General features: G+C 46.0%; 52 protein-coding genes, 1 rRNA gene, 1 pseudogene and 2 riboswitches (1 of these 56 running past the window's edge). Of the genes and pseudogenes, 6 read left to right on the top strand and 48 right to left on the bottom strand.

What is annotated here, in order from left to right; translation table 11 throughout:
* The 9 genes from AC58QM_RS33470 to AC58QM_RS33430 form a co-directional block, all read right to left on the bottom strand.
* Window positions 1-761: the 5' portion of a type III pantothenate kinase gene (locus AC58QM_RS33470; protein WP_171629506.1), read on the bottom strand. 4 nt of this gene lie to the left of the window's left edge; the window shows 761 of its 765 coding nt (coding positions 1-761); it begins with the start codon at window positions 759-761; its stop codon lies off the left edge, out of view.
* Window positions 758-1,627 carry a carboxylating nicotinate-nucleotide diphosphorylase gene (gene nadC, locus AC58QM_RS33465; protein WP_310502519.1) on the bottom strand — a complete coding sequence of 290 codons (870 nt, stop codon included), beginning with the start codon at window positions 1,625-1,627 and terminating at the stop codon, window positions 758-760. Before nadC ends, AC58QM_RS33470 begins: the two co-directional genes overlap by 4 nt.
* A 1-nt stretch (window position 1,628) precedes the next feature.
* On the bottom strand, window positions 1,629-3,239 hold the full coding sequence (nadB, locus tag AC58QM_RS33460) for an L-aspartate oxidase (RefSeq protein ID WP_310502520.1): 1,611 nt from the start codon (window positions 3,237-3,239) through the stop codon (window positions 1,629-1,631).
* Between the two features lie 227 nt (window positions 3,240-3,466).
* Window positions 3,467-4,405: a quinolinate synthase NadA gene (gene nadA / locus AC58QM_RS33455; protein ID WP_497289059.1), complete on the bottom strand. Its 939-nt coding sequence runs from the start codon at window positions 4,403-4,405 to the stop codon at window positions 3,467-3,469.
* 200 nt (window positions 4,406-4,605) lie between these two features.
* Window positions 4,606-6,567: an ATP-dependent zinc metalloprotease FtsH gene (ftsH, locus tag AC58QM_RS33450; protein WP_310502522.1), complete on the bottom strand. Its 1,962-nt coding sequence runs from the start codon at window positions 6,565-6,567 to the stop codon at window positions 4,606-4,608.
* Window positions 6,568-6,664: 97 nt separating this feature from the next.
* Window positions 6,665-7,204: a hypoxanthine phosphoribosyltransferase gene (gene hpt, locus AC58QM_RS33445; protein ID WP_056617930.1), complete on the bottom strand. Its 540-nt coding sequence runs from the start codon at window positions 7,202-7,204 to the stop codon at window positions 6,665-6,667.
* A 61-nt stretch (window positions 7,205-7,265) separates the two neighbouring features.
* Entirely contained in the window at window positions 7,266-8,687 is a 1,422-nt protein-coding gene (tilS, locus tag AC58QM_RS33440; RefSeq protein WP_497289058.1) for a tRNA lysidine(34) synthetase TilS, read from the bottom strand.
* A 34-nt stretch (window positions 8,688-8,721) separates the two neighbouring features.
* Window positions 8,722-9,627 carry a protein kinase domain-containing protein gene (locus tag AC58QM_RS33435; RefSeq protein ID WP_497289057.1) on the bottom strand — a complete coding sequence of 302 codons (906 nt, stop codon included), beginning with the start codon at window positions 9,625-9,627 and terminating at the stop codon, window positions 8,722-8,724.
* The gene (locus tag AC58QM_RS33430; RefSeq protein WP_497289072.1) at window positions 9,611-10,333 is read right to left on the bottom strand and encodes a vWA domain-containing protein; all 723 of its coding nucleotides are present in this window, start codon (window positions 10,331-10,333) and stop codon (window positions 9,611-9,613) included. The genes AC58QM_RS33435 and AC58QM_RS33430 overlap by 17 nt, the downstream gene beginning before the upstream one ends.
* Window positions 10,334-10,697: 364 nt before the next feature.
* Between AC58QM_RS33430 and AC58QM_RS33425 the strand changes: the two genes are divergently transcribed.
* Complete coding sequence (locus tag AC58QM_RS33425; protein ID WP_497289056.1) at window positions 10,698-15,992, top strand: SdrD B-like domain-containing protein; 5,295 nt, start codon at window positions 10,698-10,700, stop codon at window positions 15,990-15,992.
* Window positions 15,993-16,080: 88 nt separating this feature from the next.
* Complete coding sequence (gene srtB / locus AC58QM_RS33420; RefSeq protein ID WP_497289055.1) at window positions 16,081-16,911, top strand: class B sortase; 831 nt, start codon at window positions 16,081-16,083, stop codon at window positions 16,909-16,911.
* A gap of 10 nt (window positions 16,912-16,921) precedes the next feature.
* Here the strand turns inward: srtB and AC58QM_RS33415 are convergent, their stop codons facing one another.
* The 26 genes and pseudogenes from AC58QM_RS33415 to AC58QM_RS33290 form a co-directional block, all read right to left on the bottom strand.
* Complete coding sequence (locus AC58QM_RS33415; RefSeq protein ID WP_497289054.1) at window positions 16,922-17,752, bottom strand: transglutaminase domain-containing protein; 831 nt, start codon at window positions 17,750-17,752, stop codon at window positions 16,922-16,924.
* A 55-nt stretch (window positions 17,753-17,807) separates the two neighbouring features.
* Window positions 17,808-17,890, bottom strand: a riboswitch (cyclic di-GMP riboswitch).
* A gap of 207 nt (window positions 17,891-18,097) precedes the next feature.
* Complete coding sequence (spoIIE, locus tag AC58QM_RS33410) at window positions 18,098-20,563, bottom strand: stage II sporulation protein E (RefSeq protein ID WP_497289071.1); 2,466 nt, start codon at window positions 20,561-20,563, stop codon at window positions 18,098-18,100.
* A gap of 368 nt (window positions 20,564-20,931) precedes the next feature.
* A complete protein-coding gene (locus AC58QM_RS33405) occupies window positions 20,932-21,531 on the bottom strand; it encodes a S1 domain-containing RNA-binding protein (protein ID WP_173121002.1) in 600 nt (199 codons plus the stop codon).
* 264 nt (window positions 21,532-21,795) lie between these two features.
* Window positions 21,796-22,119: an FtsB family cell division protein gene (locus AC58QM_RS33400; RefSeq protein ID WP_497289053.1), complete on the bottom strand. Its 324-nt coding sequence runs from the start codon at window positions 22,117-22,119 to the stop codon at window positions 21,796-21,798.
* Between the two features lie 15 nt (window positions 22,120-22,134).
* Entirely contained in the window at window positions 22,135-22,710 is a 576-nt protein-coding gene (gene yabQ, locus AC58QM_RS33395; protein ID WP_497289052.1) for a spore cortex biosynthesis protein YabQ, read from the bottom strand.
* Window positions 22,707-22,994 (bottom strand): sporulation protein YabP, encoded by a 288-nt coding sequence (yabP, locus tag AC58QM_RS33390; protein ID WP_056617955.1) that lies wholly within the window; start codon window positions 22,992-22,994, stop codon window positions 22,707-22,709. The genes yabQ and yabP overlap by 4 nt, the downstream gene beginning before the upstream one ends.
* 138 nt (window positions 22,995-23,132) lie before the next feature.
* A complete protein-coding gene (locus AC58QM_RS33385) occupies window positions 23,133-23,396 on the bottom strand; it encodes an RNA-binding S4 domain-containing protein (protein ID WP_057313307.1) in 264 nt (87 codons plus the stop codon).
* Entirely contained in the window at window positions 23,396-23,668 is a 273-nt protein-coding gene (locus tag AC58QM_RS33380) for an HU family DNA-binding protein (protein WP_028557378.1), read from the bottom strand. Before AC58QM_RS33380 ends, AC58QM_RS33385 begins: the two co-directional genes overlap by 1 nt.
* A gap of 120 nt (window positions 23,669-23,788) precedes the next feature.
* Entirely contained in the window at window positions 23,789-25,315 is a 1,527-nt protein-coding gene (gene yabN, locus AC58QM_RS33375) for a bifunctional methyltransferase/pyrophosphohydrolase YabN (protein ID WP_497289051.1), read from the bottom strand.
* 78 nt (window positions 25,316-25,393) lie between these two features.
* Window positions 25,394-27,139: a putative polysaccharide biosynthesis protein gene (locus AC58QM_RS33370; RefSeq protein WP_497289050.1), complete on the bottom strand. Its 1,746-nt coding sequence runs from the start codon at window positions 27,137-27,139 to the stop codon at window positions 25,394-25,396.
* Window positions 27,140-27,272: 133 nt separating this feature from the next.
* Window positions 27,273-27,815, bottom strand: a complete 543-nt coding sequence (gene spoVT / locus AC58QM_RS33365) for a stage V sporulation protein T (RefSeq protein ID WP_065854327.1) — start codon at window positions 27,813-27,815, stop codon at window positions 27,273-27,275.
* Between the two features lie 244 nt (window positions 27,816-28,059).
* Complete coding sequence (locus tag AC58QM_RS33360) at window positions 28,060-29,151, bottom strand: peptidylprolyl isomerase (protein WP_497289049.1); 1,092 nt, start codon at window positions 29,149-29,151, stop codon at window positions 28,060-28,062.
* The gene (gene mfd / locus AC58QM_RS33355) at window positions 29,138-32,659 is read right to left on the bottom strand and encodes a transcription-repair coupling factor (protein ID WP_497289048.1); all 3,522 of its coding nucleotides are present in this window, start codon (window positions 32,657-32,659) and stop codon (window positions 29,138-29,140) included. The genes AC58QM_RS33360 and mfd overlap by 14 nt, the downstream gene beginning before the upstream one ends.
* Window positions 32,660-32,733: 74 nt before the next feature.
* Window positions 32,734-32,961, bottom strand: coding sequence for an anti-sigma-F factor Fin (fin, locus tag AC58QM_RS33350; RefSeq protein WP_310502535.1), 228 nt, complete (start codon window positions 32,959-32,961; stop codon window positions 32,734-32,736).
* A gap of 134 nt (window positions 32,962-33,095) precedes the next feature.
* Entirely contained in the window at window positions 33,096-33,656 is a 561-nt protein-coding gene (gene pth, locus AC58QM_RS33345; RefSeq protein WP_497289047.1) for an aminoacyl-tRNA hydrolase, read from the bottom strand.
* 646 nt (window positions 33,657-34,302) lie between these two features.
* Window positions 34,303-35,700, bottom strand: a complete 1,398-nt coding sequence (gene glmU, locus AC58QM_RS33340) for a bifunctional UDP-N-acetylglucosamine diphosphorylase/glucosamine-1-phosphate N-acetyltransferase GlmU (RefSeq protein WP_497289046.1) — start codon at window positions 35,698-35,700, stop codon at window positions 34,303-34,305.
* Window positions 35,701-35,833: 133 nt separating this feature from the next.
* Entirely contained in the window at window positions 35,834-36,118 is a 285-nt protein-coding gene (gene spoVG / locus AC58QM_RS33335) for a septation regulator SpoVG (RefSeq protein WP_028557369.1), read from the bottom strand.
* Window positions 36,119-36,236: 118 nt separating this feature from the next.
* Window positions 36,237-36,620: a RidA family protein gene (locus tag AC58QM_RS33330; protein WP_497289045.1), complete on the bottom strand. Its 384-nt coding sequence runs from the start codon at window positions 36,618-36,620 to the stop codon at window positions 36,237-36,239.
* Between the two features lie 66 nt (window positions 36,621-36,686).
* A complete protein-coding gene (purR, locus tag AC58QM_RS33325; protein WP_171629527.1) occupies window positions 36,687-37,511 on the bottom strand; it encodes a pur operon repressor in 825 nt (274 codons plus the stop codon).
* Window positions 37,512-37,706: 195 nt separating this feature from the next.
* Window positions 37,707-38,561: a 4-(cytidine 5'-diphospho)-2-C-methyl-D-erythritol kinase gene (gene ispE, locus AC58QM_RS33320; RefSeq protein ID WP_057313316.1), complete on the bottom strand. Its 855-nt coding sequence runs from the start codon at window positions 38,559-38,561 to the stop codon at window positions 37,707-37,709.
* Window positions 38,562-38,822: 261 nt separating this feature from the next.
* Window positions 38,823-38,993 (bottom strand): annotated as a pseudogene (locus tag AC58QM_RS33315) (small, acid-soluble spore protein, alpha/beta type); the annotation flags it as partial.
* A gap of 174 nt (window positions 38,994-39,167) precedes the next feature.
* Window positions 39,168-39,443: a biofilm formation stimulator Veg gene (gene veg, locus AC58QM_RS33310; RefSeq protein ID WP_028557365.1), complete on the bottom strand. Its 276-nt coding sequence runs from the start codon at window positions 39,441-39,443 to the stop codon at window positions 39,168-39,170.
* 402 nt (window positions 39,444-39,845) lie between these two features.
* Window positions 39,846-40,727, bottom strand: a complete 882-nt coding sequence (gene yabG / locus AC58QM_RS33305; protein ID WP_497289044.1) for a sporulation peptidase YabG — start codon at window positions 40,725-40,727, stop codon at window positions 39,846-39,848.
* Window positions 40,728-40,782: 55 nt separating this feature from the next.
* The gene (rsmA, locus tag AC58QM_RS33300; protein WP_497289043.1) at window positions 40,783-41,691 is read right to left on the bottom strand and encodes a 16S rRNA (adenine(1518)-N(6)/adenine(1519)-N(6))-dimethyltransferase RsmA; all 909 of its coding nucleotides are present in this window, start codon (window positions 41,689-41,691) and stop codon (window positions 40,783-40,785) included.
* A 39-nt stretch (window positions 41,692-41,730) separates the two neighbouring features.
* On the bottom strand, window positions 41,731-42,264 hold the full coding sequence (rnmV, locus tag AC58QM_RS33295; RefSeq protein ID WP_497289070.1) for a ribonuclease M5: 534 nt from the start codon (window positions 42,262-42,264) through the stop codon (window positions 41,731-41,733).
* 117 nt (window positions 42,265-42,381) lie between these two features.
* Window positions 42,382-43,521 (bottom strand): resuscitation-promoting factor, encoded by a 1,140-nt coding sequence (locus AC58QM_RS33290; RefSeq protein WP_497289042.1) that lies wholly within the window; start codon window positions 43,519-43,521, stop codon window positions 42,382-42,384.
* Between the two features lie 285 nt (window positions 43,522-43,806).
* Window positions 43,807-44,003: riboswitch (cyclic di-AMP (ydaO/yuaA leader) on the bottom strand.
* Between the two features lie 283 nt (window positions 44,004-44,286).
* Here AC58QM_RS33290 and AC58QM_RS33285 point away from each other — a divergent pair.
* Both AC58QM_RS33285 and AC58QM_RS33280 read left to right on the top strand, forming a co-directional pair.
* Window positions 44,287-45,030 carry an ABC transporter ATP-binding protein gene (locus AC58QM_RS33285; RefSeq protein ID WP_497289041.1) on the top strand — a complete coding sequence of 248 codons (744 nt, stop codon included), beginning with the start codon at window positions 44,287-44,289 and terminating at the stop codon, window positions 45,028-45,030.
* Complete coding sequence (locus AC58QM_RS33280; RefSeq protein WP_497289040.1) at window positions 45,027-46,277, top strand: ABC transporter permease; 1,251 nt, start codon at window positions 45,027-45,029, stop codon at window positions 46,275-46,277. Before AC58QM_RS33285 ends, AC58QM_RS33280 begins: the two co-directional genes overlap by 4 nt.
* On the opposite strand, the gene AC58QM_RS33275 is transcribed toward AC58QM_RS33280, so the two are convergent.
* Both AC58QM_RS33275 and AC58QM_RS33270 read right to left on the bottom strand, forming a co-directional pair.
* Window positions 46,260-47,027: a TatD family hydrolase gene (locus tag AC58QM_RS33275; protein ID WP_497289039.1), complete on the bottom strand. Its 768-nt coding sequence runs from the start codon at window positions 47,025-47,027 to the stop codon at window positions 46,260-46,262. The genes AC58QM_RS33280 and AC58QM_RS33275 overlap by 18 nt on opposite strands.
* Before the next feature lie 67 nt (window positions 47,028-47,094).
* Window positions 47,095-48,372 carry an HD domain-containing protein gene (locus AC58QM_RS33270; protein ID WP_497289038.1) on the bottom strand — a complete coding sequence of 426 codons (1,278 nt, stop codon included), beginning with the start codon at window positions 48,370-48,372 and terminating at the stop codon, window positions 47,095-47,097.
* Window positions 48,373-48,738: 366 nt separating this feature from the next.
* Here AC58QM_RS33270 and AC58QM_RS33265 point away from each other — a divergent pair, with 366 nt between their 5' ends.
* The gene (locus AC58QM_RS33265; protein ID WP_028557356.1) at window positions 48,739-48,993 is read left to right on the top strand and encodes an AbrB/MazE/SpoVT family DNA-binding domain-containing protein; all 255 of its coding nucleotides are present in this window, start codon (window positions 48,739-48,741) and stop codon (window positions 48,991-48,993) included.
* 275 nt (window positions 48,994-49,268) lie between these two features.
* On the opposite strand, the gene rsmI is transcribed toward AC58QM_RS33265, so the two are convergent.
* The 10 genes from rsmI to AC58QM_RS33215 all read right to left on the bottom strand — a co-directional run bounded on the left by rsmI (window position 49,269) and on the right by AC58QM_RS33215 (window position 56,583).
* Window positions 49,269-50,156: a 16S rRNA (cytidine(1402)-2'-O)-methyltransferase gene (rsmI, locus tag AC58QM_RS33260; protein WP_497289037.1), complete on the bottom strand. Its 888-nt coding sequence runs from the start codon at window positions 50,154-50,156 to the stop codon at window positions 49,269-49,271.
* A 45-nt stretch (window positions 50,157-50,201) separates the two neighbouring features.
* Window positions 50,202-50,963, bottom strand: a complete 762-nt coding sequence (locus tag AC58QM_RS33255; RefSeq protein WP_497289036.1) for a tRNA1(Val) (adenine(37)-N6)-methyltransferase — start codon at window positions 50,961-50,963, stop codon at window positions 50,202-50,204.
* A gap of 71 nt (window positions 50,964-51,034) precedes the next feature.
* Window positions 51,035-51,379: a DNA replication initiation control protein YabA gene (yabA, locus tag AC58QM_RS33250; protein ID WP_497289035.1), complete on the bottom strand. Its 345-nt coding sequence runs from the start codon at window positions 51,377-51,379 to the stop codon at window positions 51,035-51,037.
* Window positions 51,380-51,439: 60 nt separating this feature from the next.
* Window positions 51,440-52,243: a PSP1 domain-containing protein gene (locus tag AC58QM_RS33245; protein ID WP_056618027.1), complete on the bottom strand. Its 804-nt coding sequence runs from the start codon at window positions 52,241-52,243 to the stop codon at window positions 51,440-51,442.
* 1 nt (window position 52,244) lies between these two features.
* Window positions 52,245-53,222 carry a DNA polymerase III subunit delta' gene (holB, locus tag AC58QM_RS33240; protein WP_497289034.1) on the bottom strand — a complete coding sequence of 326 codons (978 nt, stop codon included), beginning with the start codon at window positions 53,220-53,222 and terminating at the stop codon, window positions 52,245-52,247.
* A 30-nt stretch (window positions 53,223-53,252) separates the two neighbouring features.
* The gene (locus AC58QM_RS33235) at window positions 53,253-53,699 is read right to left on the bottom strand and encodes a YaaR family protein (RefSeq protein ID WP_310502552.1); all 447 of its coding nucleotides are present in this window, start codon (window positions 53,697-53,699) and stop codon (window positions 53,253-53,255) included.
* A gap of 33 nt (window positions 53,700-53,732) precedes the next feature.
* Window positions 53,733-54,062 carry a cyclic di-AMP receptor DarA gene (gene darA / locus AC58QM_RS33230; protein ID WP_056618038.1) on the bottom strand — a complete coding sequence of 110 codons (330 nt, stop codon included), beginning with the start codon at window positions 54,060-54,062 and terminating at the stop codon, window positions 53,733-53,735.
* A 45-nt stretch (window positions 54,063-54,107) separates the two neighbouring features.
* Window positions 54,108-54,764: a dTMP kinase gene (tmk, locus tag AC58QM_RS33225; RefSeq protein WP_497289033.1), complete on the bottom strand. Its 657-nt coding sequence runs from the start codon at window positions 54,762-54,764 to the stop codon at window positions 54,108-54,110.
* A gap of 21 nt (window positions 54,765-54,785) precedes the next feature.
* On the bottom strand, window positions 54,786-56,297 hold the full coding sequence (locus AC58QM_RS33220) for an aminotransferase class I/II-fold pyridoxal phosphate-dependent enzyme (RefSeq protein WP_497289032.1): 1,512 nt from the start codon (window positions 56,295-56,297) through the stop codon (window positions 54,786-54,788).
* A gap of 112 nt (window positions 56,298-56,409) precedes the next feature.
* Window positions 56,410-56,583: a sigma factor G inhibitor Gin gene (locus tag AC58QM_RS33215; RefSeq protein WP_497289069.1), complete on the bottom strand. Its 174-nt coding sequence runs from the start codon at window positions 56,581-56,583 to the stop codon at window positions 56,410-56,412.
* A 163-nt stretch (window positions 56,584-56,746) separates the two neighbouring features.
* Between AC58QM_RS33215 and AC58QM_RS33210 the strand changes: the two genes are divergently transcribed.
* The gene (locus tag AC58QM_RS33210) at window positions 56,747-57,274 is read left to right on the top strand and encodes a hypothetical protein (RefSeq protein ID WP_497289031.1); all 528 of its coding nucleotides are present in this window, start codon (window positions 56,747-56,749) and stop codon (window positions 57,272-57,274) included.
* Window positions 57,275-57,562: 288 nt separating this feature from the next.
* On the opposite strand, the gene rrf is transcribed toward AC58QM_RS33210, so the two are convergent.
* Window positions 57,563-57,671: ribosomal RNA gene (rrf, locus tag AC58QM_RS33205) — 5S ribosomal RNA — on the bottom strand; the annotation flags it as partial.

Raw genomic sequence — 57,671 nt, 5'->3', positions numbered from 1 at the left:
ACATTTTTCTCGTAAATCATTTGTAACCCTTGTAGCGTAAGCAATGGGTTGACGACTTGAATCGTCCGCGACTCGCTAGAAATGAGTTCTGCTAATCCACCCGTCGCAATCACTGTTGGATTTACATTAAACTCCTGAATGACCCGTTCGACAATCCCGTCAACCTGGCCAACATATCCATAAATAATGCCCGCTTGCATTGCTGCTACGGTATTCCGACCAACCACACTTTTCGGCTTAACCAGCTCAATACGCGGCAACTTCGCTGCCTTCTGATACAGCGCTTCCGTGGAGATCCCAATGCCTGGCGCAATGGCGCATCCCACTAGCTGCCCTGATGAATCAATGTAATCGTAGGTTGTAGCTGTGCCGAAATCAACAATAATACATGGAGCTCCATATAGCTCCAGTGCCGCTACCGCATTCACGATGCGATCTGCGCCAACTTCCTTCGGATTGTCTACACGGACGTTCAATCCTGTTTTGATCCCTGGACCTACGATAAAAGGCGCCCTTTTCAAATAGTGTAAGCAGAGGTTTTCCATAGCATTCATCAACGGGGGCACGACAGATGAAATAATGACACCTTCTACTTGCGCAAAGGAAATGCCCGAATGTTGGAACAAGCTGTGCAGCTGCATGCCATATTCATCCACGGTAGCCGAACGATTCGTGCTTACACGCCAATGATGCAAGAGCGTACGTTCTTGGTAGAGGCCGAGCACAATATTCGTATTCCCGACATCGATAACGAGAATCATAATGCTGTCCCCTTCCGCTCATTCAGATCTAGTGAGATATCGAGCGCTGCTACCGAGTACGTCAGTCGTCCAACGGAAATCACGTCTACACCCGTTTCCGCCATCGCTTTAATCGTTTGCGGGGTGACCGAACCTGATCCCTCTACTACAATATGCGGAGCTTTGCTTTTAATTATCGAAACTGCTTCTTTCATTTGGACTGGAGCCATGTTATCCAGCATGATGATATCAGCTCCTGCTTGGAGCGCTTCATGCAGCTGTTCAAAGTTCTCCACTTCCACCTCGATCTTCATCGTGTGGGGAATGTTCTGACGTGCGGCTTGAACCGCCTGGGTAATGCCTCCTGAGCCTTTGATATGGTTATCCTTAATCATAACCGCATCATAGAGGCCAAAACGGTGGTTGTAGCCGCCACCAACGCGCACGGCATACTTCTCAAGCAATCTGTGTCCAGGCGTTGTTTTCCGTGTGTCTACAAGTCTGGTTGGCAATCCTTCCAGAGCCATCACAAATTCATGCGTCTTCGTGGCGATCCCCGACAATCGTTGCATCAAATTCAGACTCAATCGCTCGCCTAATAGGATGCTGCGTGTATTGCCTTCCACTTCAGCTAGTATGGTCCCTTTATGAACAGACGATCCTTCGGCCACTTTTGTTTCAAAACGAAGAGAAGCATCGACCACAGCAAAAACCTCCTGTGCGATGCGAAGTCCACAAACGATTCCGTCTTCTTTGACGTGGATAATCCCCTTGGATACTTGTTCCAAAGGGATTGTTGTTATAGTCGTGACATCGCCCGTGCCGATATCTTCTTCTAGCCATAGGCGAATTTGCTTCCGAACTAATTCCATATTTATTTCTAACATGCTAAATCCACTCCTCAATCCTATCTTCCCCGCGCTGGAAAACAATATGCTTCTTCCATACCAAGTCATCCCGTTCTGGGAAATCTTCTCGATAATGACCGCCGCGGCTTTCCTCACGGGTTAATGCTGCTGTCGTTGTTAAAAGGGCTACATTGAGCAAATTAGCAAACTCATACTCTTCACGCTTCGTCATTAAAGAATCAAAAATTGACAATTGTCTCGCCAACTCTTCATGCCCTTTTTGCAAGCCCTTAGCTGTGCGCTTGAGACCTGCATAGCGAAGCATAACTTTCTGAAGCTTCAACTTTTTCTCTACAACCGCCTGATTAGGAATCTCTGTCCGTGGGGCTTCCGATTCCGCACGGATCTGAATATTACCTTCCAGCGGAGGCAGTTCTTGAATCCGCTCAATAATTCTGCGACCGAACACAATTGCCTCGGATAAAGAGTTACTCGCTAAACGGTTAGCGCCATGTACGCCTGTCGACGAAACTTCACCACATGCAAAGAGGCGACGAACTTGAGTCTCTCCGTGTAAATCGGTTTTCACGCCACCCATCATGTAATGTGCAGCCGGTGCAACAGGGATCCAATCGGTGCTCATATCGAGCCCGTAATTCAAACAATATTCATAGATCGTTGGGAACCGATGTTTAATCAGTTCTTCCGATTCGTGTGTAATATCAATATAAACGAAGGTAGATTTACAGCTCTCCATTTCGTCAACGATCGCACGAGCAACAACGTCTCTAGGCGCTAGCTCTAGTTGTGGGTGATAGCGCTCCATGAAGCGTTCGCCCTTGATGTTGCGCAAATAAGCGCCTTCGCCACGCACCGCTTCAGAAATCAGAAACCGTGGTGCGCCCGGGTAGCATAATGCTGTGGGGTGGAATTGGATGAATTCCACATCTTGAATCTGAGCACCCGCGCGATGCGCGATCGCAATCCCGTCGCCCGTAGCGATGTCGGGATTCGTTGTGTAGCGGAACAGCTGTCCCGCGCCACCGGAGCAGAGAATTGTGGCGTTACCACGCACAAATACGCGCTGTCCGTTAGGTTTCTGAACGAGCGCTCCGTAACATTCGCCGTCTTGGGTAATCAGGTCGATCACGAAGTGGTCGTCCCAAATTTCAATATTCGGATCCTGTTTGGTACGTTCCGATAGCGCTCTAACAATTTCCGCACCTGTCGCATCTCCATTAGAGTGCAAAATACGTCGTTGGCTGTGTGCCCCTTCTTTGGTTAAAGCAAACTCACCGTTCTCTAGATCGAACTGCGTTCCCATGCGAATCAAATCCTGAACGCCTTCTGGTCCTTCATGGACAAGTACATCAACAGCTTCCGACGAACAAAGACCTGCTCCTGCAATCACTGTATCTTGACGATGATATTCGGGTGAATCTTCATCCGAGATCACTGCGGCAATTCCGCCCTGCGCATAACGCGTATTGCTATCCAAGAGAGATTTCTTCGTAATCATGAGGACCTTTTTATTCTCGCTCGCACGAAGCGCTGTGAATAGCCCTGCAATGCCTGCACCAATAACAATTACATCCGTATGTATATGAGGAATCGAATCTAAATCAACATCTACAAGATATCTAGGAATCATGACGTTTCACCTGTTCTTCACCCTTAATACCTCGTAAAGCAACGTCAGTTCGTCCATAACTCGCTCATTGGATCGATACTAGCCTTGCTTCACGAGGGCACCTATTCACAAGATGAAATAAACGGCCACCCCACCCACTTAGGACGGATGCTTTGCGTTTATCCAAACATATAACCGATGTACTATGTCAAACGTTGATCTCTACTAACTTAAGAGAGCAGCGCATGCTACTTAACTTGTAACATGCGCTCCAAGGACAATCTTGCTTTATCTGCTACATCTTCTGGTACATAAATCTCTGGTTGCATCGTCTCTAGACATTTCACAATTTTCTTCAAATTGTTCACTTTCATATTCGGACACACCAGATATTTGGTTGCAAAATGGAACTTCTTATCAGGACTATCCAGGCGTAGTTGGTAACCAGTCCCATCTTCTGTTCCTACTATAAACTCTTGGCAGTCAGACTCTTTGCAATATTTAATAATAGCCGTTGTACTACCTACAAAGTCCCCTAGTTTTACAACTTCTGGCCGACACTCTGGGTGAACAACAAACTGTGCATTCGGGTATTGCGCTCTCATTTCTTCCACATCTTTAACGGTTAACATATCATGCGTATTGCAGTAACCTTCCCAGATGATCACTTTTTTGCTTGTGAATTTTGATACATAGTCACCCAAATTTTTATCCGGTACCCAGATGATTTCATCTGAATCGACGGAATTGATGACATTGATCGCATTCGCAGAGGTACAACAAATATCTGTTTCAGACTTCACATCGGCCGACGTATTGATATAGGCCACGACCTTAGCATTCGGGTGCTGACGTTTAAGGGCGCGTAGACCTTCTACATTCACCATATCTGCCATCGGACAGCCAGCCCGTTCGTCTGGAATAATCACGGTTTTATTCGGTGCAAGAATCTTTGCACTTTCCCCCATGAAATGAACACCACAGAATACGATGACATCCGCATCAGTTTGTGCGGCCTTCTGAGCAAGCAAAAAGGAGTCCCCTCTAAAATCCGCTACCTCTTGAACTTCGTCACGCTGATAATAATGAGCAAGAATAATGGCATTCCGTTCTTTCTTCAATTGCAGCAGTCGTTCTTTGAGCTCACGGTTTTGTTCCGCTTTGCGCTCTAATGCTAAGGCTTCCATGGTGCTTCCTCCCCTATCTGGGACGTAAAATGATCTCGTCGTCTATCTAAAAGTAGTATGATCTAAATGCAATAAAATTAGAGATTTACAACTAATTTACACATTCTCACATCGCCTGTCAATGCGCAAATACAGTGAAAAAACTCGGAATTCCGCGCACACTTGATGTGTACAACGGATTTCCGAGTTCGCATTGCAACTTACTCTTCTGTTTGATCCGGTTTGATCTCTTTAACTTCTTTATCTTTATCAAACTCCAGCTTATTGCTCTCGCTAGCTTGACTTTGACCTTGAATAGTAACTTTCACATCTTCCTCATCGGAGCTGGCGCTAAGCTTACCTTTTTCCAAAAGTTCGATGATTTCGTCTTTATCCAACGTTTCTTTCTCAAGCAATGTTTTGGCTACAAGGTGAATCTGATCCGCATGCTCTGTAAGAATCGTGCGTGCACGTTCGTAGCACGTACGAATAAAGCTTTGCATCTCTTGATCGATCTCGTAAGCAATGGCATCACTATAGTTCTGTTCATGTCCGATGTCGCGGCCCAAGAATACTTGACCTTGTGAGCTACCGAACTGCATCGGTCCAAGCTTATCACTCATACCGTATTCCATGATCATGCGGCGAACGATTCCTGTTGCCTTCTGGAAGTCACTGTATGCCCCTGTGCCAATTTCTCCGATAAATAATTCTTCGGAAACACGACCACCCAAGAGTCCAGTTACTTTATCCAACAACTCGTTCTTCGTTTGCATCATGCGATCTTCGCCTTCTTTAGGCAACATCATCACATAACCGCCAGCGCGTCCACGAGGCACGATTGTCACTTTATGAACCATGTCCGCATTCTCTGCATGATAACCGATAATCGCGTGTCCTGCTTCATGATAAGCTACGATACGTTTCTCAGTCTCAGAAATAATACGGCTTTTCTTCTGTGTACCCACGATAATACGGTCAAATGCTTCTTCAACTTCTGCCATCGAAATATCTTTACGATTACGACGAGCAGCGATCAAAGCCGCTTCATTTAATAAGTTCTCAAGATCAGCGCCCGTAAAACCAGTTGTATAACGTGAAAGTGAATCTAGCTTCACATCTTTCGCAAGCGGCTTGTTACGTGCGTGAACTTTCAATACAGCTTCACGGCCTTTGATATCCGGACGATCTACCGTAATTTGACGGTCGAAACGACCTGGACGCAATAAGGCAGGGTCTAGAATATCAGGTCGGTTAGTTGCTGCAACGATGATAATACCTTCGTTCGCACCGAAACCGTCCATTTCAACAAGCAATTGGTTGAGCGTTTGCTCACGCTCGTCATGTCCGCCACCTAAGCCTGCGCCACGTTGACGACCAACCGCATCGATCTCATCAATAAAGATAATACAAGGTGAATTCTTCTTCGCGTTCTCGAACAAGTCACGAACACGGGATGCACCGACACCGACGAACATCTCAACGAAGTCAGAACCAGAAATACTGAAGAACGGTACGCCTGCTTCACCAGCAACTGCACGAGCTAGCAACGTTTTACCTGTTCCTGGAGGACCGTTCAATAGAACACCCTTAGGAATTCTAGCGCCAACTGCTGCGAATTTGCGAGGATCCTTTAGGAACTCAACAACCTCGATCAATTCTTGCTTCTCTTCATCCGCTCCTGCCACATCTTCAAATGTGACACGTTTCTTCTCCTCGTTGTATAGGCGCGCACGGCTCTTGCCGAAGTTCATCACTTTACCGCCGCCGCCTTGCGCTTGATTCAATAAGAAGAAGAACAAAATGAAGATAATGACGAATGGAATAATGGACGTAAGAAAGCTAATCCAAACGCTATCACGTTCCATCGGCCCGTACTCTTCCGAAGGTACGCCGTTCGCTTCAATCATTTGTACAACTAACGGCTCGTAAGGAGCATGTGTTTCGAAGCTCTTCTTATCCGCGCCATTAGGCGGGTTAATATACTTACCCTTAATCGAATAGGTATACCCATCAAACTTTAATACTACGGACTCTACATTTTTGTTTACTACTGCTTGTCGGAATTTATCGTAGGTGATTAACTCCTTCTGTTCATTTTGAGTACTGATGAAATGAACAATCCCTACAGTAACCAAAAATATAAGCAAATAAAAGCCGGTATTCCGGATAATTCGATTCATAACGAGCCTCCTCTCAAACGGCACACAATTATTATTTTACCATATCCCGGTAAAGCGCTACAACATTACTGTCCTACTGCGCGTGCGGAACATGACACTAGCTCGAATAGATCTCTGGTTTCAATATGCCGATAAATGGAAGGTTACGATACTTCTCTGCATAATCCAGACCATATCCGACAACGAATTCATCTGGTAGCACATAACCTGCATAATCAGGCTCAAGCTCTACCGTTCTTCGTGCCGGTTTATTAAACAGCGCAACAACTGAAATCGTCTTCGCATTGCGACGTTCTAGCACATCTATCAGATAACTAAGCGTTAAGCCGCTATCGATAATATCTTCCACGATCAGAATATGACGTCCTTCAACCGGTACATCAAGATCTTTGATAATCTTAACAACACCCGAAGATTTCGTGGATTGACCGTAGCTGGATACCGCCATAAAATCAATTTCCAAAGGCACTCTAATTTGTTTTACAAGGTCCGCCATGAAAATAAAAGCGCCCTTCAGTACACAAATAACCAATGGATTCTTACCTTCGTAATCAGTGGAAAGCAATTCCCCTAATTCTTTAATCTTGCCTTGAATTTGTTCTTCACTGTAAAGTACTTCTTGAATGTCGCTGTACAAGGATGAACCCCCTAGATTATATTATGAATCCTTATAAATTTACATTCTAGAAGAACGAAATTTACGTATGTTTCTGCAGCACTAGCTTCATATGAAGCACACGTTGTGTGTCTGGTCCGACCATAGCGTGTTTGGACCTACGAAATCCAGCAATCCAGAGAATCCTTCCGGATGCGTCGACCAGTAGTGGGATGACCTCACGCCTCGTTGGCGGCATTTTGGCATCAATGAACATATCCTTTACTTTTTTGGACCCGTTTAAACCAAGTGGTTCCAATCGGTCGCCCGATCGGCGGCTTCTAATACAAAGCGGCAATTCAACTTGGTCCAAATCCAAAAAAACGTCGCCGTTATGATCTGGGATTGCTTTCTCGTACGAGCTTAAAGGCATCCAGGAGTAGATCAGCTTGGCGTTCATGCCTGGCAGGTTGACTTCATTCGATGCTAACCGAATCTCATAAGCGTAAGGCTTCGGATCGGGCGCAAAGGTCTGAAATTGAATAGATCCATATTCTCTCACAATATAAACCTGTTCATCCACCTGTAGGACTTGATTCGACATCTGATCTTTCACAATTAACTCGCGAACACGCTCAATTCGTGTAAATACCAGCCGTTCCCTTTCCAAACAAAGACAGTTTAATATTAATTTAATCAAACGCCTTTGTAAAGCAACGTGAAGCTCGGCGAAATCACTCCTATTTAAGCGGCAGATGTTCGACTGAAAAGTCACGATTCGGCGAAAAACGTTATCCGTTTCCCCATCCAAATAATCATTCTCAGCTTGCATCACTTCCGTCAATCGATTGAGTGACTCTGGAAGCTGTTCATTATACTGTTTCAGCATCGGCATAAGATCTAGCCGAATCCGATTGCGGAAATACTTCCGCAGCTCATTGCTGCTGTCCTTACAATAGGTAATTTCATGCTGAGCGCAATAATTCACAATATCTGATTTGTATATACGTAAAAAAGGACGAATCAGTTCCACTTTTTTTTCGCGTCTGCGTTCTGGCATTCCGACAAGCCCCGAAGGGCCTGTTCCTCTAAGGATTCGCATCAGCATCGTTTCCGCTTGATCATCAGCATGATGCGCTAAAGCGATCCGCTGTGCACTGTATTTATCAGCCACCTGGTGAAGAAATTCATACCTTTTCTCACGTGCTGCCGCTTGCCCATTTAGAGAAGCTTCCTCTATATAGGCAGGAACATCAATATCCCCAATTTCACAGGGAAGCTCCAACCCTGCTGCAAGCTCCGCGACGAAATCTGCCTCTGCATCCGATTCAGCGCCTCGAAATTGATGGTTCACATGAGCTACAACGAGCGTCCACTGATACGTCTGAGAAAGCTGAAACAGGACATGTAATAAAGCCACAGAATCAGGCCCCCCTGAAACCGCAACAATAATTACATCTCCTGTATCGACGAGCTTTTGCTCTATTATTCGTTGTTCTACACTGGCAACTAGACCCGTTTCCATGCCACTTTCCTTTCTGCCAATCCCTTACCCCAAACTACCAATACATATATATCGTTGCTCCAAAAATAAAAATAGAGGCAGCAAAGCATATTTTGAGCCATGGCATTTTCAACGTAGCCTGCGCGGCTTTCTTGCCCGTTATTAGCTTTTTCCAATAACTAATCGCTTCTTCCGACGTGCTGAACTCACCGTGCAGGGCTTTATTCAAAAAGGGAGCCAGTTGTGCTGCTATTGGATTTTCGCGCATAATCGCAGTTAACTGATCTAATTCTCGATTCTGTGGCAACATTTTAATAAACCCTGAGAAGCGCTTGCGATGATCTAGTGTCTTTAATAATAAAATAGCGAATGAAAATAGATCGTAGCTTTCCTCCGCAACCCGCTCCCCCATATTCCAAAACCCGCGATCGTAGACTTCCGTTAGTTGTTTAATCGCTCGTCCCTTAGAGGATACGCCCCCAAAATCAATAAGATCCACGTCGCCATACTTAGACACAATCATATTCTCAACCTTCAGGTCCCCGAATACATATCCGCTTCTATGGATTTCTGTGAGCTTTTGCAAGAGATTCGTACCTATGACATAAATCCAATCTTGGCCACGCTTATTTATAAAATCAGAAAGGCTTGCACCTTCAATATAGCGCATGACATAAAAGGAAATTCCTTTTCCCTGAATAATCATATCGTCTGAATCGATCAAAAAATTCTTAAATGAATTCTCTTTCAATGAAATAGCCAGCAAGGAATTGATCTCTGACTGATGGTCAACAGTTTCATATCCTGCTTTAAGCGCAAATCTAGCGTTTCCCCTGCGTACAAGAGCAACAATACCATTTGAACCTGCACCTAATAAACGCTCGACCACATACACATGGCCATTCCACTTCCCTTTAATCTCAGACCCAGGGCGAAAGGCCTCATCATACCACGTAGTCACTCAGCATCCCTTCCTCGGTCGTCTTTGGTGAGAAAGGCTTTTCTGTCACGAACTGCAACGTTTGCAGCAACGCTGGACCGGTTGGCGTCGTACCCTTCATGTTTATTTTATAGAACATCTTATCAACATTTGCAAGTTGATTCGTCCAACCATGATCCATTTCTAATTCTTGATCACTTGATTTGGCCGATGGGAAATGGAAAACAGCCAACTCACTCACACCGCTACGAGCTCTTAGACTCAGCAGAAGATCATGTATAGCTTCACGTACCGCGGCAAGCTTCGGCTTCATACTTGCACTAGCATCTATTAAAAGAGCGACACGCAGCGACGTGGTTTCACTCATATTATCAATCACTTGGACTACTTCGGCACGTTTCTCCGGTGGTAATTGTTCAATTTGAGAAATGCCCAGAATGCTTTGCAGTTCTTTGCCCACAGCATGCTGGATAGTGGCATTGACGGTTTTACGAGTCATCATTTGCACCGTATGTGAAAGCTGTTCGGAATTAACGATGCGACTCATGCCACCACCCGCTGCTGCAATCTCTCGAATTTCTTCTGATCCTAGCACCCCTAGCTCTCCATGATCAATCACACCAATAACATTCACAGTAACACCTTCTGCATGCGCTTGAGCCGCTGCGATAACCGGACTTACACCAACATTGGAACAACCATCTGTGATTAATAGGATTTGTTTCATCATGAACCTCTGCCTCCCTGGCGGAAAAAGATTAGCTCTCTAGTAGTTTCTTACCCTAGTTTTTCCATTTTTGAGAGTGTCTAATCATGCCAAAGTTAGCGTTCATGTCTATGTATTTTTCAATTTCGAATAAATTTCACATCTTTCGTCATTACATATCAACTTCAGACCTATATTTAACGATATAATAGGTATAAAGATCTACTTATAATGGAGGTGAATAGTACTTAAGGTCGAAAAATATCGACATTTCACATCAACTTGGCTACTACATACGATTAGCAAATAGATGTAAACATGTTGTATAGACTGCTTTTACTCTATTACATTGCCAACTCATGTTTAAGAATTCGGAGGACCGTTTATGCGTCAGTTATCTTCTCGCGTGAAAAAAAAGCGCGCACTGCTTCAATTTAGAAATAAAATTCTTGTCCTGCTTTTAACACTTTCTCTGGGCGTGCTGCCCTACTACAATTTTGTTGCAATAGCAGCGTCTGTTGCTCTAACTCTGGAAAAAACGGTTGACAAAACCACTGCTAAACCAGGGGAAACGATTACTTTCACGATCAAGTATGCCAATCCAAGTACCACTGATCCCGCTATAGACATGGTGATTACGGATATCCTGCCGCCAACACTCGATTACATTGATGTGGATACTACAACAGACATAGCTACAGTAACCTCCGTTGCAGGCACCGTGAAGTTTAACATGATTCACATTCTACCCGCAGGTAAAACTGGCGTACTCAAGCTGAGAGCGAAATTCAAAGAAGGTGTCACCCGTCAGGGCGATATTGCACAGAATACAGCTACCGCAACCGCAGCTAACGCCGGTCTTACTTCGTCTACAGCCCAAGCTGTAACTGCTACCGTGGATGCACCAGATTGGCTTATCGAGAAGTCCAAAATCAATCCCACTGTTGATCCTGCCTTAGATAGTGAAGTCACCTATGAAGTCAAATTAAAGGGCAACAGCAAGCTAGGCGGGTCAAATATTAGTCAAGTAGGCGTTTATGATACACTTCCTCCGAACTCTACGTTTGTTTCCGCTTCTGGCGGCGGCGTTTATGATTCCGTGTATGGCAGTGTGTACTGGACAATTCCTACATTAAATGTAGGGCAGCAAGTTACTTACCAAGTTGTTCTGAAATTCCCTAGCCCGACCTTTAACATAGGCAACTCCGTAACCAATTCAGTTTATGCTGCAGGAACCAGCCTCGCTGGAACTGCCCTTATGACAAATGTGGCACATGTCACGCATCTTCTCGCGGCACCTGCGCCAGGTATTTATGGCATTAACAAAGATGCCCGTCAAGCAAATGATGAATATGCCATTGGTCAAATGGTTGATTATAAAATCAATAGCTTTGGCAACAGCGGCAACGTACCTCTGGATAGCCTGATCGTCGAGGACGCAATACCTGCCCAGCTTAATCTCAGCAAAGTAACTACGGGCTCCTATGTGCATAATACAGGAGTTACTGTATCTGTTTTTTATCAAATTAATAATACTAACACTTGGCTCTCTTGGAATGGCGGCAGTGGCTTGAGTACGAGCAGTAGTCAGGATTTACTCGTATCCAGTTTAGGGCTGGCAGGTGCTGATTACGTCTCGAAGGTCAAGTGGGAGTATAGCGGGGTTCCTGCTGGTTTCCGTGTCGCTTCTGATCTTCACGTTTACGGTCAACTACTAGGGACAGACCATGACTCACACCTTGTCACAACAAATCAAGTGATTCCAAATACCGCTACGGTTACCGCGACATATCTCGCTGCTCCATTTACAAATAGCGATACCGTCACCATAAAAGTGGTAAATCCTCAGCCTTGGATCGTAGCTGATAAGTCCGTAGTTGGCAGTTCCAATTTGAATCTTGGCGCTACAGTTACCTATAAATTAAGAGTACAGAATCACCCGTACGCTACTGGTAACCTAACCTCTCCGACGATTCTTGAATTCTTCCCGGAAGAATTAGACAATTTTACAATCGTTAGTGAAGATCAAACACACGCTCACACGAGTGGGACTATCAACTTCAGCAATACTACGCCGACTGTTGGCACTGTCACTTATTCTGTCTATAACTGGACATTTACAGGAGCGGTCCTACAGCCTGGAGACTATATTGATGTGACAATCAGCGGGAAGATTAGAGACAACGCACTGAATGGAAATTTCAGCAACACCATGTATGCCGCCAGCTCAGTTACAGATATCTTCCGAAGTGATACCCCTACCATTCCTGATAGCATCAATTGGGATGCCAATGGAACAACTACAAAATATGTATCTGATACAGCGAATGTATACGTGAAATTTAGAGGATCGCTCGAATCTGTAAAGTGGGTAAAAGGTGAGCTTGATAGCGGCTTCTCCAAGTATCCGGCTACCGGAAAGACTCTCCCTGGCGGAAAGGCGATGTATCAATTAACTGTAAGTAACGCCGATTCTAATGGACCGATATCCAACATTGTCATTATCGATAAATTACCGCGTATTGGTGATACAGGCGTTATTGATTTGAGTGGACGAAGCACGGAGTGGAGACCCTACCTAGTTAATAATGTAACAGGTCCTGCTGGCGCTGCTCTGAATTCTCAAATCAAAGTCTATTATTCCACCAATGATAATCCAAATGTCAGCGAAATTTCAGATCCTCTTCATCGCTCGACTACGGATACAAGTGATTGGAAGATTACGCCACCTACGGATATTACAACCGTAAAAGCACTGAAATTCGATTTTGGTAATATGACGCTTAGTAGAGGCCAATCCGTCACCTTGGAATGGGATATGCGTGCACCTGTTAGTGCGCCAAGAAATAAAATCGCTTGGAACTCATTTGGTTATGGCGCTACTTATCCAGACTCAGGTGGACCACAAGCCTTCTTGCCCTCTGAACCTATTAAGGTAGGTTTCGAAGTAGAAGGTGTAGATCCCGCAGGAACGAGCAACTTAGGTGATTTTATTTGGGCAGATACGAACGCAGATGGGATTCAAGATGCCGGGGAAGTTGGCATCAATGATATACCTGTCTATCTTTATCGCGCCTCAGCACCTACAACTCGAATTGCCTATACTAGAACTGGATTTGAGCACGGGACGAATAAACCGGGATACTATGAGTTCCCTAACCTTATCGCAGACGATTACATCGTTGAATTCGTTATGCCAAGTGGAAGTTATTATCTATCACCTCAGGATAATCCATCGGCTACAGATGCAACAGATAGTGATTTTTCATTATATAATTCAGGCGCCCAAACCTATCGCACTCAAGTTATCTTGCCTGCAAATACAACCAATATGACATTAGACGCAGGTATTTACACGAAGGGTGAGATTGGTGATTTGGTTTGGAATGACTTGAATGCCAACGGCAAGCAGGATAGCGGTGAGCCAGGTATAAGCGGAGCGACAGTCAAGCTGTTCAAATCATCCGATTTGGACCCAGCACATGTCCTTCAGACGACAACAACGGATGCGTCTGGTAAATATTTGTTCCCTCAATTGGATCCAGCCCATTATACGGTTCAATTTATTAATCCTATTGGTTATAAACCTACTCTTAAAGATCAGGGAGGGGATGATGCCAAAGACTCTGATCGAGATGTATCAACAGGCTTTAGTCATTCAATCGCATTGACATCAGGGAAACAAGACCACACTGTCGATGCAGGCTTCTACCTCGGCGAGATTGGCGATTTAGTCTGGTACGATCGCAACGCCAATGGCGTTCAGGATGCCGGAGAGCCTGGTATTTCAGGCGTAACCGTCAAGTTGTTCGATGCTTCAAATCTAGCAACAGCTTTAATGACAACAACGACTAGTAGCAGCGGAATTTATAACTTCTCTAGCCTCCTGCCCGGCAGTTATGTTGTAAAGTTTACAAGACCAAGCTCATATGACTTCTTTTCCTCAGCTAATCAGGGTGCAGATGACGCGAAAGATAGCGACGCTGCCTTTACAACCCGTGGAGATTCTGAAGCAACGATCAATAACATTTCCCTGATGGATGGCGGACGTGATTATACGTTTGACGCCGGTCTATATAAACCAGCAAGTTTAGGGGATAGAGTCTTCTTGGACGCTAATAAAAATGGTATTCAAGATGCGAGTGAAGTGCCTGTCCCAGGTGTAGTTGTGAAGTTATATTCAACCTTGGATCCTACTCAGGTCGTCGCTACTCAAACAACAGATGTCGCCGGTTTATATAAATTTGCCGGTTTAAATCCAGGAAGCTACATCGTAGAATTCGTGAAGCCTCAGGGTTATGGAATATCAGCCAAGAATCAAGGCGGTGATAGTGCCAAGGACTCTGACGCTGATCTTGCAACTGGTAAAACAAGCGTTGTAACCTTATCTGCCGGTGACGATAACAACACCATCGACGGTGGACTTTATTTATTGACGGACGGCTCGCTAGGAGACATCGTATGGCATGATCTGAATGCCAATGGCCTGCAAGATAGCGGTGAACCAGGCATTCCTGGGGTTACAGTGGAGCTTTATACGGCAGGGACGGCAACATTGCTAGGCACGCAAACTACGGATGCTGGAGGGCGTTACCTATTTACAAACCTCCTGAACACAGGTAGCTACCAAGTTAAGTTTATTGCTCCTGCAGGCTACAAAAAAAGCCCAATAAATGTTGGTAGCGACGATAGTAAAGATTCAGACGCTGACCTAACCACAGGACTTAGTCATACCATTTCCTTACTGACTACAGTTAATGATTTGACCATTGATGCAGGCTACTATAAACTTGCAAAGCTGGGAGATCGGGTATTCCTGGATTCAAATAAAAATGGCTTGCAAGATGCCACAGACGTTGGCTATCCTAAAATGACAGTCAAACTTTATCTCACATCCAATCCGACCGCCGTTCTAGATACACAAGAAACGGATGCCAGTGGCAATTACTTGTTCGAGAACCTGGAACCAGGTTCCTATGATGTCGCTTTCCAACCTGTCAGCGGTTATCTATTTTCAACTAACCTTGTTGGTGCAGATCGAGCCGTCGACTCCAACCCTAGCAGTTCTGGCCGTGTAACAGGGATTGTTCTACAATCTGGCGACGACGATCGCACCATCGACGCTGGTATCTATCTGCAACCTGTTTTCTATGGCCCTGGACCACTACCGACACCAAGCGTAACACCTGCACCGACGCCAAAACCAAGCATTACACCAGGAGTTACTCCAAGTGCTACGCCTAAACCTAGCACGACGCCTTCTCCTGCTCCTGCTCCTTCAGCGACGCCAGCTGCGCCTATTACAACCGATGAAGATACATCCGTTGAAGGCATCATTCCAGTGGTATCTCCGGAAGCTGAGGAATCCATTTATGTAGCTCCTGAAAATGGTGATGTCGAGCTAACAGACGATGGCAAATGGATCTATACGCCAAAAGAAGGATTTAATGGAACCGATGGCTTCACAATCGCTATTAAAGAGCCTGATGACTCCATTACGTATCACGATGTTCAAGTTAGCGTATTACCAAAAGGCAAGAAGAATAGCACCGTTGCTTCCCTTGTTCCGAAAACAGGCCAACAAGCCTACAGCAATTTCTATTTAACCGGATTAGCCATGGTGCTTGCAGGATTAAGTGTTTTTGGAGCCACCCGTTGGCAGCAACGCAGAAATAAATAATTTTTGACCTTAGGGGCACAACATGTGCCCCTTCTTAATTCCTTTTTGACTAATCATAATGAATCAGCTAAAGGAGGCGACAGGGTGCATGTTCCGACTAAAAACACCGAAACCAAAGAAATCATATGCAATTTCATATGGTCTAGCAGGGCTACTACTTGTCGCTGGAATCTCCTTGCTCATTGTGGATTCGTATACCAAACATAGGGAGAGCCAGCAGTCCCTCATTTTACATAACCAACTCTCACAGCTGTATTACTCAAATCCTACACCCCCTGCCTCCATTCAACCTAAAGTAGCGGATACTCAAGCAGAAGCACTTCCAACACTCCTGATGCCAGCGAACACGCCCCCATCCATTCGGGACAAAATAAAAAGCCTAACCGCCGTGAACAAAGAAATCATGGGTTGGCTTCGTGTTGAGGGCGCAAGTGTGGATTATCCCGTGGTCCAACATGCCGACAACGACTATTATTTGCATACGGATGCTGCAGGTAAACCATCCATATATGGGAGCATTTTTATAGATTCTCGCATTGATATGAATCGTCCTCAACGTAATATCGTAATCTATGGGCATAATATGTTGGATGGCACTATGTTTGGAAGCTTAGGCAACTTCAAGAAGGAATCTTTCTACAAAGAACACCACTCGATTCAGCTCGACTTACCCGATGAAGTTACGAACTGGGAGGTTTTCGCTGTCTATACGTTAGATGCGAGTCAGGATACCGTTGAAGCCTCTTACGATAATGAGCAGGCTTATCTACATGCACTACATGAATACCGCCAGAAATCGCTCTATCCCACAAAAATTAATCCTTCAGCGAAAGAACAAATCATCACGCTTGTTACCTGCAGTAATGAGACCGATGATACGCGTCTCGTTGTGCATGCGGTCAAAAAAAAGGAGCCATAGGCTCCTTTTTTTATTTATATTCAGTTTTAGCGACAGGGTAGTCACTTTCTTCCCACGTATGATTCATGCCCTTGAGCGCTTTACTCGTTACATTATAATAGTCCATAGATGGATTTGATGTTGAATCATTAAATACGGTGTCAAGCATATACCAGTTATCCTCGATTTTCACTTCATTCCACATGTGCGGTTGTTCCACATCATCATTGATATAACCTACAACTAGATGGCTTGTAATTCCCGCTTTGTTCAGCAGCAGATTTGTAAGGATCGCATAACCCTGACATACTGCTTTCTTATTGTATAGCGCTGAATAGGCCGTATGGCCAATGTCACCTAAATCTTCATACGAAGTATGTGAAACAACATAGTCATGAATAGCTAATTCTTTCTCAAAAGGAGTCATCTTGGGCGTAATAATTTCATTCAATATACGGTCAACTTCCAAGTCCACATATTGATCCTGCTCCAGCGTCGTCAAATATTCCGGATGCAATGTAATCTTCAGCTTGCCGATACTACCTTTCATCGAATAAGTGAAACTCTTCATATTCCAAAATAATTCTTCTTGTAATCCACTTTGAGCTTCGTGAATAGTGTCCTTCACACCTTGCAAATAACTTGTTGAATTTGTGGGTGCTTTAGCCGTGTAAAGAATCGCTATCTCTTGCGGTTTCTTGGCCAACTCTTCTTGTAGCGCTGCTTCCAGCTCCGCTAAATCGTTAACCTCTACTACTGAATTTGTAGAACTCGGAATTGACGTTGCCGCGCTTACCGTTGTAGAGACCATGAAGATAAAAAGTGTGAATAGGGCAAGAGACATAGATAACTTAATGCGCATGACAAAAAACCTCCTTTGTAGTGAAGCCAAAAGAGGTTAGATTACTCTACTACCTCTTGGCGGCCCGACGATCATAGCGAATGCTTTAGACTCGTGGCTTTGCGTCCCTGCCTTTCGACAGGTTTGCCTTTTTCAAAAGTTAAATGATATATAAAATATATGTACTATTCTACCATTTTCGACATTGAAGTCAATTGAATTGTTTCATTTGGTAGTCGAGGAGAACTAGGTTGAAAGTAGTACGTGTCCTTTCATGCAGAAGTGGCTGTTACCCACTTGGGCAACAACCACTCTTTTTATTTGCCTCCATTCAAAACAAGGATGTGGTGCATTCCCCCCTCATCATTAGCTAACCGTCTTCGGCCTCTCCATTCGTGTAATACCCGGCCAACGAAACGTCGCCCATTCCGGCTGCCGCTTCTCAATACGTGCTACAACAACCGTCATATCATCCTGAATTTCTCCATGATGATGCCTGAAAATGCGCTCCAACAAACAATCGGCGAAATCCTGCGGTAACGATGTATCAATCTCCTGTATCATCCGCTTCATCCACATCTCCTTGTTCACGGCATGGCCAGGGGCGTCATAGATGCCATCGGTCATCATCACGAGAATATCCCCCGATTGCAGCGGGATGGAAACCAGATCAACATCGATCTCGCTCAAAATGCCTACCGGCAAATTATTCGCCGAGATCGCAAACACCTCTGTCCCCCGCTTAATAAAGCTTGGCGTAGAGCCAATCTTCATGAACGTCGTATTCGCGTTGTACATATCGATCAACGCCATATCCACCGTCGCGTACATCTCATCGGAGGATCGCAGCATCAACACCGAGTTCAGCGACTTGATCGCCAGCTTCTCGTCCATCCCCGACTGCAGCAGCTGCTGCAGGATGCTAAGCGCCGTCTCGCTCTCCGCACGCGCGCGCTCGCCATTGCCCATGCCGTCGCTCAGCGCAACGGCATACTTGCCATTGCCCAGCTCCACAGTGGAGTAGCTGTCGCCCGAGAAGAGATCGCCTCCCTTGGCAGCGCCGGCGACTCCGGTTTCTACCTCGTATTCCTTGGCGGAGCCGAATACGACCGTGCTGTAGCCCTCGCCGCGCGTGTGCATCTCCTCACGCATCACAGCGACGTTCTCGCCGATGATTTCGCTGAGAAGCGGCGCGATGATTTTACGACATTCATCAAATCCCTTCGTATATTGATGGATAATTTCAATTTCGATATTTCCTTCATCTAAGGAAATAACGTCAATCGTATGGATGGACAGACCTAATTCCTCCAGGGCATTACGAATTTGCTCTTCTTGGAGGAACAACTCCTGTCCTTCCCTCTTAATTTCCTTCGCTAGGTCTTCCATGACCTGCGAAACGCCTGATAATTGGTCGGCAACCAGATGCCGGCTATCAATGATCTGCTTTTTCCAATGCATGTCATTCTTATATAAACTATATTGCTGTTTCATGACATCAAGCACTTGCTCAGTCCGGATACACACCTTCTTCCATTCAGGGGGAATCTGCTTCTTTGACATACTCTCCTTCGTCTCAATCTGGCTCATCATATCTGTCATATAGGTGTAGGTTTGATAGAATTTTTGATCCCAGCACTGGCTCTTCTTCCAACAGGACTCACACGCCTTCTGGGTGACTGCATTCATAAAATGCCCGACATCCTCCTCCTTGCGGGTCACTTCGTCTTCCGTTGTCAGCTGTTTGAAGCTGCGCGCCAACTGGCGAAACACCTCAGAAAACTGCTCAACACGCCCCGCAGTTACATCTCGGACACGCTTCGCATAATCCTGCTGAGACTTTAGATTCTCTTGAGTGCCTGGTACGTATTTAGCAAGCATGAGAATCACGCTACGCGGTGTAAGGAGGAACAAGGCAACAGCAGCTAGTGACTCCCAGGCGGAGTTGATAACATCCACACTAGAGCCCATATAGAAAGAGAGAATGGAGGATCCAAGCAGCATCCCAAAGGCAACCATCAAGCGATTCCCCTCTTTAAGGAGACCAGCGAGCATACCAGAGAATGCAAGTAGACTCATCTGATAGATCGCATTACTGTTCGCCAGACTTAGAATGAGACCTGTCACAACACCGACCGACGCTCCGAACGGTGCTCCACCTACTAAGGCGAACAGTAGAATTAAATAACGAGACAACACATGCTCTATCGTAACAGGACCTGCGATCCAGCCAACCGTACCTGTCATCACAGAAGCCAACAAAATAATTAAACAAATGATCTCCTCATGTTTCAAATGATAGTTTTTGCGGGTAAGTGTAAATACAGGGATGGCTTGAATGAAAATGAGCGTCAGCACCAAACTTAGCAACGCTTCTACGGTGAGCATCATCAGCGAGTACCACGTCAGATTAGATACAACCAACTCCGCAAAGAGCTGCACAAGGAATGTTGAGCTAAATACGAGCAGCGGTGCTAACGAAACGTCTGAGCGTTCATATTTCTCCAGCGCCTTCTGGATCCCTAAGAAAATAATAATTTCTGTCACCAGATAACCAGTGTTTCCGTTCACCGCGAGCAAACTCCCAGCAAAAGCAGCAATGCCTACCCAGTGCAAAATATCCTTTCTTGTAAAATAGATCACTGCAATAAACGCCAACGCAAATGGTGATAACTGTTCTAGAATCATCGCACGACCTAGCAAGAAGCCCATAACGATAAGCAGTAACGACCACTTCTTAGCAACAAAAGCTTGCACCCATCGATTCTCCACAGCTGCACTGTGAACACCTACTTTTGCTTTCTGCCATACTCCCGACCATCCGCCACTCATCACCGCGCCTAAGCTTCGTCTTTGCATATTCTCGAACACCATCCATTTCTTCCCTTATTTGTTACTCTAGTATATAGACAATCTAGTAGAAAGTTTGTCAGAATGAGTTGATAGATTCAAAGAAATTTCCGACATGTCCCGATGTCTTTGTCAACAGCTCCCAGCCCTTGTCTACTCTAGGTTCCTTGTATTGAAAACGTTTCCAAAAGTCTGATTACCTCGAACTTTCGCCCTGCATATGCGGGAGATACCCGTAACTCCATGTCGATTGATTTGCACCGTTTGAGCTGGATTTGTCACACCCGATCATCCGCGGCAAATAAAAAACCACACTCGCCTAAGCGAATGTGGTTCATTATCTGCATCTATTAGTCTCTTCTTCCGCCTCGGCCACCGCGTTTGGACTCGGTGTTCTTCTTCAAGGACGAAATCCGCTCTTCACTATCTTTGAGGAAACGAGATACTTTATCTTCGAACGAAAACGGTCTAGCTCCGCCCTGCTGCTTGTTAAAGCCGCCGCGACCACCACCGCCGCCGCCACGATTGAAGCCACCGCCGCCACCTGGACGACCGCCACCACCACCTGAACCACCGCTTGGAGGGCCACTACGTTCTCCACCACCGCTTGGGCGACCACCTTGGTAACCGCCGCTTGGACGATCTCCACTAGGGCGACCTTGATAGCTGCTGCCACCTGTACGTTCAGGACGAGCAGGTCTTTCCTCAACTGGCTTGTCAATCGTTTGCTTGATCGACAGTCCGATCTTGCCATCCTTGTCCACGTTAATTACTTTGACCGTTACCTTGTCTTCTAGCTTCAAGTGGTCATTAACGTCCTTCACATAATTGTCCGCGATCTCCGAAATGTGAACAAGACCGGTAACTCCTTCAGCAAGCTCGACGAATGCTCCAAAGTGAGTAATCCCCGTCACTCTTCCCTCTAACTTGGTGCCAACTTCAATTGCCATAAAGTAAAATGTTCCTCCCTTAAAATGTTGAAAACACTGGCTACGCCGATTATAACCGATGCAGAAACCACGGTCAACACGGCATTCGCCACTTCTTCGTAACGTTTTCTTACCACATAAAAAAGTATAAGTTTTCGGTATCCGAAAATTGCTTTGTTATTGGCGATAAAATCCACCATATACAGGGATCTTTGGTCGGAGACCAAAGTCTCTCCGCTAATAAACGCGGTCGCTCACCTTCGAATTACCTCGATAGAAATTTTCTCATTGCGACTTCGAGGCGCTTAGTGGCGTCTCTCCCGTTTTGCTGTAATGAAAGTCCCGGCGAATAATCTGATCCAAATATTCGTCGTTATGCAGCCGTGCGATTTCCTTCGTCGTTTGGGCATTCACCTTCTGTGCCTGGGCGAGTTGTTGTTCCATATTCGCTACGACACTTCTCTTCTCGTGCAGCTTGGCGAACTGCCCCCAGATGTTAACAGCAGCCCAGCTCAGAAAACATAAGACAATGATCAAAAGGATACGCAGTCTTCGCTTCGAGCCTTCCCGACTGTTGCGCTTGGTTGAAACGGTTGCTTGAGCATGCATGAATAGGAATTCCTCCTACTTCGAGAATATCCTGTGATAAAGCGCAATGATACGTCCCTTTAGTTTCTTCAACCATTCAGGGATCACCAAGTACTTATGCACAGGCTTAGTCATCCAGAGGAATAATCTCCACACAGGATAGAGCAATTGTAGCACAATTCTGTAAAGGAATATAGCTACGGCTAGCAAAAAGCCTAAAATTATCACCGTTAGACGATATAAGCCAATAATCGGTTTAATGATCAGAATTTCGACAGTCCGCGTAAGGAAGCGGTAAATCGCCACAATAATTCGAATGAGAATGAGTGTAAGCCAGACCACCAACCGACTCAGAAGCGCGAAGTAGAAACAAATTCCGATCCCCATCCCGAGGAAAATAAAAATACGAACTTGTCCTTCATTACTGTAAATGAGCATCTTGAACACCAGGATTGTCGCCACAATCCAATAGATACTATCTACAATCGGAATGCTCCAGCGCGGCAATCGCAGCTTGCCCGAGAGTACATGGAAAACATCGAACAGAGCTCCTATGCAAATTCCACTCAAGAACATCATAAAAATTGTCTGAAATTGAACGTGAAGTGTCACTTAAATAGCTTTCCAAGAAACCCCTTGGATTTCTCCTGGGTATTCCCGTCCACATAGGCTAATTCATGAATGATACCTTCAATGGCGACTAATCCTTGCTCCAAGCTCAAGTTCTTGATGTGCAAATTCTGCCCCTTAATCATCAAGTAGCCCATTTCCGTTTCTAGGAGGAATTCTTCGCTATCAAAGCTTTCTACGTTCAAAACTCCTGAAATTTCCAAGAGTTTGCGATTCAGCATCTTAATTTCTTGCCTTTTATTACTATTTTTCACGGGTTCAATCATGGCCTGTACCCCTCCTTCACCTAATCTTACGATATGGGAGGATGTCCTTTTTTAGAACCAAGCCTTGTGCCTATGTCTACAAAAAAAGCAGCCTAAAATTCCCTCTGCAGGAATCCCAGGCTACTTCATCGTTATGCGTTATTCGGATTGGAACGCTTCTTCCTTCAGCAACGTGTACATCTGCGCAGCGTCTTCCTTACGGGTAGACTCCGTCAGAAGCTCAACGCGAATCGTTACTTTCTTCTGACCGAACTGAATGGACAGCTCATCTCCAACTTTCACATGTGTACTCGCTTTAGCGTCTCTACCGTTAATCCACACGCGTCCTTGATCGGACACATCCTTCGCAACTGTACGGCGTTTGATCAGACGAGATACTTTGAGAAATTTATCGATCCGCATTATTTTACAGCGTCTTTAAGCTTGTTACCTGCTTTGAAAGCAGGAACATTGGATTCTGCGATTTCGATTGGGTTACCCGTTTGTGGGTTACGACCCGTACGGCCGGAACGTTTGCGAGTTTCAAATGTACCGAAACCAATCAATTGTACTTTATCTCCGGATGAAAGAGCGTCTGTCACTTCACCAAGGAATCCGTTAAGGACAACTTCTACGTCTTTCTTAGTAAGTCCGCTTTTTTCAGCGATGTTGTTGATCAAGTCTGTTTTGTTCATGTGTTTTCTTTACCTCCCAAAATGTTTGAAGATCAGGTCTTCTATGTACCAATTGTGGTTACATTTCATGATTATACCTTGCAACAAGTCTAGTATTCTGCTTTTTTCGGCAAAATCCTTCTATCGCAGATCAAGTTTTACAACTTTTTTTGCTTCCTGCCAATATTGTTCCATCTCTGATAACCCAGTTTGTTCAAAAGATAAGCCCTTTAAACGTAGCTGTTCCTCAATATATGAAAATCTTTGCATAAATTTACGATTTGTTTGAGCTAGCGCTTCTTCAGGGTCTACTTTGAGGAATCTAGCAACATTTACGATAGAAAAAAGAACATCTCCCAGCTCATCGCGACGCTCTTGAGCACCTTCTTCCACGGGTTTCGCTATGGCTTCACGCAGCTCTACGAGCTCTTCTTCCACCTTAGCAAGTACATCATCCAGCTCCGTCCAGTCAAAACCGACCGTTGCGGCCTTTTTCTGCAGCTTCATCGCCTTCATTAAGCCCGGCAGCTCACGCGGAATACCATCCAGCACAGATTGTTGCGTGACATCGATGCCTTTCTTCCGCTTCTCTTCAACCTTAATCGCATTCCAGTTAACCAATGCCTCATCGGCATCCTCTGCCTTCGACTCGCCAAACACATGCGGATGACGGCGAATCAACTTCTCATTCAACGTAGCGATCACATCATACACAGAGAACGTACCGATCTCCTCTTCCATTTGAGCATGCAGCATGACTTGTAAAAGTAAATCGCCAAGCTCCTCGCACATATGATCTGGATCATCCTCATCGATCGTTTCGAGCACTTCGTAGGCTTCCTCGATCAAATTCTTACGCAGACTCTCATGCGTCTGTTCACGATCCCATGGACACCCTTCGGGGCTGCGCAGCGTCTGAACAATCTCATGCAGCTTACCAAACGTCCGATAATAAAGCGCCTCCTGCTCACTGCGTGGTACCCACACCAGCGACAGGTTGCCGTAGCCCTTGACATGATCCAGCTCGTGAAGCGGCACTTCGATAATCTGTTCCTGACCTGCCACTCCTAAGGAGTGACCCACTACAACCCTATACTCGTCTGGATAGGCATCCATCAAGCTAATTTTCAGATCAGATGCTGTATAGGTATCGTACACTTGCCCGATTACCGTATGCAGCTGCGGATTCAAAGCATAACGACTGATACTAGTCGCATCAAGCAACTGGAAGCCATCGATAGGATCGAAGCCAAAGCGAAGGAATGCTTGGTCCAAAAAGCTCTCTCCGCCTGTGATTTGGAGTTCAATACTTTCAGATGGGCAGCGTTGTTTCAAGAGTTGCACCGTGTACTCTGCCACCATGGGATGGCCTGGGACAGCGTAGAGCACTTCAGTCGTATGGTTTTTCGCTGCTGTGATTAATTCTTCCGCAATAGATTCATAGACTCCCTCGAACGACTCATTCGACATATAATTTGCATCGAATGTTGCGTAAGGAATCTGATTGGCATCCAGAAGTTGCACCATCGGATGATCTTTCGTCCGCAGGAACAGCTTCGCTTGCGACTTTGCCGCTAGTTGAAGTTTCTTCCATACACCTAGTGTTAGTTGATCTTCGTCTCCTGTACCGAGTCCAAGGACGGTAATTCGCGGGTTGCTCATTGACATCGGATGACACCTCCTGATTAATAGTTATTTAATGGATCTAGGGAGTCCAGTAATAGTAAACCTACAACAACAAACCTACTACTTCTCGCGCTTCGTCAGCCTCAGCTTCCGGTCCAGCTCCGGCATCAGCAGCAGCTCCTCACGGCTGATGCTGCCGCTGCGCAGCAGCGCTAGCGCGTAGACGGCCGCGCCGCCGGCTACGCCAACGAGGGCGATGGCGCTAGCGCTCCATCGCTCAGGCAGCTGCCATGCTGCGCCAGCGAGCATGGCCAGGCCTTGCAGCGCTGCGAGGCCGCCGCCCATCAGTCCCACGGCAAGCAGGGGACTGACGGCGTACGGCCGCAGCGCGAAGCGCACCCCGGTGCTGCGGCGCAGCTGCACCAGGTTCAGCCCCGCCGCAGCGGCGTAGGCGATCACCGCGCTAAGCGCGGCGCCCTCGATGCCCCAGCGGGGCATCAGCACCACGTTGCCGAGTGCTTTCAGCACGATGGCAACGAGCAAGGCTTTCACCGGCGTGCGAATCGCGCCGGCGCCCTGGAGAACGCTGGCGCTGACAGCGTTCAATGTACTAAACAAGGCCGTGAAGGCCAACACGGCCATCGTCCAGCTCGCCTCGGTGCTCGTATAGAGCATCAGATTGATCGGCATCGCCAGGAAAGCGAGGCCAAACGAGGCGCCGAGTCCAATTAACCAGGCGAGCCTCACGGACATCTCCGCGCGAGAGCGAATAAGATCAACCTGCCCGCTTAGTTTCGCTTCCGCAATGGCTGGTACCAAAACGGCCGACATCGAGGAGGCCACCATGACGACTAGCTGAACAAGTGGCAGCCCTCGGTTATAAAGACCGAACTGACGCATTGCCTCCAGCTCGCTGCCCATTGCAGCTTTTAGTAAACGAGGCATCGTGAACGTATCCACCAGCGTGAGCAGCGGTACGACAATCGCACCTAAGCATACAGGGATCGCATACAACGTAATCCTTTTCGCCCATTGCCACGATGAGATCTCTTCCTTCGCCTCTAAGCCAGCCGCTATCGCTTTTCTTACTCCCTGCTCTAACGCTTGCCCGTTTCCATCCTGCCTCTCCCCATGTGTCGGCGAATCTGCTTCCACATCCTTCATCCGCCGCTCTCGCTGCCAGTATACAGCCATTACGACGAGACCCGCTCCAGCGCCTGTCACAGAGCCAAATGTGGCCCCTGCTGCGATCCATGCCTCGTCATAAGCGAGAGCAACTAAGTACAGGAGTAAAGCGACCATCGTGATCACACGAATAAGCTGTTCAATAACTTGCGATACTGCGGTTGGCACCATGTTCTGATACCCTTGAAAATAGCCGCGGAGGACGGCGAGTACAGGAGATAAGAGCAGCGCGAAGGATATACTGCGGATTGCTGTCACGGTTTGCTTAATGCCAATCCAACCAGCGATTGCCTCGGCGCCGAAATACAACAATAGAAACAAAAGAAGCCCTGCGCTCATTAATAACGCTGATGAAACGACCACAATTCGTTTGGCACCTGAATGGTCCCCTGCCATAACGCGTTCAGCTACAAATTTAGACACAGCGACTGGGAATCCAGCAGTAGCTGCAAATAAGATTAAAATATAGAGCGGATAAACCGCATTATAAATACCAAAAGCCACATCTCCCGCTACGTTTTGCAAAGGGATCTTCTGCAGCGTTCCCAGTAGCTTAGAGATCACAGCAGCAGCCCCAAGCAAGGCAGCGCCTTTCAATAGCTTGTTCCCCTGTTTACGGGTACCACGCTCATGGGGCCGGTCGAGCTGATGACGCTCCCATTTCTTGTCGCCCACTCCCATCCGATTTACCCCTCTACACTTTCATAATTCCTATGTACGTATTATAGCGAAATCTGCCAGTTCAGACAAAAAAAGCTTCACTTACAGATGCGTCACCATCTCCGTAAGGAAGCCTTCGTTTGGCATTATGTGTTCACTGCTCCATCTGCTTCGCTAGAAATCCAGCGGCAGTCTCAACCATTTTAACTTCCATATTCCCCATCTTCACATTCTCATCCTTCGAGATCAGAATTACCGAACCAATGGGATCCCCTCCTGCTACAATTGGCGCAGCTACGAAGGAAGTGAACGTTTCATTGGTATCTTTAATAATCTCAAATTGCCCAGAGCTACTTTCAATGACGGCCTTACGATTTTCCATGCAAGACTCTATAATCGCCCCAACGGATTTCTCTAAATAATCTTTTTTAGAGCCGCCAGCCATAGCAATAATATTATCTCGATCTGAAATCAAGGCAACATGATTGGTGCTTTCAAATAGCGACTCTGCATATTCCTTCGCAAAATCACCCAGCTCACCAATCGGTGAATATTTCTTCAGAATGACTTCTCCATCACGATCCACGAAAATTTCCAAAGGGTCACCTTCACGAATGCGTAGGGTGCGCCGTATTTCCTTGGGGATTACAACTCTCCCTAAATCATCTATCCGACGGACAATTCCAGTTGCTTTCATACCTCTAGATGCCTCACTTTCCGCTTTCGAATTAGATACGACACGAGCATGAAACCTTGTATGCTAGATCGGGATTTGGTGGGAACTTGAAATCTATCCATAGTATTCTTCACTTCCCATTCTTCTATGCAGACGCCTCGACTAAGCAATTTACTTTATTTAGCTCTGCACCCTGCTGCGCTTATCATGTCCAAAAATGAGAAATAAAAACAGGATGCCCATTAGCGGACATCCTGGTAAGTTCTTACTTTGCAGCTGGGCTTGCAGCAGGACTAGCTGCTGGACTTGCCGCTGGTGCTGGGTTTGTTTCTACTTTTGGAAGGTTATTCGTTTCAATCAATTTCGGATATTCTGTTTCAGCAAACTCAGACAGGGATTTCTCTGCAAGCTGAGATTTGATTTGTGTTTTAAGTGTATCATCCAATTGCTTCGTGCTTCTGGATTCAACTTTCATCACGTGGTATCCGAATGAGGATTCAACAGGATCACTGACTTTATTCAGTGGAAGTGTGCTAGCTGCATCCTTAAATTCTGTTACCCATTGATTAATGTCAGCATCTTTGTACGTACCGCCATTATCTTTGGAACCTGGATCATCGGAAAACTCTTTCGCTAACGCTGCAAAGTCGCCGCCAGCATCTAGCTTCGCTTTCACTTCTTTCGCTCTTTTCAGTGCTTCTTCTTTCGTACGAAGATCTGCTTGTGTCGCAGAATCTTTCAATCCGATTAGAATATGGCTAACCGTTGCAACATCGAATGCATGCGCTGCCGCTTGCTCTTTATACGAATCTTGAACGGCTTGGTCTGTGATTTTACTTTCCATGCTGCCCATTGTGTAGAAGCTTAATTTCATCAGGGACTCGATATCTTTCAATTCGATTCCGTTGTCTTTCAACTGCTTGTCCATTCCGCCTTCTTGTTTACCGAAGTAGTCTGTAATAGCTTTCATTTGCTCTGTTACTTGTTTGTCAGCATCCGCTTTCACTTTGTCGTCCGCTTTAGCAGAAAGAACACGGAAAGTAACCATTTGCTTCAACATATCTTGTTGAAACGCAGGATCTGCCAAATACTGTGCTAATTGTGGAGAGAACATTTTGTTTACGTTGATGAATGAATCGAATTCACCGCGTGTAATTTTCCCGCCTTCTTTGTACGTAGCAATAATATCACTTGGATTACCTGTAGCAGCCGCTGATGCGGAAGGCGAAGCTGTCGCAGCGCCTTCCTTTTTGCTTCCACACGCGCTGAGGACAGAGAATGCAAGGACTACTGTCACCAAACCTAATATCCATTTTTTCGAAGTACGTCGTTGTCTGCTAGTTTCATTTGGCAACATCCTGTAATTCCCCTTTCGTTTTCAGAACATCCTTATATTGTACCAAGAATTTCTCCAACAATTCGATGGAGGCTTCCGGCTTCATACCTTTAAAACGGATAACAATGAGTAGTTGCGGATCTGCATTCAATTTGATACGACCATCAAAACCTTTGGACAAAGCAAGCAGCTTCTGTCCATCCAGCCTGCCATTCTGGTCGATATGCACCTTGATTAGGTAATCCTCCCCTTTTTGGCTAATCGTTTCAATCCGGTACTCCGAACCGTATGCTTTCAAACGAGCCACTGTCAGTAGGTTGAACACGGCCTGCGGCAGATCACCGAAGCGATCAATGAGCTCATCATGCAGATCCGCGGCTTCTTCCAGCGTACGAATGGCGGCCACTTTTTTGTATATTTCGATTTTCTGCATGCTGTCATAGATGTAATCAGATGGCAAGTAGGCATCCAATTGAATATCGATCGACGTATGCCATTCCGGTTCTGGAATGACCGCTTCTCCATCTATTTCAAGCTTCAGCTTAGCAATTTCTTCGGCTAGCATTTGAGAATACAAATCAAAGCCGACAGAAGCAATGAAGCCGTGCTGCTCAGCACCCAATAAGTTCCCTGCGCCACGAATGGATAAGTCCCTCATCGCAATTTTAAAGCCTGAACCAAGTTCTGTAAACTCTTTAATCGCTTGAAGTCGTTTCTCGGCAACTTCTGTCAGTACTTTATCCCGCTGATACGTGAAATAAGCATAAGCGACGCGATTCGACCTACCTACACGTCCGCGCAGCTGATAGAGCTGGGAAAGTCCCATTTTATCCGCATCATGAACAATAAGTGTATTTACATTCGGGATATCTACACCCGTTTCAATGATACTTGTGCTAACGAGAACATCGTATTCCCCATCCAAGAAATCGAGTATCGTCTTTTCAAGCTCCTGCTCGCCCATTTGGCCATGTGCAACAGTTACCCTCGCGTCCGGAATCATCATCGAGATTTGATCAGCGATTTGTGTAATCCCTTGTACACGATTGTAGAGATAGTACACTTGCCCCTCACGCGCTAACTCTCGCTCAATGGCTTCTCTAACCAGCGTCGGCCCGTATTCCACCACATAGGTCTGCACCGGGAAACGGTTCTCCGGCGGGGTTTCAATGACCGATAAGTCACGAACGCCCAGCATGGACATGTGCAAGGTTCTAGGAATTGGCGTTGCGGTTAGGGTAAGCACATCCACGTTCGTCTTCAGGCGCTTCAGCTTCTCTTTGTGGGACACACCGAAACGTTGCTCCTCATCGACAATCAGCAAGCCAAGATCCTTAAACTGGACATCTTGTGACAAAAGACGATGAGTCCCGATGACAACATCAACGGTACCTTTCTTAACGCCCTTCATTACCTCGGTTTGTTCCTTCTTCGATCTGAACCTACTTAATACCTTTACATTAAACGGATAGCCGGAGAAGCGTTCACGGAACGTTTCGTAATGTTGCTGCGCCAAAATCGTCGTTGGCACGAGCACCGCCACTTGCTTCCCGTCAATCGCTGACTTGAAGGCAGCGCGAACTGCAACTTCGGTTTTGCCGTATCCAACGTCGCCGCAGAGCAACCGATCCATTGGACGTTCTTTCTCCATATCCTTTTTGATTTCCTCAATAGCGCGAAGCTGATCTCGTGTTTCATCGTAAGGGAACATCGCTTCAAACTCATTCTGGTAGGAACTATCTTTACTGAACCCGTAGCCAGTCGCAGCTTGCCGCTCCGCGTACAACTTAATCAGCTCATCTGCAATATCTTTGACAGATGCACGTGCTTTGCTCTTCACGCGAGCCCAGTCTGCACCACCAAGTTTATATACCTTCGGTTCTTTCTCTTCGGAACCGACATACTTCTGAATCAAATCAATCTGATCAATCGGAACGGACAGCTTATCGCCGCCAGCGTACATAATATGCAGATAATCCTTATGAATCCCGCCAACCTCTAAGGTGCCAATACCTACGTATTTCCCAATCCCGTGGTTCACATGAACAACGTAGTCGCCGACTTTTAACTCTTGATAGCTCTTGATCCGCTCAGCGTTCTCCAGCTTCTTCTCCACTTTACGTGCTTTACGTTGCTTCTGGGTGAATATCTCACCCTCCGTAATAACGACGAGATGGATCGAAGGCATTTCAAAGCCTGTTTGCAGATTGCCATCAACAATTTCAGGTACTTCAATCTGGTAGTCGCCTAGAACACGACGTACACGTTCTGCACGGTCGTCCCCGTTCGCCAACAGAATGACCTTACTGCCATTCTTCTTCCAACGCTCCATCTCCGCCTTGAGGAGATTCATCTGACCATGGAAGTTTTGCATAACACGGCATACGAAGTTCACAATGTTTTGCGGCTGGATCCCCGCTACCTGACGAAGGAAAAGGGATACATACAACGTTGGGAACGGTCTGCGATGTAACAGGGTTTCGTAAGATTTGGACAGCACAAAAGCCGGCAAGCTCTTCCCCTCAGTTAACGCATGCATCATCCATTCGGCTTCATCGCGTTCAAGCTGCTTCGCTGTTTCCAGGAGGCGGGCCGGTTCATCGATAATGAGAATCGAATCTTTGGGCATGTAGTCCATGAGCGTCTGTCTTTCCGTGTATAGGAGAGATATATATTTATAAATACCTGGGAACGTCTGACCTTCGCGCATCATCTCGATATCGCGGCCTATGACCTCTAACAGCTTGTCTTTGGCTGAACGTTCAGTCATCTTCGCCAGCTGGGCCTGCAGCAGCTCGTACGCGTGCTGTGCCGCTGACTGTAAACGCTTTCTATCCACTTGAATCTCTCGGCATGGCGGGATCGTCACGGTCGTTAATTTATCAATTGACCGTTGGTCACTTACGTCGAAAGTCCGAATAGAGTCGACTTCGATATCAAAAAGCTCAATCCGGATGGCATTCTCCGACGTTAATGGAAATAAATCGAGAATACCGCCTCTTACACTCATTTCGCCTTTGGTTTCAACGCGTTCAACTCGTTCGTAGCCTAGGCTAGATAACGTAGCTAACAGTTCGTCTAATTGAACAGTATCGCCCACATTGATCGTTACACGAGATTCCTCGAACACCTGTTTGACTGGCAGCAATCGTCGCACACCTGCAAAAGGAGCAATGACCACGCCGCGGTATCCGCCGGCCAGTTTCGTGAGAACGTCAATACGCTGCGCTAGCATCTCTGGGCTTGAAGCCGCTTCTTCTGTCGTCAGAAGCTCTTGAGATGGATAGAGCAGCACTTCATCAGGGGATAGACACTCCAGGAGGTCTTCCGCTATTTTTTGCGCAGCGAACATATTATGCGTGACAACGAAAAGCGGACGCTCAAGCTCACGCGCGAGTGAGGCTAGCATCACTTGCCTGGAGGAGCCAGTTAAACCGGCAATGAGCTGCTCTTTCATTTCGGACTTGAGGCCTGTCACAATCGTTTGAAAGTCGGTATCCGCAGAAAAAGCTTGAATTAAAGCTTGCAAACAAGTACACTCCCCTCACAAAAAGAAGCCTCGGCACACTTGCCTCGGCTATTAACTCTTCATCTTCATCATGATTATTGCAACGGACTGGCTAGCAGGGATAATTCCGGGTTCGCTTCTAGTGCCTCATGACAATAGTCGCAAACGACTCTAACCGTAACATCGCCATTCGTATTATACGATATTATATCTCTACGCTCATCAGGGGTCAAGAAATGGAAGCCTAACTGCTGCTCCGTAATTGCATGCTGATTAATTTCCCCAACAAAGGTATGACAATGCCTGCAAATATACTTGATCATATGTATGCCTCCTTCGACAATTCGATTACATCCTAGTATGACCATTCTTCGGAGAAATTAGCCGAATCTGCCATTGTCATTTCGGATAGGTTGCGTACATATCATCATCTATACAACAGAATTACGAAAAGTGTTTATTTATTAAATTTAGCCATCGTTTTCTCGAAAGACTCCCCTAAACAAAACTCCATTGCATCGCAAGTTAAGTCTAGCACATCGTTAATCGATTTCATCTCTTCCTTAGAAAAGTTGGACAGCACGTAATCCGCAATATTATAGCCAGGTGCCGGGCGATTCACACCAATCCGTATGCGATTGAAAATTTGTGTGCCCCCATGCTGAATAATGGACTTAATGCCGTTATGTCCACCCGGACTCCCTTGATAGCGAAGTCGAATTTGGCCATAGGTGGTATCCATATCATCATAAACAATAACAACATCATCTATTTTGGCCTTATAGAAATCGAGGAATGCTCGCATGGATTCACCCGAAAGGTTCATGTAGGTCATCGGTTTGAGTAAATACACCTTCGTCCCATTTACATTACCTTCGGCCAGCAGCCCCTTCCCTTTATTCTGAAAAGAGGTGATCCCCCATTTGGCGGCAAAGCGGTCAATCGCCATGAAACCGACATTGTGTCGATTCAGCTCATACTGCTTTCCCGGATTTCCCAGTCCGATAAAACATTTCATAATTTTCAAAATCCCCCCATAGATAAACGGATACGCCGTCCTTCAAGGAACGAGCGTGTTTGTCCAGGTTGACTAGAAAGTAAAAACGAATACTTTCTTTTTCAACTAGCAATAAACTAAAAAACCTTTGCGGAACCCACTTTTAAAGGTTATTGTTTACAATATACCTGTTATCCGCTGTTATCCATCCCATAAAAGCTGTAGGTGATAAAAGAACGATGTATCTTCATGGACAACAGCTTACAGAAGATGATCATTTCCAAGATCATGTCGATGCGGACGTACCCGTCCAAGTATACTATCAAAATCTGCACAAGGATATAGGATTCATTGAAATGTACAACCGTCATTTCGTAAAAATCAATCGTATCTTTTATAGCAGAAAGAAGCATACTTTTATATCGCGCCCAGGATATTAAGCGCTTTCATTGGTGGGACACACATATGACTCGGCATCTTAATTTACAACAACCTCTTTAGGGCGTCTTCAGGGCACTAGAAAAAGAACCCCTTTGGGTCTCGCTCAGCTTGTCGCTTTCACGTATTCAAGCTGAGTGGGCAGCAACTCATTTCTAGCGTACCCTACCTCAAGAGGTTCCATTCCTACTATTCATTCCAGCCCTAGCACATGATCAATCGCCAAATATCAACGGCCTTTATTCTCTTTCTTCGCTTTCATTCGCGCTTTAATCTTCTCAGCATAGCCTGCCTTATTCTCTTGTCGCACGCGAGCGATTGCCAAATCGCCTTCATTCACGTCATGTGTAATCGTGGCGCCAGCAACGACAAACGCACCGTCCCCAATTTTCACAGGAGCAATCAAATTGACATTGCTGCCAATAAACGCATCGTTCCCGATTTCGGTTACATTTTTATTAAACCCATCATAGTTCACCGTAATAGCACCGCATCCGATGTTCACATTCGTTCCGACCACCGCATCACCAACATAGCTCAGATGAGAAACCTTCGTTCCTTCACCCAGCGTAGCATTCTTAATCTCTACAAAATCGCCAACCTTCACTTGCTTGCCAAGTTTAGCACCCGGTCTCAAATACGCAAATGGGCCTACCGATGTTTCGCTATCTACAAATGCCCCTTGAAGAACGGATTGCTTAATTGTCACTTCATCTTGAATCGTGGAATCGATGATTTCCGTTTGTGGTCCAATCGTACAAAGCTCACCAATACGCGTATTTCCGCGCAAAATCGTACCCGGCAGTAACACGGTATCGGAGCCGATCGTAACATCCTTCTCGATATACGTATTCAACGGATCAATGATTGTAACACCATTCAGCATGTGCTCGCGGTTAATCCGCGCTTTAAACAGCTGCTCTGCTTCTGACAATGCCACACGATCGTTCACGCCAATTGATTCTGCCGGATCTGCCATGCAATAGCCTTGCACAACTTCACCCGCTCCTGTCATAATCCCGATTACATCGGTCAAATAGTACTCATTCTGAACGTTCTGGTTCGTTACCGAAGCCAGCGCTTTGAACATTTTGCGATTATCAAAAATGTAAGTACCCGTATTAATCTCCTGAACAGCCGCTTCCTCTGGTGTACAATCCTTCTGCTCGACGATACGCGCAACGCGCCCATCTTCTCCCCGGATAATACGACCATAGCCTTGCGGCTGATCTAGCTTCGCTGTCAAAATCGTCGCAGCCGCACCAGATTGCTTGTGCAATTCGATTGTGTCTTGCAGCGTAGCTGCTGTAATAAGCGGTGTGTCGCCGCAAATGACAACCGTCATGCCCTCTTCCTCACCAAGCAGTTCCTTCGCTTGAAGTACGGCATGCCCCGTCCCTAACTGCTGCTCTTGCAGCGCATACTGGGCACGATCTCCGAGGTAACCTTTGACGGCCTCCGCACCAAATCCAACAACGACTACCGTTTGCGTTACTTCTATATGTTGCAGCGTATCCACAACGTGACCCACCATCGGTTTACCAACAACCGGGTGAAGCACCTTGTATAGCTTTGATTTCATTCGTTTCCCTTGTCCTGCAGCCAACACAATTGCCATGAGCTTCAACGAATATCCAACTCCTTTATTATGAATTCATGAGTTCTCTTTTTATCTCTTAAACGATGAGTTCTTCCCCCAATATAGCATCATTACCAGCCAAAAGAAAAGAGAGCCCTAAGGGCTCTCTCAATAATCTGAATTATGCGCCTTCTTCAATAACTTCCTCTTCTACAGCCGCGCGATCGTATTCAGCGAGTACCGCTGCTTGAATTTTCTCACGAGTTGTGGACGAAATCGGATGAGCGATATCGCGGAATTCACCATCTGGCGTTCGTTTGCTCGGCATAGCAACGAACATTCCGTTATTGCCATCGATGACACGAATGTCGTGTACGACGAACTCGTTATCAATGGTAATAGAAGCAATCGCCTTCATCCTCCCCTCGGAGTTTACCCGGCGGAGTCTTACATCTGTAATTTGCACTTGTGTTCACCACCTTTTTCCATCTCTGAGACTTGGGTGATATATTCAACATCTCCATGCAAATTCCTTCTTATTTTTTTGAAATTTTTGATAATTTAATGCGATCTTAATGTTTATGTTAAATTTCGACAGGAATCACAGCAATTAGTTCAATTTCGACAAAAACATCGCGTGGCAATCTCGCAACTTCAACCGTAGATCTAGCAGGTTTATGATCTCCAAAGTAGGTTGCATAGATCTCATTAAGCTCGCCAAATTGATTCATATCTTTCAAGAAGACAGTTGCCTTCACGACATCGCTGAACGATGAACCCGCCGCCTCAAGCACGCCTTTCAAATTCGCAAACACTTGATGCGCCTGTTCCTTGATTCCACCTTCGACGATCTGGCCATCCAAGCCTAACGGGATTTGTCCCGATGTAAACAAGAGGTTCCCCAGCTTCACCGCTTGGGAGTAAGGTCCGATAGCAGCCGGTGCTGCTGATGTTGAAATGAGTTCCATGCTTTTCGAATCTCCTTCTTTTAAAAAATAATGACATCTGAAAGCCCTCAAGGAGGACTTCATCATTTATTTTGCGTCAAAATAGTTGCCTGGCTCTACTGTAATTTGCTTCGTCTTAGAATCTACGCCATATAACCGAGCTAGTGACACATAGTTATCCACCAACTGCTCCTCGGCCTCGCAGGATTCCATGAATACGCCTACGCCTTGCACAGTCGCTTTAAACTCAGCCAACAAGTCCATCATGCCATGGATTGTACCGCCTACATGCATAAAGTCATCGATGATCAGCACCTTGGATTCTTCCTTCAGCGCGCGCCTCGCTAATGACATCGTCTGGATCCGTTTGTTGGAGCCCGACACATAGTTAATGCTAACCGCAGAACCTTCCGTCACTCGGCTGTCTCTGCGCACGATAACAACAGGCAAATTCATATAAGTGGCCGTCGCATACGCGAGCGGTATCCCTTTGGTTTCAACAGTCATAATCACGTCCACGTCCCGACCAGCGAAAGCGGATGCAAAGGTTTTGCCAATTTCGTTCAAATATTGAGGTTGTCCCATGATATCCGACATGTACAAGTATCCACCGGGAAGAATCCGTTCTGGTTGTTGGAGCTGCAAGCATAGATTCTGGATAAACTTCAAGGATATTTCTTTAGGCACCTTCGGAGAAAACTTCACGCCTCCGGCGGCACCAGCAAGCGTATTAAGCTCACCAAGTCCTTCTTCTTCAAAAACTTCTTTAATAATGGCAAGATCTTCGCTTATGGAAGATTTCGCTGAGTTGTAACGCTCGGCAAAAGTCGTTAAAGGGATTAACGAGTGGGGGCGAAATAACAAATATTGTGTCATTTCTACCAGCCTAGCGCTCCTTTTCAACTTTTTCATCGCACTACCCCCAAAAATCCGAATATTATAATGAAAATATACCACTTTTATACGTATTTATTCAAGCTTACCATGAAAATTATGTTAACACGAACCTCACATATATATAACATCATCCAAGATTTAGACACGACTCTTACCATTATGCCCCTTTAGATGAAAAAGAGCCCCATCACGGGGCTCAAATATCGCCATTTACGTCAGCATGCGCACCGCGTAAACGTCTTTACAAAAACCTCGCAGTCCATTGTAAATACGCGGCACCTTGGCTTCCTTGGAAACGAGACCAAACACAGTCGGCCCGCTACCAGACATCAACACTCCGTCTGCTCCCAAACGCTGCATACATTCCTTCAGATGTCTGACTTCCGGATACAAATCCAGCGTCACTTCTTCCAGAACATTGCCTAGATTATCGCACAAACGATCGAACTGCTTGTCCCGTATCGCACTCAACACACCCGCTGTGGATGGATGTTGCTTGATTTCACGTGCGTTCAGCTTTCCGTAGATCTCCGAGGTCGATACGTTGATAGGCGGCTTCGCTAAGACAACCCAGCATTGCGGCGGGGCTGAGATATGCTCCAGCTTCTCGCCACGCCCTGTTGCAAGTGCTGTCCCCCCCGTTACACAGAAGGGCACATCAGAACCAAGTTCTGCGCCTAGTACCTGCAGCTCCTCATTGGGGATATTCAGGTTCCAGAGACGATTGAGACCTCGTAATGTCGCCGCCGCGTCACTGCTTCCACCTGCCAAGCCTGCCGCTACAGGTATCCGCTTGTCCAAATGAATGTAGACGCCTTGTTTGACGTCATAGCGGTCTTTAATGAGACGCGCAGCCTGAAAGGCTAGATTCTTCTCATCGAGCGGAATATACCCCGCCTGACTTGATATGATGATCGTATCACGCGCCATCTCCTGCATTTCGATCCGATCAGCCAGGTCTACCATCGTCATCACCATTTCAACTTCATGGTAACCGTCTGGCCTTTTATGTAAAACATCAAGAGATAAATTAATCTTAGCCGGTGCTTTCTCAAAAATCTTCATCCGATCACCTTCTTTTGCTCGTTTGCCATTGAAATATTATAACAAAAGCGCAAAAAAAAAGCTAAAGCATTTGCTTTAGCTTTAATACGGACGTTGCGTTCCATGTCCCGCCTGCTGATAGCTCTGATTCATCGCGCCGGCTTGCTGCTGATAGGTGTTATAGGAAGGGGCATGTCCTTGCCCATAATTTATAGGCGGACTAGCTGTCGTCTGGCGATAGTTAGAGGGACCTGCAGGCATGTTGTTCGAAGCTCCGACGTATTGCTTGGCGAGATGCTCCTCTGCAATTTGAATAGCCCGCTTCACCATATTTCCTGCATCCTTCGTACGAATACCCGCCCAGCCTTCACGCTGTACAACGTCATAGAAACCAAGATCCTTCGCTAATTCATATTTAAAACTTTCGGACATCACACTTCTTCTTCGACTCATACCAAATCCCCCTTATCATATGCGCACAATGAACGCTGCAACCATCATAAGCAGTGATTGATGACGATTTCGATTAGTATGTCCTATCCATGTAAGTCCATGCACTGACCTGTAACCCCTATATAAAGCAAAAACAGACCGCAAGGGCCTGTTCAATATCGGAACGCTATTAAGCTAATGCTGTATGTAAGTGATGCGGACTTGACCATCATCATTACATACAGTAACTTCGACGGATTCGGTAAGGATATCGGCGTAGCTGTATGACACTCGTTTGAAGGCGTGAGATTCTTGATCTAATTTCACAATAAACACAGAAGGGTAGGTTTCTTCTAAAACACCAGAACGCTCGACTGTCTTACGACGGCCACCATTCGCTCTCAACATGATCTTCTGCCCAACGTGGGGTTCCAAACTGCGTTTGATTTCCAATAGCGCATTTTTTGCCATTGTCAACTACCACCTCTTTCCTTGTCAATTATAACCCATTTACCCCCTCATGTCAAATGAGGGCAAATATTATATCAGCACCCTAATCCCGTTGTCAACGGCATTTTTGTTCATTTTCCGATTTCTCCTCCCTTCAGGTTGTCACCAATGTTCGCAAATTATTCACACTTTTCCAGTTAACGAGAAACTTCTTCTTGCCTTCTTAGACACACACGCTTCTTTTCGAGCAAACAAGGGCTATTCAAGCTATCTTTGAGCAAAAAAAAGAAACACTCGCCGTCACTCTCCTCCAAGGAGTCTGCTGACAGACTAGTATTTCTTTTAAACATCTGATTTTTAGATGTGTCCATGCCACAAAAGCACAAGCCACTATGCGCCGTCTTCCAGGAGCGCCAAATTTAGCTACACAGACTCTTCCGTGTGATGAATACCAGGAATGCCCATCCGATAACTACCGCGCGTCTCCACGCCTCCTAGGCCCTCTAAACCTGTCACCGTTAAATCCATAATATCCAACATCGAGATTGTCTCTCTTGTTGGCGTATAGGATAGCTTAGCAGCGATACACAGCGGATCTAAGGCGTGAATGAGAATGCGCGCAGGTGAACTTGCGAAATTAGCCCCAGCCCGCAGCAAGGCTTCGAAATGGGACTGACAAGCACCTGCAACAATAATCAAAGAATCACGATCCCTCTCATATTGTCTGGCAACTCGCACGGCATTCACAAAGTTTTGAGAATTCTTATAGCTAGACAGATTGCTCGGGCTGGCACTTTGGCGACTTTTCAAAATGCCATCATGGCCTGTGATGACGACAATATCCGGTTTATATTGAGGAAGCAATCTTTGCAGTGCTTCCGCCATTTGCACCTCAGGAATGTAGAAACCTTCTGCTGGCACGCGCAATTCACCATACAATTGCATACTTTTGCGTAGATAACTTGGATCGCCATCCAAGTGAAGCACCCTTCCCGGCACTTCAAAATAGCTATTATTCGTGGGTAATGACTTTTGCTTATGGTTGATGGCTAACTGATTCTTCTCCTGCAGTTGCACTTGGGACACCGCTAGCCGACGCAGCGACTCACGAAACTCAGGCGAGCTTGACCGTGGATGATCTAAGGTCTCCTTAGGATTCGTTTTTGTCAGATCCGTGAGCGGCGCATCTGCAAGCAACCGAACATCAACACCTCGCAGAATGGCCTTGAGATGCTCAATTCGTTCAATTTTAAACACGACGTCGCCGCCATAGGAAATACGGGTAACAAAATCTCCTTGCCTCATCGCACAAATCCCCTCCTAAGGGTATCCTATGGCGAGGCTAGGCATTTGGTGCGGGTTATTTGCAGCCGTGCGCACGAAGCGCCGTTGACAAGCGTGCGAACTCTTCCATGCTGAGTGTTTCACCGCGGCGGGATGGCTCGATTTGAATGCTGTGCAGCAAAGCTTCCAGCTCCGGTTTGTTCTCTTTACTAAAGAACCTCGCCGCGAGGTTGTTGTAAAGCGTTTTGCGACGCTGAACGAAGGACGATTGAACGACAGCGAAGAAGAAGTCCACGTCCGCCACTTCGACAGGCGGCGCTTGACGTACTTTCAGCCGGATGACAGCGGAGTCGACGTTCGGCTGCGGCACGAAGACGGTGCGAGGCACGATCGTGACAAGCTCCGGCTCGCAGTAGAACTGCACGGCAATGCTAAGGCTGCCGTAATCTTTGGTGCCCGGACGTGCCGCCATGCGGTCGGCCACTTCTTTTTGGATCATCACGACGATATTCTCGAGAGGAAGCTTCTCTTCCAGAAGCTTCATGATGATCGGTGTCGTGATGTAGTAAGGCAAGTTGGCGACAACACTGACGCCTTCCATGCCTTCAAAATGCTGCTGGAACAACTCCGGCAGGTTGGTCTTCAAGATATCCCCATGAACGACAGTGGCATGGGGGTATGGCGCCAGCGTCTCGTCCAGAATGGGCAGCAGACGCTGATCAATCTCAACGGCTAGCACGCGGCCAGCAAGCTTGGCTAGCTGTTGTGTGAGCGCGCCGATACCCGGGCCGATCTCCAGCGCAGCTTTCGTAGGCCCGAGCTCAGCGGCCATAACGATTTTGCTCAATATATTTTGATCGATTAAGAAGTTCTGGCCCAGGCTCTTCTTCAGCACGAGTCCATTTTTCTTAATAATTTGTTTCGTTTTACTTGGTGTTGCCACATCTTCTGCTGTTACAACAACCTCTTGTCCGGTTATATTCATAGTATAGACCTCGTATCTATAGGTTCTCGTTCTCGTCAATCAATTCAAATGCTCAAGTGCCGCTTCGAATTCCTCTCGCGATATCTGAAACATCGCGCATCGCTTATAAAATTGCTTGCCATTGCAATAGCCAATACCAAGTGCATTGCCTACCGTCAATCGACGAGCTGCCGCATCGGGATGCACGATGAGTCCGGCAGCAATCAAATCTTCCATCGTCAGCTGCGAGACAGCAGCGTCATACTCCGTCCGCAGGCTCTGAAGCGCCTTACGGATAGTCTCCGGCGTCGCATTCTCGACGCCAATATCACCTTTATACGCAGCTTGCTCCTGCGTAATGAAAGCATGCTTGCAGCCAGGCACCTTGGCTGCTACGATTTTACGAATCCGCTCACCGGCGTGATCCGGATCCGTGAATATAATGACGCCTCTGCGCTGCTGTGCCAGCGCGATTCGCTTGAGGACGGCTTGTCCGATAGCGGAGCCGCCTGTTTCAATCGTATCCGCCTCCACAGCGCGCCTGATGGCTGCCGTATCGTCCTTGCCTTCCACAACGATCATTTCTTTTATCATCACCGTTTTCCTTCCCCAGTACGCAGAAAAAGAAGAGGGGTCTCCTCTTCTTTCGCGCAGGCAGATGCCAAGCTACGTGTATTTAGTAGTGTTCCCGTCACAACTACCGTTTACACGTTAGTTTTGGGACGGTTTTGTAGGGCCAACCACATACACAGTGTACCCTTGCTTCGTGCCGAATTTATTGGCATAGCCGTGATCTTCATAGTACACATCAATCATTTGACCTTTCACGCCGCTGCCAATATCTTCAGCGCGACGGAAGCCAATTCCTTCAATGTATACCCACCATCCAAGCGGAATAACTTTCGGATCGACCGCAATCGTACGACCTTCGGTCACGGTAGTACCTGTGTAGGTTTTACCATAGCCCGATGAGCCTTCGGTTTTGCCTGTCGACGCAGCGCCCGCTGAATAAGCTGTAAGCTTCACGTTTTTGAGAATTTGTTTGTAACCGAAGGTCACACCGTTCTTGGAAACCTCATCCACGCTCGGTGAAGAGGCAGAGAGAACAACCACAGGGTTTTTGGTGCCTACGGAAACTACCTTTTTAACACTTTCTGTTTGTACTTCTTCACCCACAACTGCTTCCGCGACTAAAACACCGTCTTCGAAAGTCTTTTCTTTCTTCTTGACCAATACGCCTTCTTTACCTTCTTGGACGACTTGCTCTTTCCCTTTAAGTAAAGACGCGTCATTCTTTTTCTCTGTTTCGAATGCGATCGGTACAGATACTTCCTCCGTCTCTTTCTTCACACGGACGATTTTGATTTCATCGCCAGTAGCTAGAGCGGCCGTCGGTTCGGGAGTCATTCGGTCATTCTCCCCAAGTGCAATATTTAAACGTTGCAATGCACTTTCTACCGTTCTTGCAGTTGTGTAAACAGTGGTGGTCTTTCCATCAGCAGTCAATTGAATTGGTGAGGCATGCTCGATTACAAATTTGTCTCCACCCTTGAGCTTGGTCGTGAGTGAAGCTGAAATTTCATCGTGCTCACCAATCGTTATGGCTTGTTCATCCAGTAGGCGTTGCAGGACCCATTGCTTCGTGTGCACAATAGTTTCTTGTCCATTCACAACCACGGATACGCTCTTGGTAGCCGTTCCGTACAACAACACCAAAAACATGAAAGTCATTGCGATTGAGATTATAGCTAGGCTTAAAATCAAACGCAAGTTTTCATGCTTCCATCGCAATGCGAAGGACATGCTGGATGATCGTTTTACATGGGTCTCGCTAATTGAGATACTGCCCACTTCTTCGGTCCTCCTTCAAAGCCTCGCCGCCAGGTTACAGCATGATTAAATTTGACGCGACTAAGGTTTTTAGTTTAACTTAACATGCTCGCCATCATCAGCATACAATGCCTTGCTGAATCTGGTCGTCCCCCCCTTTTACCTATTCATCATCCTATGAATTCCGGGTTAATTTATGTCTTCCGATCTGTGTAAAACCCTGTATGAGGACAAAAAGCCAGCAAGAAGAGGACTCTTCTCGCTGGCTTAGTTTGCATAATGAAATACAAATAGCACGCACGACAATCGTTACCTCTCTTACGCTTACGAGGTTAGCTGACGGATTCGGACGTGAGAGTCGCCCTACGCAGACGCAAACGATTCGTTTGACGTCCATGATTCACCCCTGTTACTCAATCTGCTTACTTAACTGTATTTTGAATACGAATTAAGCTTGCAGTGGTTCCCCCGTTTCCACATTTGGAACTCAGCGAATGGAAATTTGGCAAATTGGATATTAAGTTATTATGAAAAGTATATTACGCTGTTAATCTCAACCTGTAAAGGGATTAACACCCGTTAAAAAGGGCTAAATCGATTAAATTTCGATTATTTTTCGAATATAACCCAATTATATCTACATTTATCTAACTTTAACGTACGTATACGCTATTTTTCATAGTATAATGACCAAAACTAGGCTAAAAATGCAAATTTGTTTATAATGATTCTGGAAGTATTTGATCAAAAAGTACCAATAATTTGCTATTTAGGGAGGCAATTGAGATGGGTCCCATCTTGCAAGTAAACGCTTTATTCGGTGGATATTTACCCAACAAACCTGTTCTTCATGATCTTACCTTTTCCATTCGTCAAGGTGAAATGATGGGGTTGATCGGACTCAACGGTGCAGGTAAAAGTACCACCATCAAAAATATACTCGGGCTGCTTCAACCTCAAAAAGGGTCCATTCGCATTAACGGTTTAACACTAGCCGAAAATCCATTACCTTACCGTGCGACATATGCTTATGTGCCTGAAAGTCCAGAGCTATACGAAGAGCTTACGATACGCGAACACCTTGAATTAACGGCTATGGCTTACGGCGTTTCCAAGGAGGATTACGAAACCCGTTCCCAGTCCTTGTTAGAACAGTTCCAAATGAAAGACAAGCTGAATAGCTTCGCGAGCCATTTATCCAAAGGGATGAAGCAAAAGGTCATGATTATGAATGCCTTCCTGATCGAGCCCTCTTTATATATTATCGATGAGCCGTTTCTCGGACTCGACCCTTTAGCGATTCGTTCCTTGCTTGAATTAATGGTTAAAATGAAACAAAAAGGTGCGTCTTTTCTCATATCCTCACACATTTTGTCTACAATTGAAAAATATTGCGATGGCTATGTCGTTCTTCATAAGGGGCGCATGGTAGCTCAAGGGGATTTAGTCGAATTACGCGCACAAACCAAGTTGCCTCAGGCGTCATTAGACGACATCTTTTACAAGCTTGTTCAAGGAGACATGGCATGAGTCATTTATCTAATAGTACACATGCATTTAACACGCATGCATTATGGAAGCAGCGTTTCCAACATTATATGAAGGAATCCATGGGGTATTGGCAGTATGCTGCACGCAGCAACTTTATTGGCTTCTTGTTGTTTCTTGTCATCGTTTCTTCCTATTATTATGCAAAAACATTACAGCGTCTTCCGACAGATTATCCATACCTGTGGATCGTCCTGCTCGTGCTCGTTCCACTCATCGCTTCGAGCTCAATCCGAACGTTAACTCGCAGTGCTGATCGCATGTTTCTTTTACGGATTGAACATGAAATGGGCGCCTATTTTCGAAGCAGCTTTCTATATAGCTTTTCGTTGCAGGGCATTTGGCTATTTCTCGCTTGGATCTCCCTACGCCCCCTATATAAGCACTGTCTAGGCACGGAATCACAGCCATTTTTACTGATGTTAGCTCTATTGCTTCTATTAAAAGTAGCTAACCTATTAGCGAGTTGGCAAGAAGGAAGATTTGCTGCTGAACGAACAAGGATGGTATCTGTATGTTTTCGATGGATAGCCACTATCGCCTTAATCACAATCCAATTTCACTACAGCAGCTTATGGGCAAGCCTTGCTGCCCTATTACTTGTATTCGTTTGGCTGATTGCATTCCGAAACGTAGCCAAATATGTGATTGGCTGGGACTACCTGATTGCCAAAGAGAAGCAGCAACAAGCTAGACTTTACGCCTTCTTCAACTGGTTCGTAGATGTGCCTCAATTACCAACGCGAATAGCCCGCCGAGGATGGATCAGCGGACTTACCCGAATGATTCCATTTCGACAGGATTCGGCGTTTCTCTACTTATATATGAAGACATTGATTCGCACCGAATTGTTCGCCATTGTGCTTCGACTGACCCTGATCGGCGTCTTAGCAATAGCTGTTGCAGACTCCACTACTGCGCGAAGCGTCATCCTACTCATTGCATTAGCCATCTCGATGGTTCAGCTTACTTCATTAGAGCGTGCACATCGATATACATTCTGGCTCGATATGTACCCTTTGGAAGCACAAGCCAAAGTTGGCTCCCTTGCTTATATTATCTGGATGACTCTTACATTCCAGCTAGTCATCCTGACGATTCCTTTTATGATAGGAACTTCTATTTTGTATTTCCTAGTTCCCTTGGTAAGTCTGGCCCTCATTTCTTTCGCGTGCGGCGTAGTGCTTCGCCGAAAGTTCAAGAAAAATGCCTTACTTGAGGCCGAGTAATCGAATCGCATTATTCGTCGTAATCTCAGCGATCTCTTCCAGTGACATCCCCCGAATTTCCGCGGCAGTTTCAGCCACTAAGCGAACATAACCTGTTTCGTTGCGCTTACCGCGGAAAGGATGGGGCGTTAGGTACGGAGCGTCCGTTTCGATGAGTAGACGATCAAGCGGAACCTGAGCCAAGACTTCTTTCGGTTGCACAGCATTTTTGAAGGTAACAGGACCACCAAACGAAATATGGAAATTCATATCCAGACATTGCTTCGCTGTTTCCCAGCTCCCTGAGAAGCAATGCATAATACCCCCGACTTCCGCTGCCTTCTCCTCTTTGAGAATTGTTAGAATATCTTGATGCGCATCTCGATTATGAATCACAATCGGCATGCCTAACTTTCGCGCAAGACGAATTTGCTCTCGAAATACGCGCTGTTGAACATCCCTTGGCGACTTATCCCAGTAATAATCTAGACCAATCTCCCCGATAGCAACCACTTTCTCATGCTGGCATAAGGACTCAATCCATTCCAAATCACCCGGCATCATATCAATCGCGTCGACGGGATGCCAACCTACGGTAGTATAAATAAAATCGTATTTCTCAGCTAGCTCAATTGAGCTAGGAATCGTTTCGCGATTGAAGCCGACATTCACAATTCTCGTCACGCCTGCATCTAGCGCCCGCTGAATGACTTCCTCTTGATCATCTTTAAATTGTTCGGCATTTAAATGTGTGTGTGAATCCGTTAGCATGACTGTTCTCCCTTATGTAACTGAATGTGTTTTGAGTTCTATTATTATTATCTTTCTTAAACCTGAATTAATCTTGCTCCCCCAACATCTCCCAAACATCTGGATAATCTTCTGCATTCAAACGCTCTAGGAGTTCCTCAGGATAGTACACATGATGCTTACCCATTTGGAAGCCGCTAATGGACTTTACAATTTCCGAGCGTTGGGTAATCTCCGTTAAATTATCCTTATGATCTAATAAAAGGATTGGCAAATTGTCATCATTTTCACCAGCTCTGTACACGTCATAAGATTGATTAGAAGGGAAATCAATTTCCATATAGTAAGTCGGGTCGAAGCCAACCTCTTTCATTACTTTTTCCATGCGCTGAATAAGCTGCTCCTGATCGCCATCGAAGGTACTGTACTTGTACAATTTACGATCTAAGAAACGTTTGCACATATCCCCCAGCATACCATCCTTTTCTTGACTCCAAAAGGTTAGCATCGTTTGCATGACCGACTCATCGAGCAGCAAGTAATCTTCTAAGGAAATGCGATTCTGAATGAGATGAAGGATAGGTTCAACCATAAAACCGAACGTATACCCTTCTTCATATAAATGTTTGGCACGAGCAAATACTTTATGCAAAAGAATTTCTGCACTTCTCGTTACAGGATGGAAATACACTTGCCAGTACATCTGATAACGAGACATGAGATAATCCTCTACAGCATGCATACCGCTCTCTTTGACCACAATATGCCCTTTGTACGGCCGAATCACCCGAAGAATCCGCTCCAAATCGAACGTACCATAATTCACTCCTGTAAAGTAAGCATCACGCAACAAATAATCCATGCGATCCGCATCCAGTTGGCTGGATACCAAGCTCACCACAATTTCTTCGCTATAGGATTTGCAAATGACCCCTGCCACCTTTTTCGGAAAATCAGGTGAGACACGACTCAGCACTTCATTCACTTCGGTATCTCCCAGCACAATGCGGCAGGACCAGTCCTCATGTCTTGTACCGAAAGCCTTCTCGATAGAGTGCGAAAATGGACCATGGCCCAAATCATGCAATAATGCCGCACATAGACAGAGCAAACGCTCTTCCTTCGGCCAATCTTCATAGTGATTGCGTTCGAATTGCGAAATAATTTTCCGCGTAATCTCATAAACGCCAAGCGAGTGAGAGAAGCGACTATGCTCAGCGCCATGAAAAGTTAGATAGGACGTACCTAGTTGACGAATACGGCGTAAGCGTTGGAACTCCTTTGTATTAATTAAATCCCAAATCGTTTCATCTTGCACATAGATGTATTTGTGAACGGGATCTTTAAACACTTTTTCTTCTTTCATGTGGCATAGCCCCCTTAGTATCGTAAATGTTTTCGACATATTCGACATACAACCCTCTTTCGTGTCGATTATTGTCGATTTACAAATTCCAATTTATTAACGACTTAACATAAAATTTTTCCAATACTTCTCACATACTCTAAAATTGAAAATCCGTAATATATCGCTTACAACCCCTTATTCTTAGCGCGATTACGGTTTTTTCAGCTGTCACATAAATGATAAATTTGAGGAATTAGCCCTCTGTTTTCAGCGAAAATATGGTTGACTATTTTGGGAATCGTTGGTATCATAAGTCATAAGCAAATGTCGAAACATGACGATCTTGATTAAAAATTGATAAAATCGAAAGGGGTTTTTATATATATGATGAAATCTACAGGAATTGTTAGAAAAGTGGACGAACTAGGACGCGTTGTTATTCCAATTGAGTTGCGCCGCACATTGGGAATTGGCGAGAAAGACGCTTTGGAAATATATGTAGACGGCGAGCGCATCATGTTGAAGAAATATGAGCCTGCTTGTATCTTCTGTGGCAATGCGGAGAATGTTTCGTATTTCAAAGGAAAAATTGTTTGCCATATTTGTTTAGCAGAAATGCCAACACCTGTGACAAAATAAGAAAAGTAGTATATAATAGAAGTAGCACTTATCCTATTGGTAATTCTAACCTTTTTCATATCTCCTTTCATCTCTAACTTTGTTGGCTTCGGCCACGGGTTAGAGATCTTTTTTTGTCCTTGCCAAAGAAGACACCTAGTACGCTACTGTCTAGGTTGAAAGTCAAAAAAAGCAGTATCCTATATATGTAAGTGGATCCGGCCCCTTAAGGGGCCTTTTCCTATTTATATGTCCATTTCCAATGATAAAATCCAACTGTGCTCACGCTGCATCCCTTAACGCTCCAGCAGCGCATTGTATACATCCCGTTTCGATAATCCACGATCTGTCGCAACTAGCTTCAGCGCATCCTTGCGATCGATCCCGCGATCCTCATAGTGGGCGACATGCTCGCCAAGCGTCTTCGCCTCCCACCAACCATCAGCGGCTTCCTGCACAGCCGCGTCAGATGCGCCTTCGGCGATAATGCAGTACTCGCCCTGCGGCGGGTACTGCTCCAAGTGCACGCGGCACTCTGCGATCGTGCCGCGCAGGAACTCCTCGTACCGCTTCGTCAACTCGCGGGCAAGGCAAACCCTGCGCTCCGCCCCCCATACTTCTGCCATACGCAGAAGTGTTTTATCCACGCGGTGCGGCGATTCATAGAACAGCAATGTGTCTTGCACATGCTGCAGCCCTTCAAGCAACTTCGTCTGGTCTTTTTTCTCCCTTGGGAGAAAACCGACGAAGGCAAAACGCTCTGTCGGCAAGCCTGATGCAATCAGCGCCGACAGGGCCGCATTCGCGCCGGGGATGGGCACCACCGGCACGCCCTCGTCTACGGCCATCCGCACCAGGTCATACCCTGGGTCGGAAATGGCCGGCAGGCCGGCATCGCTGACTAGCGCGATGCTCTGCCCTTCAAGCAGCAAGCGGACCAGCTCCGGGCCGCTTGCTTGCTTGTTGTGTTCGTGATAGCTGACCAGTCGCGTAGCGACTTCGAAGTGGGTCAGCAGCTTGCGTGTTTGCCGCGTGTCTTCGGCGGCAATCATGCTCACTTCCTTCAGCGTGCGGATCGCGCGGAAGGTCATATCTTCGAGGTTGCCGATTGGTGTGGCAACCAGGTATAGCGTTCCTACACCGCTAGGATCCTCGCGGTAGCTTTTCTGTATATTCAGACTCACAGTTTATGTCCCTCATCACTTTGTATTAGTGTTTCAGCAACCCTCTTATGCAAACTCAAGTGAGCTCCTGCCCCCATAATAAATATCTTTCAACTCTTGGCAATACTCCTCGTTCTCTGTGTATACGATTAGAGGCGGCAGCGTGCGAATCTCCGGCTTTCCATCTTTCATCCCTTCGATCAGCACCATCATCGCTTCCTCTCCCGCACGTGCATGCACATAACGGATTCGCTTCGGTTCAATACGGTACTGCCTCATCAGACAGATGATGTCAACTACACGCGTAGCGCGGTGCACCATGGCTACTTTCCCGCCTGCTTTGACTAACCTTGCGCTCGCCGCAACTACATCCTCTAGCGTGCAATGGATCTCATGACGCGCAGCTGCAAAATGCGCATTGCTATTCTGTTCACCATTCGGCACAGGCAGATAAGGCGGGTTCACGGTAACGGCATCAAACTGTCCATGTCCCAGGGTTTTGTGAATGGTTTTCAAATCGCCCTGCACCATGTGCAACCGCTCAGATAGATCATTAATCTCCGCATTACGCACGGCCATATCCGCCAAACGTTCCTGGATTTCGACGCCCCAGATGTCAGCTCGCGTCCGTGTTGATAGCAATAGGGGCACCACGCCATTACCTGTGCATAAGTCTACGATTCGCCCCTTCGGCGGAACACTGCTGAATCTACCCAATAAGACAGCATCCATCGAGAAGCTGAACACTTCATCACTTTGGATAATTTTCAAATCATATGTCAATAAATCATCAATTCGTTCAGTCGGTAGTAAGGGAACTTGCTTCATACGTCTTTCCTTTCTCTTTGTTGCTTATTATGGAAAAAAACCGTAAGGGATAACCCCTACGGCCAAACGTCTTATTTATTTAAAAAGGATAAGCAAAACAAACAATCGCCCTCGGTCCGAAGGTGTCCATAGTACACATTACAAATATGAAATCCTTCATTGTATAAGCGGGTTAAATTATCATATCCGGCTCCAGGCAACTGTACCGGTTCGTCATCAGTACTTCGTATCGGCTCCTCGACCACCGTTTCCTCTTGGCGGATAAGCTTACGTAGTTGCTGATTCTCTATGCTTAATCTCTTATTTTCTTCGATGAGGGTAATAATCCGTTTCTTCAAGGCACCTAATTCAGCATACGTGGTACCCATTCTTTCTTCGATCCCATCTATTTGTCCAAAAATATCTTGTTTATCCACGCTTTCACCTCTAGTGCCATGCATGCTTACTGGCCAGCGCCTCCTTGGATCCTCGATCTTCTATTCCTGTTCAACAACATCATCGAATGGTAGATCTAGCGCTTTCCCAAGATCAAACAATTGAACCTTTGCCGTACGTTCTTTAATGTTAAGCCCTAATACCTTCCCACTACCAAAAGAAGTAATCACCAAACGACCAACTGTCGGCAGCGAATCTTTGGCACTTTCATAGTTATCATGTTCATATTTCAAGCAGCACATTAATCTTCCGCATAATCCTGAAATCTTCGTTGGATTCAAGGAAAGATTCTGATCTTTCGCCATCTTAATGGAGACTGGCTCAAAATCACCTAAGAATGAAGAACAACATAAAATTCGCCCACACGGACCTATGCCACCCAACATCTTCGCTTCATCACGCACACCGATTTGACGGAGCTCAATTCTTGTCCGAAAAATACTCGCCAAATCCTTAACAAGTTCGCGGAAATCGACGCGTCCCTCAGCCGTAAAATAAAATATAATTTTATTTCGATCAAAGGTATACTCTACGTCCACTAGCTTCATCTTAAGACTGTGGTCTTTAATTTTATCATGACACGTTTGGAAAGCGTCCTTGGCTGCTTTTTTATTCTCTTCAACCAAATCAGCATCCGTATCATCCGCAATGCGAATGACCTTTTTGAGCGGCAGAACCACATCATTTTCTTTAACAATCTTTTTGCCCACTACGACCTTGCCGTATTCTACACCGCGTGCGGTCTCAACAATAACGGCACTCTCTTTCTCGATCGGTAAATCAATGGGATCAAAATAATATATTTTACCCGCTTTCTTAAAGCGGACGCCAACCACTGAGTACATCTTACACCCCCTGCATCTCCACGAGCATTTTCTCTATAACCAGCTGAGAATTGGCATTGGAACGCAGTCGCTTTTGTAAATCTACGGCTTGCTCCATCATACGCACCCAGACTGAGACATCTCGGCTTAACGCGAGGGAGCTCATCCAGTCTAGCTGGTCATTATATACAAGCTTGTCTCTGCGCTCAAGGCGCAACTGCACCATATCTTTAAACCAGAGAATCAATAAGTCGAACAACGTCGATACATGATCCGCAAGTTCTGTTTTCACAATCCGCTGTTGTACGGTAATCATGGAAGTAGGGAAACGTGTGAGCGTCTCCTTCGCTAATTGTAACATTACGGTTCTCATTTCTGCAAACCAATTTGCTGCAATTAAATCTCTCGCTGCTTGTAATCCTGCTGTGACATGCACTGCAGGCCCAACTAACGCTGCTGGAAGGCCCTCTTCGAGCAGTGAGAGCACCATTTGCTCACGAGCCATTGGTGTAAACTGGATCCACTGCGCCCTCGATTGAATCGTTGGCAGCAGGGCATTTCCGTTCTCGGTAATGAGTATCGCCACAACACGAGAGTTCGGCTCCTCCAAAAATTTCAACAAACTATTCGCAGCCTGTACCGTCATTTTCTCTGCTTGGTGCAGGACATATATTTTCGTTCCAGATGCTGTTGCCCGGTAAGCAAACTCCTTTTGCAACTCTCGAATCTGCTCAATTTTAATTGAAGCGCCTTCAGGAGCAACCACATGGAGATCTGGATGATTGCCATGTTCAACCTTACGGCATTCTAGGCATTCGCCGCATGCGTCGTCCGTTCCATTCTGACAATAGATCGCTTTGGCGAGAGCTATGGCCATGTCAGAACGGCCTGTCCCAATTGGACCGCTGAAAATATACGCATGCGAAAGTCTATCTTGACGCAGTCCGTTCTGCAGCAGCCGTTTGGCTGCTGCTTGTCCCGGTATCGCTTGGAAGGACATTTATTTTCGCCCCATTACACGCTTATATTTTTAAAATAACAAATTAATTAACATCCCTCGGATTTCTCCGATGCGATGCAATATCTCGATCCGCCCCTGCTCATTTTCCAACAAATCATCGGCTAATAAGAGAAGCTCTTGATCAATCTCTTCCAAAAGCTTATATCGCTTCGAACGACCGCGACGATCCCAGCCCTTCGTATCTCTTAAATTGACCCCTCGACGAGCCGTCTCCTCGAGAAACTGGCGAATGAGCAGCTTATACTGCAGCAGATCCCTTACCGTCATGCCTCTGGACAAGCGATCGCCTTGAATCGTAATCTGCTGCACCATTTTGGCGAGTTGCTCCTGGGTGTACTTCTGATCATGCTGCTGCATAATGTCAGAGAAGTTCCGAGGAGCCATCTGTGGTGGAGGGACATTCTCTCCGACTTTAATATTCTTACCGATGGGCTGCAACCCCGGATTAATTTTCAAGACGCATCCATCCTTGTGTAGATCTGATTATGGTTAGAAATGCTCAAATCGTTCAACTGGCAAGACGAAAACGGCTGCCCCACCCACTTGCACTTCCACTGGAAATGGAATGTACGAATCGGTCGTTCCCCCCATTGGAGAAACGGGTGTTACGAGCTGCTCGCGGATTTTACAATTAGCTCGAATCACCTGCATCACCTCTTGTACTCGGTCATCTTCCGTACCAATCATAAAGGTTGTATTCCCTGCACGCAAAAATCCACCGGTACTTGCCAGCTTCGTGGCGCGAAACCCTTCCTTAATTAAAGCGTTAGAGAGACGGTTACTGTCCTTATCCTGAACAACGGCTACGACTAGTTTCATAGGTGATGCCTCCTTATATTATAAACTAAGAATTGGTTTTCCGCTCTAAACGGAAATATGTTCCTTAAGCAACTGTTTACAATCCTGCCAAATATCCGCGGCTATCTGATCAACAGTTCGATTCGCATCAATCATAAGCACACGCTCTGGATGATCCGATGCAATTTGGTGGAAGCCCGCACGTACTCTGCTGTGATAATCGACATTTTTCTGCTCGATGCGATCCAACTGCTGTGTGAACTCACTAGCACCTGCTCGCAGACTTAATCGCTCTAAGCTCACTTCAACAGGTACATCCATGATATACGTCCTTGTCGCTTGAAGACCAGAGCTAGCGTATTTGGAAATACTCTTCACGATCTCTATATCGACGCCAAGACCATAGGACTGATAGGCCACACTAGCATCAATGAAACGATCGCAAAGAACAATACGACCTGCTTTCAAAGCTGGAAGGATCAACTCATGAACGTGTTGCGCACGCGATGCTGCATAAAGCAATACCTCTGCTTGATCCACCATCTCCTCGTTCACAGGGTCAAGAATAATACTGCGGATTTTGTTACTAATAGCAGTACCACCAGGTTCTCTGGTCACGAGCACATCATGTCCTAACTCTTGCAGTTCCTGAGCAATCTTCTTAAGCTGTGTTGTTTTTCCGGAGCCGTCCGGCCCTTCAAACGTAATGAATATTCCGTTCACGTGTTCCTCCTGCATACTGCCTCACGAAGTCTCTTCGTGATCTGTGTATATAGTTAATTTGTACGTCTGTCCAAAATGGGTTCCTTGGAACCTGATGCCCTGGCTAGCCAAAAATACAAGTGCCTCGGCTACAGAAACCGTAATGATTTCACCTGGATATAAATAAGGAATACCAGGCGGATAAGGAATTACCATATCACCTGAGCGCTGCCCTATTGCTTCCTCCATATTAACCACGCGAGTCGTTGCTTGAAACACAGTGCGATGGTCAAACCGTATTGGCGAGGAGATGGGTGCGTAGGTGGGTAATTTAATTATATTCGAGATGGGCGCCTGAAGTTCCTGCTTATCGTCCCTGATGTCCAAACAAATGTTGCTCAAAACGTGTAGAACATGAAGCATATCCTCTCTACGGGTAGCAGGGGAAAATACGAGTAAAACCAGATAGCCATCTGTCATCTCTACAAAACAGCCTTCGGCTTCTAACCTATCCTTGAGCTCAGCTCCCGATATACGGTGATTGGGATCATAGATCGCTATTTTAAAAGGATCCGTCGTTTCGACGGCTCTCCTACCGCTTGACTCCGAATATGTCTGTGGATAGTAACGAAAGCTTTGCAGGGCATCTACCCCTTTTCTAAATTCCTTCATGGTCTGAAGTCCTTGTCCCAACCAAACATGACCTTCCGTGTGCATCCGCTTTCTCGCTAAGTCCAGCGATGCCATAATCGGGTAGGAAGGACTTGAGCTTTGAAGCATCGCCAACAAACGTTGGATTGCCTTTCTATCGATCCTTGGACCCTGTACATGGAGCATCGCCCCCATCGTCATTGCGGTCAGCATCTTATGCGTAGACTGCACGACAGCGTCTGCCCCTTGGGATAATGCGGATGCTGGTACCTCCTCATGGAAGCCGAAATGCGCACCATGCGCTTCATCCACTAACAGCAATTTTCCTGTCTCATGCAGCAGATCTGCGAAAGGCTTTAATTCCGTGCCGACCCCATAATAAGTAGGATTTGTTATCAATAATGCCTTTGCAGTCGGATACAGTTCCAACGCCCTTCTAACATCCTCAATATCTAAGCAAGTTGCGGCTCCGGTCTCTAGGTCAACCTCTGGCGCTAAGAATACCGCTTGAGCACCTGCCAGCATGAGCCCATGAATGACCGACTTATGTACGTTCCTTTGAACAAGTATCAGATCATCACGCTGACAAACAGCTCCGATCATCGCTACATTACCAACCGTGCTCCCGCCAATGAGAAAATACGTCTCCTCCGCGCCAAAGCACGCCGCCGCGAGCTGCTCCGCCTCCTTAATCACACCCTCTGGATGATGCAAATCATCAAGGCCTGTAATTTCTGTATAATCAATGGACATGACCGATTGTAGAAACGCATTTCCTTCTTCCAAAAGCCCCTGGCCTGATTTATGTCCTGGTACATGTAAGCTAATAGACTTCTTATCGTGATGGGCAACCATAGCCTCATATAGCGGGGATCGAGCCTTATCTAAATGTTCGCTGCACAAACAGATCAAACTCCTCGAGCTTCGTGAGCCACTAATTTTCGATTTACCCTTCTATAGTAGTGGATTAGCGACAAAAAAACAAAAAAAGCTTCTGTAAAAGAAGCTTCTCCTCTTAATTCATGTACTGTCTCGAATTCCCCATGTAAAATGCCTTCCTCATCTGACTCACATAAAACGAATACTTCTGATCAGACACGTTCGTTTTGACGATTTCTTTACTACATTCATCACAAATGAATGCTGTAACAATGTGAATCCCTCCAACTCGTTGCTGCTCGCAAATCATACACAGTCCAAACCGGTTCTCCTCCATATGATCACCCCACGATCTTTTACGACTAGTATGTCCTATTCGCGATTCTCCTAAACTAGCTAAACGCTCATATTTTGGAAGGGAAATGCCGATAATACAAACATAACGCGTTACCGCGGTGCGGAGGTCCTAGTATATGTCAATCAAACAAGAATCCAACTTATCCAAAGAATCTACGATTTATAGCTATACTTTAATGAAGCGATTTTATCACTCTATATATAAAATAGTTCTCTATTATACATCTCTTATTCTGATAGTCTTCTACAAATTTGACTCCAGCAATTGGCTTCCGCTGCTTGTTAGTTACCCGCTTGTGCTCATCTTTCACACACTGCTGATTCGCGCTTATTTCCACTTTACCATTGGCATGGCGATGCGAGGTTGGTCTTACCGCTTCGGCATCTTCTGGTCCGGCTTCTTACCTGAAGGCAATGCCTCCGTCCGTCTCGTTACCAAAGTACAGGTTCACCTGTTCTGCATTGGGCTGGCATTAATCCTTATCTTATATCCGTGGATACCTGGCACTTGGCTGGTTCATCTGACCATATTCCACTGCTGGATGCTGATCCCGCGGCTATGGATGCTGCTTCGTCTCCGGCCCTACCGCAAGAACGGCTTAGTGAAAATTACAAGCAAGGAAACCTCTTGTTATCTACAATAACTAGCCTCTCACCCCGTGATTCTCTGGAAAAACTCCATCTAAATTGTCGCCTACTTCTCATTTCGATAAAATAGATGGATTTTCTCCTGCTAATTCCCTTGATTTTGAGCTATTAGCAAGAAAATCTTGAAATTAGCTCATGTTTTCCAGTTAAATCGAAGTAAATCAGAAAATTAAAAATATTAGCTGTAGGAAATCGAGTTAGTCATTTCATCGGTAGTCTGCGGTCACTGGTTCAATGCAAAAAAGAGCCTTACCTGGATTACTCCAAGTAAGGCTCTTTCAATTGCTTGGCAACGTTCTACTCTCCCAGAACCCTGCGGTTCAAGTACCATCGACGCTGGAAGGCTTAACGGTCGTGTTCGAGATGGGAACGCGTGGATCCCTTCCGCCATCA

This window comes from Paenibacillus sp. J22P165, from assembly GCF_059692015.1.
Note: the sequence above shows the minus strand (reverse complement) of the source record. Positions and strands in the feature narration are given on the sequence as shown.

Coding starts and splice junctions, on each gene's coding strand:
- pth (WP_497289047.1), bottom strand. CDS start 33,656: ATGAAATGTTTTATCGGACTGGGAAATCCGGGAAAGCAGTATGAGCTG.
- darA (WP_056618038.1), bottom strand. CDS start 54,062: ATGAAACTAGTCGTAGCCGTTGTTCAGGATAAGGACAGTAACCGTCTC.
- veg (WP_028557365.1), bottom strand. CDS start 39,443: ATGGCAAAAAATGCGCTATTGGAAATCAAACGCAGTTTGGAACCCCAC.
- srtB (WP_497289055.1), top strand. CDS start 16,081: ATGTTCCGACTAAAAACACCGAAACCAAAGAAATCATATGCAATTTCA.
- AC58QM_RS33265 (WP_028557356.1), top strand. CDS start 48,739: ATGATGAAATCTACAGGAATTGTTAGAAAAGTGGACGAACTAGGACGC.
- fin (WP_310502535.1), bottom strand. CDS start 32,961: ATGATCAAGTATATTTGCAGGCATTGTCATACCTTTGTTGGGGAAATT.
- AC58QM_RS33210 (WP_497289031.1), top strand. CDS start 56,747: ATGTCAATCAAACAAGAATCCAACTTATCCAAAGAATCTACGATTTAT.
- AC58QM_RS33330 (WP_497289045.1), bottom strand. CDS start 36,620: ATGGAACTCATTTCAACATCAGCAGCACCGGCTGCTATCGGACCTTAC.
- nadB (WP_310502520.1), bottom strand. CDS start 3,239: ATGATTCCTAGATATCTTGTAGATGTTGATTTAGATTCGATTCCTCAT.
- AC58QM_RS33405 (WP_173121002.1), bottom strand. CDS start 21,531: ATGGCAATTGAAGTTGGCACCAAGTTAGAGGGAAGAGTGACGGGGATT.
- AC58QM_RS33370 (WP_497289050.1), bottom strand. CDS start 27,139: ATGGGAGTGGGCGACAAGAAATGGGAGCGTCATCAGCTCGACCGGCCC.
- AC58QM_RS33245 (WP_056618027.1), bottom strand. CDS start 52,243: ATGTACTCAGTGGTTGGCGTCCGCTTTAAGAAAGCGGGTAAAATATAT.
- purR (WP_171629527.1), bottom strand. CDS start 37,511: ATGAAAAAGTTGAAAAGGAGCGCTAGGCTGGTAGAAATGACACAATAT.
- AC58QM_RS33425 (WP_497289056.1), top strand. CDS start 10,698: ATGCGTCAGTTATCTTCTCGCGTGAAAAAAAAGCGCGCACTGCTTCAA.
- AC58QM_RS33255 (WP_497289036.1), bottom strand. CDS start 50,963: ATGAAGCAAGTTCCCTTACTACCGACTGAACGAATTGATGATTTATTG.
- AC58QM_RS33285 (WP_497289041.1), top strand. CDS start 44,287: ATGGGTCCCATCTTGCAAGTAAACGCTTTATTCGGTGGATATTTACCC.
- AC58QM_RS33215 (WP_497289069.1), bottom strand. CDS start 56,583: ATGATTTGCGAGCAGCAACGAGTTGGAGGGATTCACATTGTTACAGCA.
- yabN (WP_497289051.1), bottom strand. CDS start 25,315: ATGTCAATGAGCAACCCGCGAATTACCGTCCTTGGACTCGGTACAGGA.
- AC58QM_RS33380 (WP_028557378.1), bottom strand. CDS start 23,668: ATGAACAAAACAGACTTGATCAACAACATCGCTGAAAAAAGCGGACTT.
- yabP (WP_056617955.1), bottom strand. CDS start 22,994: ATGATTGAACCCGTGAAAAATAGTAATAAAAGGCAAGAAATTAAGATG.
- spoVT (WP_065854327.1), bottom strand. CDS start 27,815: ATGAAAGCAACTGGAATTGTCCGTCGGATAGATGATTTAGGGAGAGTT.
- AC58QM_RS33430 (WP_497289072.1), bottom strand. CDS start 10,333: ATGAAACAAATCCTATTAATCACAGATGGTTGTTCCAATGTTGGTGTA.
- yabG (WP_497289044.1), bottom strand. CDS start 40,727: ATGAGGCAAGGAGATTTTGTTACCCGTATTTCCTATGGCGGCGACGTC.
- nadA (WP_497289059.1), bottom strand. CDS start 4,405: ATGGAAGCCTTAGCATTAGAGCGCAAAGCGGAACAAAACCGTGAGCTC.
- AC58QM_RS33360 (WP_497289049.1), bottom strand. CDS start 29,151: ATGTTGCCAAATGAAACTAGCAGACAACGACGTACTTCGAAAAAATGG.
- spoIIE (WP_497289071.1), bottom strand. CDS start 20,563: ATGAGTGGCGGATGGTCGGGAGTATGGCAGAAAGCAAAAGTAGGTGTT.
- rnmV (WP_497289070.1), bottom strand. CDS start 42,264: ATGATAAAAGAAATGATCGTTGTGGAAGGCAAGGACGATACGGCAGCC.
- AC58QM_RS33275 (WP_497289039.1), bottom strand. CDS start 47,027: ATGCTAACGGATTCACACACACATTTAAATGCCGAACAATTTAAAGAT.
- nadC (WP_310502519.1), bottom strand. CDS start 1,627: ATGTTAGAAATAAATATGGAATTAGTTCGGAAGCAAATTCGCCTATGG.
- rsmA (WP_497289043.1), bottom strand. CDS start 41,691: ATGAATATAACCGGACAAGAGGTTGTTGTAACAGCAGAAGATGTGGCA.
- AC58QM_RS33415 (WP_497289054.1), bottom strand. CDS start 17,752: ATGCGCATTAAGTTATCTATGTCTCTTGCCCTATTCACACTTTTTATC.
- tilS (WP_497289058.1), bottom strand. CDS start 8,687: ATGGAAACGGGTCTAGTTGCCAGTGTAGAACAACGAATAATAGAGCAA.
- holB (WP_497289034.1), bottom strand. CDS start 53,222: ATGTCCTTCCAAGCGATACCGGGACAAGCAGCAGCCAAACGGCTGCTG.
- AC58QM_RS33280 (WP_497289040.1), top strand. CDS start 45,027: ATGAGTCATTTATCTAATAGTACACATGCATTTAACACGCATGCATTA.
- AC58QM_RS33385 (WP_057313307.1), bottom strand. CDS start 23,396: ATGCGGATCGATAAATTTCTCAAAGTATCTCGTCTGATCAAACGCCGT.
- ispE (WP_057313316.1), bottom strand. CDS start 38,561: ATGAAGATTTTTGAGAAAGCACCGGCTAAGATTAATTTATCTCTTGAT.
- AC58QM_RS33400 (WP_497289053.1), bottom strand. CDS start 22,119: ATGCATGCTCAAGCAACCGTTTCAACCAAGCGCAACAGTCGGGAAGGC.
- AC58QM_RS33270 (WP_497289038.1), bottom strand. CDS start 48,372: ATGAAAGAAGAAAAAGTGTTTAAAGATCCCGTTCACAAATACATCTAT.
- ftsH (WP_310502522.1), bottom strand. CDS start 6,567: ATGAATCGAATTATCCGGAATACCGGCTTTTATTTGCTTATATTTTTG.